General features: G+C 36.2%; 53 protein-coding genes, 7 pseudogenes and 1 other annotated feature (1 of these 61 only partly in view). Of the genes and pseudogenes, 45 read left to right on the top strand and 15 right to left on the bottom strand.

Annotated elements, in window-relative coordinates; genetic code table 11:
• The first annotated feature begins 73 nt into the window (after nt 1-73).
• The 4 genes from H1D32_RS24220 (at nt 74) to moaD (ending at nt 2625) form a co-directional block, all read left to right on the top strand.
• Nucleotides 74-1342, top strand: coding sequence for a molybdopterin molybdotransferase MoeA (locus tag H1D32_RS24220; protein WP_261180744.1), 1269 nt, complete (start codon nt 74-76; stop codon nt 1340-1342).
• A 62-nt stretch (nt 1343-1404) separates the two neighbouring features.
• Nucleotides 1405-1920, top strand: coding sequence for a molybdopterin-guanine dinucleotide biosynthesis protein B (gene mobB, locus H1D32_RS24215; protein WP_261180743.1), 516 nt, complete (start codon nt 1405-1407; stop codon nt 1918-1920).
• 4 nt (nt 1921-1924) lie between these two features.
• Complete coding sequence (locus tag H1D32_RS24210) at nt 1925-2392, top strand: molybdenum cofactor biosynthesis protein MoaE (protein ID WP_261180742.1); 468 nt, start codon at nt 1925-1927, stop codon at nt 2390-2392.
• Nucleotides 2392-2625: a molybdopterin converting factor subunit 1 gene (gene moaD / locus H1D32_RS24205; protein ID WP_261180741.1), complete on the top strand. Its 234-nt coding sequence runs from the start codon at nt 2392-2394 to the stop codon at nt 2623-2625. Before H1D32_RS24210 ends, moaD begins: the two co-directional genes overlap by 1 nt.
• Nucleotides 2626-2773: 148 nt before the next feature.
• On the opposite strand, the gene H1D32_RS24200 is transcribed toward moaD, so the two are convergent.
• From H1D32_RS24200 to H1D32_RS24190, 3 genes are read right to left on the bottom strand one after another with little or no spacing between them, the layout of a single operon-like run.
• The gene (locus tag H1D32_RS24200; protein ID WP_261180740.1) at nt 2774-3079 is read right to left on the bottom strand and encodes a metal-sulfur cluster assembly factor; all 306 of its coding nucleotides are present in this window, start codon (nt 3077-3079) and stop codon (nt 2774-2776) included.
• A gap of 19 nt (nt 3080-3098) precedes the next feature.
• The gene (locus tag H1D32_RS24195) at nt 3099-4382 is read right to left on the bottom strand and encodes a heme-copper oxidase family protein (RefSeq protein ID WP_261180739.1); all 1284 of its coding nucleotides are present in this window, start codon (nt 4380-4382) and stop codon (nt 3099-3101) included.
• The gene (locus H1D32_RS24190) at nt 4379-4924 is read right to left on the bottom strand and encodes a DUF2249 domain-containing protein (protein ID WP_261180738.1); all 546 of its coding nucleotides are present in this window, start codon (nt 4922-4924) and stop codon (nt 4379-4381) included. The genes H1D32_RS24195 and H1D32_RS24190 overlap by 4 nt, the downstream gene beginning before the upstream one ends.
• A gap of 307 nt (nt 4925-5231) precedes the next feature.
• Here H1D32_RS24190 and argC point away from each other — a divergent pair, with 307 nt between their 5' ends.
• From argC to argF, 7 genes and pseudogenes are all read left to right on the top strand, one after another.
• The gene (gene argC, locus H1D32_RS24185) at nt 5232-6248 is read left to right on the top strand and encodes an N-acetyl-gamma-glutamyl-phosphate reductase (RefSeq protein WP_261180737.1); all 1017 of its coding nucleotides are present in this window, start codon (nt 5232-5234) and stop codon (nt 6246-6248) included.
• Nucleotides 6249-6273: 25 nt separating this feature from the next.
• Nucleotides 6274-7511, top strand: a pseudogene (gene argJ / locus H1D32_RS24180) (bifunctional ornithine acetyltransferase/N-acetylglutamate synthase).
• 18 nt (nt 7512-7529) lie between these two features.
• A complete protein-coding gene (argB, locus tag H1D32_RS24175) occupies nt 7530-8321 on the top strand; it encodes an acetylglutamate kinase (RefSeq protein WP_261180736.1) in 792 nt (263 codons plus the stop codon).
• A 77-nt stretch (nt 8322-8398) separates the two neighbouring features.
• Nucleotides 8399-9542, top strand: a pseudogene (locus tag H1D32_RS24170) (acetylornithine transaminase).
• Nucleotides 9543-9838: 296 nt separating this feature from the next.
• Nucleotides 9839-10915, top strand: a pseudogene (locus H1D32_RS24165) (carbamoyl phosphate synthase small subunit).
• Nucleotides 10908-14074 (top strand): annotated as a pseudogene (locus tag H1D32_RS24160) (carbamoyl phosphate synthase large subunit). The pseudogenes H1D32_RS24165 and H1D32_RS24160 overlap by 8 nt, the downstream one beginning before the upstream one ends.
• Before the next feature lie 97 nt (nt 14075-14171).
• Nucleotides 14172-15134: an ornithine carbamoyltransferase gene (gene argF / locus H1D32_RS24155; protein WP_261180765.1), complete on the top strand. Its 963-nt coding sequence runs from the start codon at nt 14172-14174 to the stop codon at nt 15132-15134.
• 1130 nt (nt 15135-16264) lie between these two features.
• Here argF and H1D32_RS24150 read toward each other — a convergent pair.
• Nucleotides 16265-16747, bottom strand: a complete 483-nt coding sequence (locus H1D32_RS24150; RefSeq protein ID WP_261180764.1) for a Crp/Fnr family transcriptional regulator — start codon at nt 16745-16747, stop codon at nt 16265-16267.
• 47 nt (nt 16748-16794) lie between these two features.
• Nucleotides 16795-16950, bottom strand: coding sequence for a hypothetical protein (locus H1D32_RS24145; protein WP_261180735.1), 156 nt, complete (start codon nt 16948-16950; stop codon nt 16795-16797).
• Between the two features lie 343 nt (nt 16951-17293).
• On the opposite strand from H1D32_RS24145, the gene lpdD reads away from it, so the two are divergent.
• On the top strand, nt 17294-17626 hold the full coding sequence (gene lpdD, locus H1D32_RS24140; RefSeq protein ID WP_261180734.1) for a prenylated flavin chaperone LpdD: 333 nt from the start codon (nt 17294-17296) through the stop codon (nt 17624-17626).
• 435 nt (nt 17627-18061) lie between these two features.
• A complete protein-coding gene (locus H1D32_RS24135; protein WP_261180763.1) occupies nt 18062-19147 on the top strand; it encodes a TIGR04053 family radical SAM/SPASM domain-containing protein in 1086 nt (361 codons plus the stop codon).
• Nucleotides 19148-19226: 79 nt separating this feature from the next.
• Here the strand turns inward: H1D32_RS24135 and tnpB are convergent, their stop codons facing one another.
• The gene (gene tnpB, locus H1D32_RS24130; protein ID WP_261180733.1) at nt 19227-20438 is read right to left on the bottom strand and encodes an IS200/IS605 family element RNA-guided endonuclease TnpB; all 1212 of its coding nucleotides are present in this window, start codon (nt 20436-20438) and stop codon (nt 19227-19229) included.
• A 672-nt stretch (nt 20439-21110) separates the two neighbouring features.
• Between tnpB and H1D32_RS24125 the strand changes: the two genes are divergently transcribed.
• The 10 genes and pseudogenes from H1D32_RS24125 to H1D32_RS24080 all read left to right on the top strand — a co-directional run bounded on the left by H1D32_RS24125 (nt 21111) and on the right by H1D32_RS24080 (nt 29869).
• Nucleotides 21111-22310, top strand: a complete 1200-nt coding sequence (locus tag H1D32_RS24125) for an MFS transporter (protein WP_261180732.1) — start codon at nt 21111-21113, stop codon at nt 22308-22310.
• A gap of 73 nt (nt 22311-22383) precedes the next feature.
• Nucleotides 22384-24506 (top strand): annotated as a pseudogene (fdhF, locus tag H1D32_RS24120) (formate dehydrogenase subunit alpha).
• Between the two features lie 21 nt (nt 24507-24527).
• On the top strand, nt 24528-25070 hold the full coding sequence (locus tag H1D32_RS24115; RefSeq protein WP_261180731.1) for a 4Fe-4S dicluster domain-containing protein: 543 nt from the start codon (nt 24528-24530) through the stop codon (nt 25068-25070).
• An 88-nt stretch (nt 25071-25158) separates the two neighbouring features.
• Complete coding sequence (locus H1D32_RS24110) at nt 25159-25692, top strand: Rieske 2Fe-2S domain-containing protein (protein ID WP_261180730.1); 534 nt, start codon at nt 25159-25161, stop codon at nt 25690-25692.
• On the top strand, nt 25685-25879 hold the full coding sequence (locus tag H1D32_RS24105; protein ID WP_261180729.1) for a hypothetical protein: 195 nt from the start codon (nt 25685-25687) through the stop codon (nt 25877-25879). Before H1D32_RS24110 ends, H1D32_RS24105 begins: the two co-directional genes overlap by 8 nt.
• 182 nt (nt 25880-26061) lie before the next feature.
• Entirely contained in the window at nt 26062-27357 is a 1296-nt protein-coding gene (locus H1D32_RS24100; RefSeq protein ID WP_261180728.1) for a NarK family nitrate/nitrite MFS transporter, read from the top strand.
• 92 nt (nt 27358-27449) lie between these two features.
• Nucleotides 27450-28583 (top strand): MFS transporter, encoded by a 1134-nt coding sequence (locus tag H1D32_RS24095; protein ID WP_261180727.1) that lies wholly within the window; start codon nt 27450-27452, stop codon nt 28581-28583.
• Nucleotides 28574-28951, top strand: coding sequence for a hypothetical protein (locus H1D32_RS24090; RefSeq protein ID WP_261180726.1), 378 nt, complete (start codon nt 28574-28576; stop codon nt 28949-28951). The genes H1D32_RS24095 and H1D32_RS24090 overlap by 10 nt, the downstream gene beginning before the upstream one ends.
• Before the next feature lie 208 nt (nt 28952-29159).
• On the top strand, nt 29160-29534 hold the full coding sequence (locus H1D32_RS24085) for a Crp/Fnr family transcriptional regulator (RefSeq protein WP_261180725.1): 375 nt from the start codon (nt 29160-29162) through the stop codon (nt 29532-29534).
• A complete protein-coding gene (locus H1D32_RS24080) occupies nt 29531-29869 on the top strand; it encodes a helix-turn-helix domain-containing protein (protein ID WP_261180724.1) in 339 nt (112 codons plus the stop codon). The genes H1D32_RS24085 and H1D32_RS24080 overlap by 4 nt, the downstream gene beginning before the upstream one ends.
• Before the next feature lie 102 nt (nt 29870-29971).
• On the opposite strand, the gene H1D32_RS24075 is transcribed toward H1D32_RS24080, so the two are convergent.
• The gene (locus tag H1D32_RS24075) at nt 29972-30511 is read right to left on the bottom strand and encodes a hypothetical protein (protein ID WP_261180723.1); all 540 of its coding nucleotides are present in this window, start codon (nt 30509-30511) and stop codon (nt 29972-29974) included.
• A gap of 317 nt (nt 30512-30828) precedes the next feature.
• Here H1D32_RS24075 and H1D32_RS24070 point away from each other — a divergent pair, with 317 nt between their 5' ends.
• The 5 genes from H1D32_RS24070 (at nt 30829) to H1D32_RS24050 (ending at nt 34045) form a co-directional block, all read left to right on the top strand.
• Nucleotides 30829-31548: a YwiC-like family protein gene (locus tag H1D32_RS24070; protein WP_261180722.1), complete on the top strand. Its 720-nt coding sequence runs from the start codon at nt 30829-30831 to the stop codon at nt 31546-31548.
• An 87-nt stretch (nt 31549-31635) separates the two neighbouring features.
• Entirely contained in the window at nt 31636-31821 is a 186-nt protein-coding gene (locus H1D32_RS24065; RefSeq protein WP_129079626.1) for a YjzC family protein, read from the top strand.
• Nucleotides 31822-32044: 223 nt separating this feature from the next.
• On the top strand, nt 32045-32788 hold the full coding sequence (locus tag H1D32_RS24060; protein WP_261180721.1) for an alpha/beta hydrolase: 744 nt from the start codon (nt 32045-32047) through the stop codon (nt 32786-32788).
• Nucleotides 32789-32937: 149 nt separating this feature from the next.
• Nucleotides 32938-33858: an NAD-dependent epimerase/dehydratase family protein gene (locus H1D32_RS24055; RefSeq protein ID WP_261180720.1), complete on the top strand. Its 921-nt coding sequence runs from the start codon at nt 32938-32940 to the stop codon at nt 33856-33858.
• Between the two features lie 13 nt (nt 33859-33871).
• On the top strand, nt 33872-34045 hold the full coding sequence (locus H1D32_RS24050; protein WP_261180719.1) for a hypothetical protein: 174 nt from the start codon (nt 33872-33874) through the stop codon (nt 34043-34045).
• Nucleotide 34046: 1 nt separating this feature from the next.
• On the opposite strand, the gene H1D32_RS24045 is transcribed toward H1D32_RS24050, so the two are convergent.
• Nucleotides 34047-35642 (bottom strand): peptide chain release factor 3, encoded by a 1596-nt coding sequence (locus tag H1D32_RS24045; protein ID WP_261180718.1) that lies wholly within the window; start codon nt 35640-35642, stop codon nt 34047-34049.
• Between the two features lie 454 nt (nt 35643-36096).
• On the opposite strand from H1D32_RS24045, the gene H1D32_RS24040 reads away from it, so the two are divergent.
• Nucleotides 36097-37050 carry a BMP family ABC transporter substrate-binding protein gene (locus H1D32_RS24040; RefSeq protein ID WP_261180717.1) on the top strand — a complete coding sequence of 318 codons (954 nt, stop codon included), beginning with the start codon at nt 36097-36099 and terminating at the stop codon, nt 37048-37050.
• Between the two features lie 363 nt (nt 37051-37413).
• Entirely contained in the window at nt 37414-37743 is a 330-nt protein-coding gene (locus tag H1D32_RS24035) for a hypothetical protein (RefSeq protein ID WP_261180716.1), read from the top strand.
• Nucleotides 37744-37961: 218 nt separating this feature from the next.
• Here H1D32_RS24035 and H1D32_RS24030 read toward each other — a convergent pair whose 3' ends face one another.
• Nucleotides 37962-38294, bottom strand: coding sequence for a hypothetical protein (locus tag H1D32_RS24030; RefSeq protein ID WP_261180715.1), 333 nt, complete (start codon nt 38292-38294; stop codon nt 37962-37964).
• A 232-nt stretch (nt 38295-38526) separates the two neighbouring features.
• Here H1D32_RS24030 and H1D32_RS24025 point away from each other — a divergent pair, with 232 nt between their 5' ends.
• Together H1D32_RS24025 and fabF are read left to right on the top strand one after the other, a co-directional pair.
• Nucleotides 38527-39465, top strand: coding sequence for a beta-ketoacyl-ACP synthase III (locus H1D32_RS24025; RefSeq protein ID WP_261180714.1), 939 nt, complete (start codon nt 38527-38529; stop codon nt 39463-39465).
• Between the two features lie 35 nt (nt 39466-39500).
• Nucleotides 39501-40741, top strand: a pseudogene (fabF, locus tag H1D32_RS24020) (beta-ketoacyl-ACP synthase II).
• A gap of 47 nt (nt 40742-40788) precedes the next feature.
• Here the strand turns inward: fabF and H1D32_RS24015 are convergent.
• Nucleotides 40789-41784 (bottom strand): LCP family protein, encoded by a 996-nt coding sequence (locus H1D32_RS24015; RefSeq protein ID WP_261180712.1) that lies wholly within the window; start codon nt 41782-41784, stop codon nt 40789-40791.
• Between the two features lie 681 nt (nt 41785-42465).
• Between H1D32_RS24015 and liaF the strand changes: the two genes are divergently transcribed.
• From liaF to H1D32_RS24000, 3 genes are read left to right on the top strand one after another with little or no spacing between them, the layout of a single operon-like run.
• Nucleotides 42466-43281, top strand: a complete 816-nt coding sequence (gene liaF, locus H1D32_RS24010; protein WP_261180711.1) for a cell wall-active antibiotics response protein LiaF — start codon at nt 42466-42468, stop codon at nt 43279-43281.
• Between the two features lies 1 nt (nt 43282).
• A complete protein-coding gene (locus H1D32_RS24005; protein WP_261180710.1) occupies nt 43283-44407 on the top strand; it encodes a sensor histidine kinase in 1125 nt (374 codons plus the stop codon).
• Entirely contained in the window at nt 44404-45033 is a 630-nt protein-coding gene (locus H1D32_RS24000) for a response regulator transcription factor (protein WP_261180709.1), read from the top strand. The genes H1D32_RS24005 and H1D32_RS24000 overlap by 4 nt, the downstream gene beginning before the upstream one ends.
• Before the next feature lie 86 nt (nt 45034-45119).
• Here H1D32_RS24000 and H1D32_RS23995 read toward each other — a convergent pair whose 3' ends face one another.
• Both H1D32_RS23995 and H1D32_RS23990 read right to left on the bottom strand, forming a co-directional pair.
• Complete coding sequence (locus tag H1D32_RS23995) at nt 45120-45488, bottom strand: Crp/Fnr family transcriptional regulator (RefSeq protein ID WP_261180708.1); 369 nt, start codon at nt 45486-45488, stop codon at nt 45120-45122.
• A gap of 157 nt (nt 45489-45645) precedes the next feature.
• Complete coding sequence (locus tag H1D32_RS23990) at nt 45646-45717, bottom strand: cyclic nucleotide-binding domain-containing protein (RefSeq protein WP_261180762.1); 72 nt, start codon at nt 45715-45717, stop codon at nt 45646-45648.
• 314 nt (nt 45718-46031) lie between these two features.
• Here H1D32_RS23990 and H1D32_RS23985 point away from each other — a divergent pair.
• The 5 genes and pseudogenes from H1D32_RS23985 to H1D32_RS23960 all read left to right on the top strand — a co-directional run bounded on the left by H1D32_RS23985 (nt 46032) and on the right by H1D32_RS23960 (nt 50349).
• Nucleotides 46032-47563: pseudogene (locus H1D32_RS23985) on the top strand (DNA topoisomerase 3).
• Entirely contained in the window at nt 47553-48104 is a 552-nt protein-coding gene (locus H1D32_RS23975) for a DNA topoisomerase (RefSeq protein ID WP_261180705.1), read from the top strand. Before H1D32_RS23985 ends, H1D32_RS23975 begins: the two are co-directional and overlap by 11 nt.
• A gap of 186 nt (nt 48105-48290) precedes the next feature.
• Nucleotides 48291-49133 carry a DUF2268 domain-containing putative Zn-dependent protease gene (locus H1D32_RS23970; protein ID WP_261180704.1) on the top strand — a complete coding sequence of 281 codons (843 nt, stop codon included), beginning with the start codon at nt 48291-48293 and terminating at the stop codon, nt 49131-49133.
• Between the two features lie 152 nt (nt 49134-49285).
• A complete protein-coding gene (locus H1D32_RS23965; protein ID WP_261180703.1) occupies nt 49286-49495 on the top strand; it encodes a YuzI family membrane protein in 210 nt (69 codons plus the stop codon).
• A gap of 107 nt (nt 49496-49602) precedes the next feature.
• The gene (locus tag H1D32_RS23960; protein ID WP_261180702.1) at nt 49603-50349 is read left to right on the top strand and encodes a YjbA family protein; all 747 of its coding nucleotides are present in this window, start codon (nt 49603-49605) and stop codon (nt 50347-50349) included.
• A gap of 136 nt (nt 50350-50485) precedes the next feature.
• On the opposite strand, the gene trpS is transcribed toward H1D32_RS23960, so the two are convergent.
• Nucleotides 50486-51472, bottom strand: a complete 987-nt coding sequence (gene trpS, locus H1D32_RS23955; RefSeq protein ID WP_261180701.1) for a tryptophan--tRNA ligase — start codon at nt 51470-51472, stop codon at nt 50486-50488.
• Nucleotides 51473-51568: 96 nt separating this feature from the next.
• Nucleotides 51569-51823 (bottom strand) — a binding site (T-box leader).
• 144 nt (nt 51824-51967) lie between these two features.
• On the opposite strand from trpS, the gene H1D32_RS23950 reads away from it, so the two are divergent.
• The gene (locus H1D32_RS23950) at nt 51968-52534 is read left to right on the top strand and encodes a TlpA disulfide reductase family protein (RefSeq protein ID WP_261180700.1); all 567 of its coding nucleotides are present in this window, start codon (nt 51968-51970) and stop codon (nt 52532-52534) included.
• Between the two features lie 252 nt (nt 52535-52786).
• Here H1D32_RS23950 and H1D32_RS23945 read toward each other — a convergent pair whose 3' ends face one another.
• The gene (locus H1D32_RS23945) at nt 52787-53332 is read right to left on the bottom strand and encodes an HD domain-containing protein (RefSeq protein WP_261180761.1); all 546 of its coding nucleotides are present in this window, start codon (nt 53330-53332) and stop codon (nt 52787-52789) included.
• Between the two features lie 590 nt (nt 53333-53922).
• On the opposite strand from H1D32_RS23945, the gene H1D32_RS23940 reads away from it, so the two are divergent.
• The 4 genes from H1D32_RS23940 (at nt 53923) to H1D32_RS23925 (ending at nt 56424) form a co-directional block, all read left to right on the top strand.
• Nucleotides 53923-54153 (top strand): excisionase family DNA-binding protein, encoded by a 231-nt coding sequence (locus H1D32_RS23940; protein ID WP_261180699.1) that lies wholly within the window; start codon nt 53923-53925, stop codon nt 54151-54153.
• 17 nt (nt 54154-54170) lie between these two features.
• Nucleotides 54171-55373, top strand: a complete 1203-nt coding sequence (locus H1D32_RS23935) for a putative glycoside hydrolase (RefSeq protein ID WP_261180698.1) — start codon at nt 54171-54173, stop codon at nt 55371-55373.
• Nucleotides 55374-55702: 329 nt separating this feature from the next.
• Nucleotides 55703-56254, top strand: a complete 552-nt coding sequence (locus H1D32_RS23930) for a GNAT family N-acetyltransferase (RefSeq protein WP_261180697.1) — start codon at nt 55703-55705, stop codon at nt 56252-56254.
• A gap of 41 nt (nt 56255-56295) precedes the next feature.
• Nucleotides 56296-56424, top strand: a complete 129-nt coding sequence (locus H1D32_RS23925) for a hypothetical protein (protein WP_261180696.1) — start codon at nt 56296-56298, stop codon at nt 56422-56424.
• Nucleotides 56425-56507: 83 nt separating this feature from the next.
• Here the strand turns inward: H1D32_RS23925 and H1D32_RS23920 are convergent, their stop codons facing one another.
• Nucleotides 56508-57671 carry the final stretch of an efflux RND transporter permease subunit gene (locus tag H1D32_RS23920; RefSeq protein ID WP_261180695.1) on the bottom strand. The gene runs 1893 nt beyond the window's last position, so the window shows 1164 of its 3057 coding nt (coding positions 1894-3057); its start codon lies beyond the right edge, outside the window; the stop codon is at nt 56508-56510.

The raw sequence follows: 57671 nt of genomic DNA, 5'->3' as shown, positions 1-57671 counted from the left end.
GTGAAAAAGGTCATAGTTACCTAACGGTTTATTTGATAAAATGAAAAAAGAATCGTGAAAGGTGTGACATCTGATGTATTTAGACCGTAAACCAATTAAAGTACATAAAGCTATCGAAGCTGTATTGCAGTTTGCAAAAGCTGGAGAATTAGAATATATACCAATAAACGAAAGTGATAATCGTTTCTTAAGGGAACCAATTAAAGCTGACCATGATATCCCCCCATTTGACCGTTCTCCTTTAGATGGGTTTGCTGTACGTGCAGAAGACACGGTGGCAGCTTCTCAAGCGAATCCAATTGAACTAGAGGTCATTGAAACAGTTGGTGCAGGTGGTATAGCAAAACAGGTTCCAAACGAAGGACAAGTAATCCGCATTATGACAGGAGCAAAAATGCCAGAAGGTACTAATGCGATTATTATGTTTGAATTAACAAAAGAGATTGAAAGAGATGGGAGAACGTTTATTGTAATTAAACGAGCGTTTAAGCCAGGGAGTAACATTTCGTTTCAAGCTGAAGAAACTAGGACTGGAGAAATCTTAGTTGAAGCAGGTCGCCAGGTAGATCCTGGAGTAAAAGCACTTTTAGCTACATTTGGTTATAGCAAAGTACCAGTTGCTAAGCAACCAATCGTTGGGGTCTACGCAACAGGAACGGAATTACTGGATGTTCATGAAGCGCTTGAACCAGGGAAAATTCGAAATAGTAACTCCTATATGGTTACTTCACAAATCATTAAGGCAGGGGCCATCCCGAAATACTATGGCAAGTTAGTCGATGATTTTGATCATTGCTACGATGCAGTTGTCAGTGCTCTTGATGAGGTAGATGTACTAATTACTACTGGTGGAGTTTCCGTAGGAGATTTTGATTTCCTACCTGCGATTTATGATAAACTAGGTGCCAATGTACTATTTAATAAAATTGGTATGCGACCAGGGAGTGTAACTACAGTTGCAGAATATAAAGGAAAGCTTTTATTTGGACTATCTGGGAATCCGTCAGCTTGCTACGTAGGATTTGAACTGTTAGCTCGCCCTTGGATTCAGCATTATTTAGGATCACAAAAACCACATTTACAGTTGGTGCAAGGTATCCTAAAAACAGATTTTCCTAAGCCGAATCCATTTGTTCGTTTTATTAGAAGTAAAATGACCATTGAAGCAGGCAAAATCTTTGCAGAACCAGTAGGGCTAGATAAATCTGGAGTAGTTACTTCACTTGCAAATTCTGATGCATTAGTTGTTTTACCAGGAGGAACTCGTGGTTTTAAACAAGGGGATGTAGTCGATATCTTGCTACTGAATGGTGAAGGAAGTGCTGATATTATTAATAAATAAGGCTGTATTCGAGATTGGATTGTTAGATTATCGAAAAGAGCCATAAATAAAGGAGCATTTGTATGACCAAAAAAATCATTCAAGTGGCTGGCTTTAGTAATAGTGGCAAAACAACCCTAGTTGAAAAGCTTGTTTCTGCTGCTAGTAAAAACGCACTTCGTGTTGGAACGATCAAACATCATGGTCACGGTGGTGAACTGACTTCTTTAGATGTAGGTAAAGATTCTTGGAAACATCGGCAAGCAGGTGCTGTTGTATCAGCGGCTGTAAGCAAAGGAGCACTTCAAATGAATGTAGCACGAGAAAATGACTGGGAACCAGATGAACTTCTTGCTATTTTTCAAACATTTCCTATTGATGTTATCATTATAGAAGGGTTCAAAACATCACCATTTCCAAAAGTGGTCATAATGAAAGATCAATCAGATATTAAATTGCTTGATAAATTAGACAATACATTTTGTGTAATTAGTTGGTTTCCAATTGATCCAGAACAGAAATTAGATGAAGTAGCATACTTTCAACTGGATGATGATGAAAATTACCTAGATTACTTATTACAAAGGCTGAGAGGATAGAACTATGAGTGAAAAATTATTTTTAATTACAGATGAAGTTATTTCAATCCAAGAAGTTGTTGATAAGGTTGTGAATGCCAATGCGGGTGCGATTAACACTTTTATTGGGACTGTGCGTGAACTAACAAAAGGAAAGAGAACAATTTATTTAAAATATGATGCATATGCAAGTATGGCTGAAAAGAAGTTAGCTCAAATCGGTGATGAAATTCAAGAGCGTTGGCCAGATGCTTTAGTTGCAATTTCCCATAGAATTGGTCGCTTAGACATCACAGACATTGCAGTTGTCATTGCTGTTTCTACACCTCACCGAGCAGATTCCTACGATGCAAGCCGCTATGCCATTGAAAGGATTAAAGAAATTGTCCCAATTTGGAAAAAAGAACATTGGGAAGATGGTGAAGAGTGGATTGGTGATCAACTTGAAAAAACTCCCTATCCAACAGGAAAGCCAGAGGAGGAGCACTTATAATGATAAAAGTATTATTTTTTGCAGAATTAGAAGAAATAGTAGGATCACGCGAACTAGCAATTGAAGAAACGGAAATGACTGTTACCCAAGTAAAAGACTACTTAAAAGAGAAGTTTCCAAGTCTGCCTGTTGAAAGAGCTATGATGGCTGTTAACGAAGAATACGTAGAAGAAAATGACATTGTTAAAGCTAATGATGTTGTTGCATTTATTCCGCCGGTTAGTGGTGGATGAAAATAAGCTGCCTGAGGGCAGCTTTTTTTTAATTACGAATTACGAATTACGAATTACGAATTACGAATTACGAATTACAAATTACCGATTACCGATTACCGAACTACGAAGCATTGCTTAAAAACAATTCAAAATTAATAATTTATAATTACATAAACATATCCCTAATCTTCGGGCTCATTTTCTCAGGTGTCCATTCGGGTTCCCATACTAAGTCGACATCTACCTTTGTTACTGTAGGTAAGCATTGAACTGCTGTTTTGACGCCGTTAATTAAGGTATCATGAAGGGGACAACCAGGTGTTGTTAATGTCATTTTAATATGAACACTATTATCCTCGTTAACTAGTACGTCATAAATTAAGCCGAGATTAACAACGTCAACCCCAAGTTCGGGATCTAATACCTTCTCAAGTGCTTTATAAACCTCTTCTTTTGTTAATAGATATTCCATCTCTATCACTCCTTATTATTTATGAAAAAGTAAACACAGCTAATATGTGTATGAAATAAAAGACAACAAAAATTCCAAGACATATTTGTGCAACTAGTGTAAGTAACGCTAGTTGAAAGGCGATGCCCACGCCTAGTAATACTGTTGCTAGACAAACGAATAATAGCCGATAAAATACTTTATTTTCATCTATCATATTGTTCAAAGAAGGTACTTCTTCTTTACCGACGCGATCCCCAAAGCAAAATGTCCACCAAAGAAATGGCACGATTTTTGATAAATATCCTAAGACGGTAACACCGATCCAACCAAATAAATAAACAACACTTACAGCTGTTAAAAAATGTAACGATCCAAACAGTTTTGGTTCTATTATTAAGGCAATTATGGATAAGATGACGACTAAAATAAAACCATCAACAGCATAAACTGTTACCGTAATTCCTTTCCCAGGATTCCTTTTAAACTTCTTCTGCTGAATTTGATAGATATGGTAACGATAAAGACCTAAGCCTAATAAAAAGAACAAGAATCCAATAATTGTTAGGATAAAACCTGCTTGCAAGAAAAAGTTAACTGAAATTATCACTAAACTTAAATGGAACGTTAGTAAAATCCATTTTTGCAGGTTAATTGGTTGACCGTGGGCTAAATAAAACATTGGAAGCATTTTGAAACTATAGCCTACGATTAAAAATAAAAACCAACCAACAAATCCAAACCATATATGGGCTGCTAATATAGCTGAATGTAAAGTTGGTAAAATTTGAAACGAAAAGTTTAAGGCCAGGAGTAGTCCTGAAACTACTGTAAGCAATAAATAGACAAAAGAACTTACTGTAGCAAATAAAATGCTATTGAATGCTTTTGCTTTAGATATTGTCATAAATATATTTACAATAAAGATAATGACACCAGCAACTGTGATTATCGAAGAACCGATTAAGACATTTTTATTAAATTGAAAAAAACCAATTAATAGACCGATAGACCCAGTTGTAAATAAAAAGTAGTGAATGACACCTAAACGAATACTATATAGTTTTTCATTAATAACAACAGGTACAAGTTGATAAACTGCTCCCATCGCTAACATCGTTGTAAATCCAAGGATAAATAAGTGCATTGCACCAATTCCTAATGTTGTACGAATATTCGCACCAGTAAAAAGAGAACCACCAACAATGAGTACGATAGAAAATACAAACAAAGACAAAAATGCTGTAATCATAAATGAAAATGGAAGGTAAAAGCTTGCTCTTGTTTGATCTTTTGCGATTAGGCTTCCTGTAGGAATATTCATCGCTTACCCTCTTTCTTTACAATTGTGACTTCAACAGAACCATCTTCCATTTCTTTTGGTGAATACTCATAACCTAGTTGGTTTAATTCTTCAATTAAAAACGCTGGAAGGCGGTCATTACGAATTGTTAAAACTTCTCCATTTTTCATTGAACTCAATCTAGATAGTGTACGAATCATTGGTTGAGGTGGCTCTAGTCCTCGATTATCTAAATAAAATATAGTCTCATCAATTAGAATTGGGCTATCTTGTTGTGAACAAGGAGGACGATCAGCCACTTCTTCATCTTTTTTCCAGAAGAAAAAACTACGTTTCTTCTTTTTAAATGTTGTGATGAAATGGTCGTCAGCTTTCTTCTGAACCTCATTGGCATATCCTTTTGTCTTCATAATCGTTAGAAGTGGTGTAGGTTTTATCGTGGAATGTAAGACAAAAACATCTCCTTTATCTAAACTTTTAACGGCACTCATTATCTTTTGAAAAGGTTCTAGCTTATTTTTTAAATCCTCTCGAACATCTAACTCAACAACTTTTCCTGACATTAATCACAACTCCTTTTATTTGTTCTTCTTGCTTCATTATAAATGGCCTTCATAAAATAAGATGTGACAGTTATCACGAATGATAATCATTATCAATATTAATTTTTATGGGTTAATGTATAAAAATAAGTTAAGGAATAATAAGAATACAAAGAAAAATGAAAGTGTCCATATGTATCAGCTGTTTACCTATATATTTTCTAAAATAAAAAAATATAAAAATACAGTTGATTTTATTTTTATTCAATCTTATAATTAAAAACAACATTAAATCGTTAAATGAAGTGACAAAGAAAAGAGGAGAAATATGAAGGCAGCGGTAATTGGGGCAACTGGGTATGGAGGAGCAGAATTAGTTCGCATTCTCCACCAACATAAATTGATTCGTAATTATACAATACATTCATCTTCACAGGTTGGGGCTACTATAGGCGCGAGTTATTTGCAAAAATTAGAGCCGATTGATATTGAGAAAATTTCCAAAGATACTGATATAGTTTTTATGGCTACACCCTCAGGAGTTTCTAGGGAACTATCACCTGCATTTGTTGAAAATGGTATAAAAGTCATTGATTTATCTGGTGATTTACGTTTTAGGGATTCTGCAGTTTATGAAAATTGGTATAAGAAAAAAGCTGCTCCTAAACATGTACTAGAAAAGGCAATTTACGGTTTAACAGAAATAAATCGACAAGAAATAAAGAATGCTAGATTAATTGCCAATCCAGGTTGTTACCCAACTGCCACTATTCTGGGGTTGTTTCCACTACTTAAGAATTTTGCAGTAGACACGGAATCCATCATCATTGATGCGAAATCCGGGGTTTCTGGTGCAGGTCGTAATGCGAGCTTGGCTACGAGCTATTGTGAGGTAAATGAAAATTTCAAAATTTACAAAGTCAATGAGCACCAACATATTCCCGAAATTGAGCAGATGCTTAAAAAGGCAAATAGCAATTTGGGGCCAGTTAAATTTAATACTCATCTAGTACCAATGACGAGGGGAATTATGGCAACCATTTATTGTAAACCGCTTCAAATGATAACTGAAAAGGAACTACGCGAATTGTATCAGCATCATTATCAAGAAGACAAATTCGTCAGAGTAAGGGGCATAGGAGAATATCCAGCTACTAAGGAAGTATATGGTTCAAATTACTGTGATATTGGGATCACCTACGATGAACGAACTGGGTGGGTAACAATTGTATCAGTGATTGACAACTTGATGAAAGGAGCTGCAGGTCAGGCAGTTCAAAACTTAAATGTAATGCTAGGAATTGATGAAGGAACAGGGCTTTTGGCCCCGCCCATCTTACCATAAGCAATAATTATAATGAGGTGAAGGAATTGGATACAACGTTAAAAGTTTTTCGGCTAGTCCTGTAGAGGCTGGTAGTATCATTACTCCGAAAGGATTTTATGCAGCGGGTTTACACACGGGTGTAAAACGGTATCGTTTAGACTTAGGGGTGATCTACTGTGAAGTTCCTGCAAGTAGTGCGGCTGTGTACACATTAAATAAAGTGCAGGCTGCTCCGATAAAGGTGACAAAAGAGAGTATAGCTCAAGAAGGTAAGCTTCAAGCAATTATCGTAAACAGTGGGAATGCAAATGCTTGTACTGGAAAAAAAGGGGTTGAAGATGCGTATACAATGCGAAAAGCTACAGCTGAAGTTTTTGGGGTTCCAGAGCATTACGTAGCTGTATCGTCAACCGGAGTCATTGGTGAGTTTCTACAAATTGATAAAATAGTTAATGGTATTAAAAAAATAAAAGCACTTACCCAAGTGAAGTTCGATGCAGCAGAACGTTTTAATGAAGCAATTCTAACTACAGATACAATTAATAAAAGAGCATGTTTTCAAACCACTATAGATGGGAAAACAATTACCTTTGGTGGTGCCGCAAAAGGTTCTGGAATGATTCATCCAAATATGGCGACCATGCTAGCTTTCGTAACCACTGATGCGAATATTGAGCCAGTGTGGCTGCAAAAGGCATTAAGTCAAGTGATTGATGTAACCTTTAATCGAATTACTGTAGATGGAGATACTTCAACAAACGATACTGTCGTTGTAATGGCTAGTGGTTTAGCAAATAATGAAACGTTAACCGATACACACCCTGAATGGGACCAATTTGTTCACGGGTTGCAAATGACTTGCGAACATCTTGCAAAAAAATTGCTCGTGATGGTGAAGGGGCAACAAAGCTGATTGAGGTACAAGTAAAGGGTGCTATAAGTGATGAAGATGCTGGGAAAGTTGCTAAGTCAATCGTAGGGTCAGATCTTGTAAAATCTGCAATTTACGGAACTGATGCAAACTGGGGAAGAATTATTTGTGCAACAGGCTACAGTGGTGCAGACATAAACCCTGATACAATTGATATTTCTATTGGGAAAATTCAAACATTACAAAATGGCATGCCCATTCCTTTTTCAGAAGAAGATGCTACTGAGTATTTGGCAACAGAAAATATTACTATTTATGTAGATTTGCATCTAGGTGAAGGAACTGGGAAGGCCTGGGGCTGTGATTTAACCTATGATTACGTCAGGATAAATGCAGGTTATCGAACATAACCAGAAGGAGCGAAACCAATGAATGATGTCATAGTTGTAAAGTGTGGTGGCAGCACATTAAATGAGCTTTCAGACCAGTTTTTTTCTAGCATGAAACTGTTAAAGGATTTAGATTTGAAGCCAATCATCGTTCATGGTGGTGGTCCTGAGATAAATGAATTACTAAATAAATTACAGGTTACAAGTGAGTTTGTTGGTGGACTGCGGAAAACGACTGAAGAGGTTTTAGAGGTAGCAGAAATGGTTTTAACCGGAAAGGTGAACAAGTGGCTTGTAACGAAATTTCAAAAAGCGGGTCTAACAAGCATCGGTATTTCAGGCTGCGATGCATCCTTACTTAAAGCTTTACCAATTAATAAAGAACAACTTGGATTTGTTGGTAAAGTGACGAGCGTAAATGGTGAATTTCTTCAGCAATTATTAAGTATAAACGTTATGCCCGTCATAGCTCCAATTGGAATTGATGATGCTGGTAATCATTATAACATCAATGCTGATACAGCTGCTGGAGCTGTAGCAGAAAGTATCAAAGCTAAAAAGATGATTTTTGTTACTGATGTACCAGGAATACTGAAAGACAATCAATTACAAAAGGTTGTTTCAATTTCAGAAATTACTGAAATGATTGAAGATGGTACGATTTATGGAGGAATGATCCCAAAAGTGACAGCTGCAGCCAAATGTCTCCAGGGACACATTGATGAGGTTTACATTATCGATGGGAAAGGTAAAAACCTGATGGACGGTCGCGAATTAGTAGGGACAAAAATCGTAAAATCAAAAGAACCAGTTATGAGTTTTGAGTTATGAGATAAGACATGGTTATCTTCTTAGCAAAGTTATGAAACTCAAAACTCCGTACTCAATACTAAAAAGAGGGTGTTTCAATGAGTTATTTATTTCCTACCTATAATAAATGGCCACTTAAAGTTGCTGAAGCTAAAGGAACAACAATTATTGATAAGCATGGTCAGGCCTATTTAGATTTCGTAGCGGGGATTGCCGTTTGCAATCTCGGCCACTGCCATCCTAAGGTTAATGATGCGATAAAAAAACAATTAGATCAAGTAGTTCATGTTTCTAATCTATTTCATATAGAAGGTCAAGAGGCGGTAGCTAAACAATTAGTCGAGAACTCTACTGGTGATGCAGTATTTTTTTGTAACAGTGGGACAGAGGCAAATGAAGCGGCGATAAAGTTAGTAAGAAAAGCAACTAAAAAAACGAACATTATCACTTTTTTTCAATCGTTTCATGGGAGAACCATGGGAAGTTTATCAGCAACTGGACAAGACAAAATCCACAAAGGTTTTACACCATTATTAGAAGGATTTTCATATGTTCCATATAACGATTGTGAGGCATTAAAAGCAGTGGTAGATGATCAAGTAGCAGCAATTTTCCTTGAGGTTATTCAAGGTGAAGGTGGCGTTCGCATAGCAACCAATGAATTTATTGAAACTATCAATGAGTTAAACAAAAACATGATTTTTTAGTTGTTGTCGATGAAGTGCAAACGGGAATTGGCCGAACCGGTAAGGCGTTTGGTTATCAGCATTACAATATGTCACCTGATATCATTACAGTTGCTAAAGGATTAGGAAATGGTTTTCCTGTGGGGGCTCTTATTGGTAATAAGCACCTAATTGAAGCATTTGGCCCAGGGAGTCACGGTTCAACATTTGGTGGTAACCCTTTAGCTATGGCAGCAGCAAGTGCGACAACTGAAATCATCTTCGAGGAAAATTTCTTAGCAGAAGTTGAAGAAAAAGGTGCATATTTTTATCAAGCCTACAAACAGCACTAAAATCAGCACCAACTGTTAAGGAAATTCGAGGCAAAGGGCTTATGGTAGGGATTGAGTGTCATCAAGATGTTAGTACTTTCATATCCTCATTAAGGGATAAAGGCTTATTAGTCTTAAATGCAGGATCAAATGTATTACGACTCTTACCACCATTAACAGTCAGCTTTGCTGAATTAGATCAAGCGGTTGAGATGATTGCCCTAGATTTGGCTGTATTTGTATAGGTTTCTCTTTGAATATAGGTGTTTTCTTAAAGGTTGTTGCTTTTAAAATAGCCAGAAATGATATGATATATCAGGAGCATCTTTTCTAACAATCTACTATACATTGAAATAATTTCCACAAAGCCAAAAAGTTTACGAGAAGAGCCGTGAATATGAGGTAATATGTGCAACGAGTAACTGCAGGCGTAAAACGTTAACAAAAGAGCCTTATAAATGGATTGTTTTTTTGAGGTTTTATGAATAAAAATACAACAGAGATGATTTTTACTCGTCTTTTAAATAGAGGGGGAAGGAAAGTGAAGGGCTATTTAGTATTATCAACAGGTGAATTTTTGAAGGTGAGTTATTAGGAACCGAACAAGAAGTATATGGTGAGGTTGTGTTTTTTACAGGAATGACTGGATATGAGGAAGTGGTTACTGATCCGTCCTTTAGAGGTCAAATGGTTGTTTTCACTTATCCACTAATTGGAAACTATGGTATAACGGTGACGACCAAGAAAGCATAGTTCCACAAGCTTCTGCCTTAATTATGCAAGGCTGCCGAAACCAAGCCTACCATTACCAAGCTACTAGCTCCCTAAAAAACTACGCCGAAAGTAATTCTATTCCAATTCTAGTAGGAGTTGATACTAGAGCGGTTGTAAAGCGTATTCGCGAGTTAGGTGATATGGGTGCAATTATCACGACTGATGTCGAAAAAATAGATTTTAGCACAAAACAAATGATTGGAACTAGAAATATAGTTGAAGAAGTTTCTACATCGAAAATTGAAACGTTTGGAGAAGGGGAATACCATGTTGTCTTAATCGATTTTGGTTTTAAAAAATCAATTTTAACAACACTACTAAAATTAGGCTGCAAAGTAACTGTTGTCCCGTATAATACAGATGAAAAAACAATTAATTGTTTAAAACCAGATGGGCTTCTCTTGTCAAATGGTCCTGGAAATCCCAAAAAACTTCTAAGTTTAACCGGGCAAATTAAACGGTTAGCAACCACCTACCCGACTATGGGGATTTGTTTAGGACATCAGCTTTTGGCTCTTGCATTTGGTGGTGATACTCAGAAGCTTCGCTTCGGACATCGAGGAGCAAATCAACCTGTTCAAAACATAGTTTCGAAGAAAGTATATATTACGTCGCAAAATCATAGTTACGTTGTAACAGAAGAAAGTTTAAAGAAAACAGGGTTTACGCCTCTTTATATAAATATCAACGATCAATCAATAGAAGAATGTCGCACAATCTTTACCCAATTACGTCTGTACAATTTCATCCAGAGGCCCATCCTGGACCTTCAGATTCAGAAGAACTATTTTTACATTTCCTAACGGATATGAGTAGTAAGAGGAGAGAAAAAGTATATGCCTAAACGTCAAGACATTAACAAAATTTTGGTGATTGGCTCTGGTCCAATTGTGATTGGGCAAGCAGCTGAATTCGATTATGCAGGTACTCAAGCTTGTCTTGCTTTAAAAGAAGAGGGGTGCAAAGTAATCCTAATTAATAATAACCCTGCAACAGTTATGACGGATGATGCGTGTGCTGATGTTGTATATTTTGAACCATTGACGGTAGAAAGTGTTGAAAAAATTATCCTAAAAGAGAAACCTGATGGGATTTTAGCGACTTTAGGTGGGCAAACTGGTTTAAATTTAGCGTTATCTTTACACAAGGAAGGTATTTTAGATAAATATGGTGTACCCCTTTTAGGCACACCGATCGAATCGATTATGAAGGGGGAGGATCGTGAAGAGTTCCGGACCCTTATGCATCAATTAGGTGAACCTGTTCCTGAAAGTGAAATAGTTGAGACTGTTGAAGATGCGCTTAACTTTGCAAACAGCGTTGGTTATCCAATCATCGTTCGCCCCGCTTATACATTAGGAGGAGCAGGCGGTGGAATAGTTGACGACGAGTCTTCACTAAAAAAAGTTGTCAAAGGCGGACTTAGTGCAAGTCCAATCAATCAGTGCTTAATTGAGCAAAGTATTGCCGGCTTTAAAGAAATAGAATACGAGGTTATGAGAGATGCCAACGGCACATGCATTACGATTTGTAATATGGAGAACATCGATCCAGTAGGAATTCACACCGGAGATTCGATTGTCGTGGCACCTTCGCAGACCTTAACAGATGTTGAATATCAAATGCTTCGCTCAGTTTCCGTAAGATCATTCGAGCTCTAGGGATTGTTGGTGGGTGTAATATCCAATTTGCCTTAGACCCATACAGTAAACAATATTATTTAATTGAAGTAAATCCACGTGTTAGTCGTTCTAGCGCCTTGGCATCAAAGGCAACAGGCTACCCAATTGCTCGAATTGCAGCAAAATTGAGCTTAGGTTACCATTTACACGAGCTTTTAAACCCAGTAACTGGTCATACGTATGCTAGTTTTGAACCGGCTTTAGACTATTGTGTGGTTAAGTTCCCACGTTGGCCATTCGATAAATTTCCGCACGCAAACCGCAAATTAGGGACACAAATGAAGGCAACTGGTGAAGTAATGGCTATTGAAAGAAATTTAGAGTCAGCCTTCCAAAAAGCCGTTCGTTCATTAGATATTAAAGGAATCGTAGGCTTAGAAATGAAATCGCTGAAGAAAGTAACTCAAGAAAAGTTATGGAAGAGTGTTAAAGAAGCTGATGACCTTCGCTTTTTTGCAATCTTAGAACTATTACGTCGTGGAGTATCAACAGAGGAAGTTCACTACCAAACTAATATTAATTATTTTTACTTGGATAGCTGGAAGTTCTTAGTCGAACAGGAACAGTATGCCCAAAAACTCAGCTATGGAACTATTACAAAAGATGAGTTAGCAGATTTAAAAATACATGGCTTTTCAGATGAATGGTTAGCATCTGTTTGGAATGTTACGTTAGATGACCTTCGCAAGAAGCGCCATGAATTTAACATTACCCCATCATATAAAATGGTTGATACCTGTGCGGGAGAATTTATTGCAAATACTGCATATTATTACTCAAGCTGGTCGGGTGAACAGGACGTAGAAACTGAGACAGCAAAGAATAAAATCATTATTATCGGTTCTGGTCCAATTCGAATTGGGCAAGGGATTGAATTTGATTATTGTTCTGTTCATGGAGTTCTAGCATTAAAACAACTAAATTATGAGGCTATTTTAATTAATAATAATCCTGAAACAGTAAGTACTGATTATGAGATTGCGGATCGACTCTACTTTGAGCCAATCACAACAGAAGACGTTCTAAATATCATCGAGCTTGAAAAGGCCGATGGTGTAATCGTTCAGTTAGGTGGCCAAACGTCGATATCATTAGTGAAAGACTTAGAGGCTGCTGGTGTACCGCTTCTAGGAACGAATCATGACACAATTGATAAATTAGAGGACAGAGATCGTTTTTACAAATTCATGCAGGAAGTAAATGTACCACATATACCAGGAGTTACGGCTTTTCATGAAGTTGACTTACTTGTCAAAGCTGAGGAAATCGGGTTTCCGGTCTTAATTCGTCCTTCGTACGTAATTGGTGGGCAAGGGATGATGGTTTTCCACACTCGTGAAGAAATGGTTGAATATCTTAACGATGAATTGAACTCACCATTGTTTCCTATTTTACTAGATGCATTTTATCCAGGAATGGAAGTAGAAGTGGATGCACTAACAGACGGGAAAGATGTAGTCGTTCCTGGTATGTTTCAACATATTGAAAGAGCTGGTGTTCACTCAGGTGATAGCATCTCTGTCATTCCACCACTAAATGTGAAAGATGTTCATAAAGAAACAATTATAGACTATACAAAACGGATAGCAAATGGCATGAACTTTAAAGGGGTCTTTAATATTCAGTTTGTCATTTTTAAAGAGAAGGTCTTTGTATTGGAAGTTAACCCCCGTGCATCAAGGACTGTGCCTATCTTAAGTAAAGTTACGGGAATGAACATGATTGGTCATACAATTAAGTTGTTAATGGATGAAAAACTAGTTAATTTAATTGACACGTTAGGGTATCAAGAGGAACCACCATATTTTACTGTAAAGGCGCCGGTATTTTCATATTCTAAACTACCGGATCTAGATCCGAAATTAGAAGCAGAAATGAAGTCAACGGGTGAACTCATATCAATTAGCGATAAGGTTGAAGAAGCGTTTCGAAAAGCTTTTGTCTGGGGTGAAAGAGACATTCCACAAATGTTCCAGAAAAAAGGAACAATATTTGCTGAGATTGGTGCTAGTCAGCAGCTAGAATTTACCTCTCTAATACCGTTGTTGCAGCAACTTGGTTTCGAGGTAGTTGACGAATCTACCTGTGCTTTCGAAGAGTGGGTTACTAATGACAATAGTGTTTGTTATGTAAGTGTTGAAATTAATGATGCGACAAGTAAACTAAGACGAAAAGAAACCTTGAAGAATCGCTTACCAGTAGTATCAGAACTTTCAACTTTTACTTTTATGATTAATAGTCTAAAAAATGAAAACTACACTGTTAACTCTATTAATCATTGGTTAGCTAAATATCAAAATGCTAAATGTCCATCAGTTTAAAAATAAGCACTTTTTTTGTATAAAGTTTTACTTTTTAGGATGAGAAAGAAGAGCCATAGATAATTTATTGAAAAAGGATGTGTAGAACTTGACTGTCATGTCGGTACTCGAATCAGGACTTCATTTAAAAAAATACAAAGGGAAGCATTTTCTTACGCTGCTCGATTATTCATCAACTGAAATAAAGGAACTTTTAGATTTTTCATTAACTTTAAAAAACTATCAAAAGGAAGGTGTTCCACACCAACTTTTAATGGGGAAAACTCTAGCAATGATTTTTGAGAAATCCTCTACAAGAACAAGGGTTTCTTTTGAGGTAGGGATGACACAATTGGGTGGATCTGCGTTATTTTTAAGTTCAAAGGATTCGCAGCTTGGAAGAGGTGAACCAATTTCAGATACTGCTCAAGTTCTTTCAAGATACGTAGATGGAATTATGATTCGAACACATGGGCATGAAATCATTGAGGAATTGGCACACTATTCAACGGTCCCTGTTATTAATGCATTAACAGATGATTTCCACCCTTGTCAAGCTCTAGCCGATATCTTAACAATTTTGGAAGTGAAGAAAACCTTTAATGGACTGAAGGCAGTATACGTTGGTGATGGAAATAATGTTGCCCATTCGTTATTAATTGCTTGTGCAAAAGTTGGAATCGACATTGCTATTGCCACGCCAAAGGGATATGAACCAAAGGAATGGATCGTCAAAGAAATTGAGGCAATATCCATAGAAACGGGATCTCAGTTCATGTTAACAAATGACCCGATTGAGGCAGTTCGTGGTGCAGATGTAGTTTATACTGATGTATGGACGAGTATGGGCTACGAAGAGGAGACAGCTAAGAGACTTGAAGATTTTAAGTTATTTCAAGTGAATGATTCGTTAATGACATATGCGAAACCTGATTACATGTTCTTACATTGCTTGCCAGCTCACCGTGGAGAGGAAGTTTCCGCTGGGATCATTGATGGAAATCACTCATTTATTTTTGATCAAGCAGAAAATCGCCTACATGTACAAAAAGCAATCCTGGTTGCGTTAATCGGAAATTAAATAATAAAAAAATGAGGGGCTATCTATTTTGCGTTGGAATAGCCACTCTTTTTTTTCTTTAAGTAAAAATCTTATATTAGAATGGTGTTGACCTGAACGAGTTGTTGCGATTTCGTAATAGTTGTTTTCGTAAATATTTTGCTTTTTGAGCCAAATATCCGCTTAGCGACGACCAAAAGCTAATAGCAACAATCTTTAAGAAAGCTTGTTTTCACATAAAATGTTATGTAATAACGTTATTTGTAGTTAATGTCTAGTTCTAGGCGCCTAAGCTATATCTGAAAATAATTCACAAAATAGTCACACTACCTCCTGTCGTTATGTGACGATTCTCACAGAATCAATGTTGAGTTACTTGTAAGATAAAGGTAAGCAATAAAGGTTCTTGGTACATGGAAACGGACCATTATTTATCTAATGTTCGCCCAAAACGTTAATAAATAAAGTTTTCATAAACAAGACCAATCTAATATAACAAAGCAAATAAGTAGATAGAAAAAGGTTAGAATATCTAACGAAAATGTTGCCAAATAACAATGTTAATAACGTGTAAATGCATGAAATAATGTATTTTTGTTCATTTGACCCCCAATCTTTTGAACAGAGGAAATGACGAAACCCAGATCGTCATTTTTTTTTTTTTGCTGTTTTCTCAAAGATTGTTGCTTTTAAAAATAGCTAGAAATGACAAGGTATATCAAGGTCTAAGGTGCATCTTTTCTAACATTTGTTGTTAAGTGCAGAAATATGGATTATTTATAGAATTAAGCCAAAATGTCTACGAAAATATCTTTTGAATATCAAAAAAGAACTAAGAGAAGGACCTTAGTTCTTTTTATAAGGCTCTTTTCGTAAACATTGCTCCTGCGGTTACTCGTCGCACAAAAAAACTTGTTGCTTTTTTACACTAAAATAATCGGAAAAATACCTTAAATGAAGATATCACCCAATAAATTAATTAAGAAAAGAGCAATACTTACTAAATTAGTGGTGAATTCTTAGTATATTGTGTAAAAATCCGGCTTTTGGGATTTTTACGAAAGCAACAAACTTTGCGAAAACAGCCTTTTATAATATAGTCCTCAGTTATTGCACTTTAATTTAACCTAGTATGTTTAGGTAAGAGGCCCTTAATTAATATATTCGTTTAATAAGTCCATATTATGAATAACTAAATATCCATCCTTTTTTGAAACAATTCCTTGTTGTTTTAATTGATTCATTAAGCGGGTAACACTCTCACGAGTCGCGCCAAAAAAACTGCCGAGATCCTCATGGGTAAGCTTTAACTTTATCGTAACATTATCATTGTTAACTTCGCCATATTCTTCAGCTAATCGAACTAGAGTTGCAGCTAATGCGCCAAATTTTCCATATAAAGCAATATCTCTTAAAGTGGTTTGGGAGATACGCAATCTTTCTGAAACAAACCTAAACATGGAAACAGCTAGTTGAGGATGATGTAGTAAAAATGATTCTAATTCATCATTTTTTATATAAGATACGTAGCCACTCTCAATACAAATTGCTGTTGCTGGGTACGTACTTCCTTCTTTACAAAAAAGTGCTACCTCAGCAAACATATCACCAGTCTGACGAATGCTTAAGGATATCTCTTTTCCTTCAGGTGTACTTTTACTAATGCGTACCTTTCCCTCGTTTATAAAAAAATAGATTCCGCTGTATCATACTCGTGAAAAAGCACTTCACCTTTTGTCATTTTTTTTGTCTGAATAATTTCTGATAATTGTTGTTTTTGAACTTCTGGTAAAACTGAAAAAATAGGGATGCTATCTAGAAACTTGGAAATAGACATAATTTCAGCCCCTTTTTAAATTAATTGTAACTATGTAACAATAATCACTTATTTTAAGAGCACAAGCGAGTAGAATAATAATCGAAGAAGTGTGTAAAAATCTACTTTCTGAAATAACGATACCATAAACTACTTAGTTAATGTGTAAAAATTTCACGAGATTATAGTAACCAATTAGGGAAATCCTTTTTTAGGTCTATTCTAATAACAATTTGTGTCAATTACAAGAACAGATAAATTCAATTTGGTAATTAAAAAACCTACTGTGATGTGCTTCACATTATTTGAGATTTGAATTTGTTAAGATAAGTTCAAATCCACTGATATAGGGGGAGAAAAAACGATGATCAGTTGTGAGTTAAATCGTGTAGGCGAGGATAATCTAATAGTTGTATCTGGTGGAACCGCACCACATATTGGTGCAGTAGTAATAGCCACTTATGAGGAAAGTGAAGTGAAAATTATAAGTTACGGTTTTCCACATCATAAAGAAGAAGATTTATTTATTGAATTAGCTAAAGTTTGGTGCAATACTTTCCAACAAAAAATTGTCCTCTTGGGTGGCATTCATATAGATGATGCTACAAAAGAACAAATAGAAGGTCTTGTAAACGAGACGTGGGCTAAATTTTTTAATTTAATGGCAGACCAAAAAGCAGTACCTTGTAGAGTCTAAGAAACAGTGAGGATCTAATTGTAGATCCCTCTTTTTTTTGAAAGATAAGAATGCATAAAATTTCAACGTAATAACTGTCTAGCTCCAAGACACATCAATGAAGTTACTTCATTGCAGGTTTTGCGACGAGTAAACGTAGTGACGCAGGAGCACCGCCCAACCCCTCGAAAAACATTTGCTTGTCGCTGCTCCTGCGGTTACTCGTCGCAAAGCAGAGAAGAGAAGTAACCCGAGGAAGTTCCTTGGCTACCTAGGGGAAAAGTACTGCACTTTTTCCTATGGCGCTTGCGCTTTTCTTAATTTGTGTCAAATGTTTGTTATATCTCAATCCGCTTTATTTCATGTGATATATCTCACTGCTGCATTTGCAACACTCGCTTATGATTAAACCATGATAAAAAACTTTTACTAGAACGGAGGAGTTACTATGGATTTATCTTTCTTATCAATGAAACCAAAAATTATGATGAAAATCCGTTCATTGTTATTTGGGAAGTAACTAGAGCTTGCGCGTTAAAATGTTTACATTGTCGAGCGGAAGCTCAATATCAAGCAGATCCAAGACAGCTTTCTTTTGAAGAGGGTAAGAAATTAATAGATGAAATAGCAACAATGGAAAACCCTTTATTTGTATTTACAGGTGGGGACCCATTAATGAGGCCTGACCTTTATGAATTAGCGAAGTATGCGATAGAAGAAAAGAAGCTACCGGTATCAATGACACCGAGTGCGACGCCAAAAGTAACGAAAAAAGCGATTGACCAGGCAAAAGAAGTTGGTCTTTCAAGATGGGCGTTCAGTTTAGATGGTTCAACAGCAGAGATTCATGATCATTTCCGAGGAACAAAAGGTTCATACGATTTAACCATGAAAGGTATTGATTACTTAAAGGAACTAAATATTCCAATCCAAATTAATACCACTGTCTCTAGATATAATATAGATGATCTACCTGCAATGGCGGAAAAGGTTAAAGAGATGAATGCTGTTCTATGGAGTGTGTTCTTCCTAATTCCGACGGGAAGAGGAATGGAAAAAGATATGATTACTGCAGAAGAGCATGAAGAAGTTATGAAATGGTTATTTAAAATGCAGCAAGAAATGCCATATGACGTTAAGGCTACAGAAGCGCCGCATTACCGTCGTGTTGCAATTCAGGAAAGAAAACGTTTGAAATTAGGAAATACACAAGGGACAAAGCGTTTAGATACACTGGGAAGAGCACCAAAAGGAGTTAATGATGGTGATGGTTTTATCTTTATAAGTCATATTGGCGATGTCTATCCAAGTGGTTTCTTACCTGTGAAATGTGGTAATGTACGTGAAACACCACTTCCTGAAATTTACCGAGAAAGTCCAATACTGAAAGAGTTAAGAAATAAAGATTTATTAAAAGGCAAATGTGGGGTTTGTGAGTTTAAGGAAATTTGTGGTGGATCTCGTGCAAGAGCTTATGCACTTTCTGGAGATTATTTAGAAAGTGATCCATATTGTGCCTACATTCCTAAGGCATTACAGTGAACTACCCTCCACTTAATTTTCTAACGAAAATTTGAAGTGGGGGCTTCCTAAGTAAAGACACCTATTGGTATCTAGTTGATTAGGCGATCCCTGTCGTCCCGACAGTTAATCGTAATGCTTCATTACGAAGATTCATTCCTGCGTTTACATCTCTTTGGTGATAGCTCTTACATGATGGACATTCCCATTCACGTAACGCCAGATGTTTCACGTCTTTATTCTTGTAGCCACAACACGAACACAGCTGACTACTTGGGAAGTTTTTAGCGACTACTACTACTTGTTTGCCATACCACCTTGCTTTGTATTCAAGCATTTGACGAAATTGATACCACCTTGCTTTGTATTCAAGCATTTGACGAAATTGATACCACGAAGCTTCACTAATGGCCTTGGCAAGGTTCTTATTTTTTACCATATTTTGAACCGAAAGATCTTCCATCCCAATGATGTCGTGGTTTTTGACAAGATTGGTTGAAAGTTTGTGTAAGAAGTCTGTACGAGCGTTCGTAATCTTTTCATGAATCAGAGCGACCTTTTTTCGTTGTTTGTACCAGTTGGATGAACCGATGTTTCGTCTGGAAAGGATTTGTTGAGCCTTTACTAACTTTTGCTCAAGAGAATGAAACCATCTCGGATTCTGATAGACAGTACCATCCGAAAGAGTCGCAAAAGCTTTAAGACCGACATCGACACCGACAGATGAATCGGTTTCAGGCAGTTTTTCGACCTTTGTTTCTACTAAAATACTAATGAAGTATTTACCGCTTGGACTGCGCCGAATCGTCGCATTTATAATTCGGCCGTTCACTTCACGACTTTTCGCAAAACGAACAAGTCCGAGTTTTGGTAACTTGATGTAGCGATCCAAAACCATGATGTTCCCATTGGTCTGTTTTGTGGTGTACGACTGAACCTTGTTCTTCTTTGACTTAAACCGAGGAGCTTTGGCTTGTTTTTTGTAGTAGCGAGTATACGCATTATTTAAGTTTTCTACGGATTTTTGGAGAGAAATACTATCAACTTCTTTTAGAAATGGGTACTGTTTCTTTAACCAACGAACCATTTTTACCGAGTCGTATTTTTTAAAGAATTCACCTTTCCAAGCATTTGTAGGTAGCTGCCCGGATTGCTTCATTTCTTCCACGATGTACCAATAGGCATCTTTCTGTTTTTGCTTGGCAAGGAAGAAGTTAAACACGAAACGCGCACATCCAATGGTCTTATTGATGAGCTCTAGTTGTGACTTTGTTGGGTAGATACGAAATTTATAGGCTTTCTTTACAACCATATTTTCCACCTCACTCTCTAACCATATTATAACACAAAATAGGATCATACGTTCTGGTTTTTGTGAAAAGATAGCCATTCATCCCCCACTTACTCGTAAACTCCTTGAAGTGGGGGTCTTCTGGCCAAAAATGATAAAGACTTTTAAAAGGTTGGCTAAATGCCACCTTTTTTGTTTATGTTAATTTTTCTAAAAGGATTGTTGGTTTTAGCTTCGAAATCTAAGTGAGGGGGAGGACGAAGTTAGTTGTCTTCCTCCTCACTTAGATTGGATAGTAAGTGAAGAGTTTTCTATAGCCTAATAAGTAACTTGCGCAATTAATATTTGATAGCCAAAAGAGCAATGGAGTTTTTTGAAAGATTAAAGTTTTTCGAAAATAATAATGTAAGCCTTACCAATTCCTTGATAAACTATGACTATTTTGTGAACGGGAAAACCTTTACTTTGATAAAGTACCGTTGGTATATCAATGATTTTAACTACTTTTAGCATGGTGTTAATGTGACAAATGAATTTTCTGTGAGAAAATTCACAGGGGCGGTGTGAGAAAATGCACAGTTACTTAATGTTGTCTCTTCTACAATAAGGGTAAGAAAACAGTGAAGCACCGTTCACAGCTACAAGGCCTATAGTTGTCCAATGTGCAATTACCTCTAAGGGAGTGATATACAGATGAATAATCTCCAAAGAAATTATTCTACAAATAATATAGAAACAGCAGAAGTGGAAAATGTAATGATGAAAAAGATTGAAAGATCCTTTTACTCAAAAACAAGTATGTATGCATTCTTCGTGGTTACTTTTTTGTTCCTAACAATGTGGATAGGAACAGGGCAGTTTGCGAAAGTTGATTTAATGCTTATGGGATATATGGTTGCGTCATTTATTTTCGCGATTGGTATTACAGTTAGAATGGCAGCTTGGTTAATTCGCCCAGCAACTAATCAAATGGTAAAAAGAAGTATTAAAAACTTTTTTACTAAAAAACGTTCAAAAAGAAATATCACTGCAATTTTGAAAACACTTGTGGACAATATTATTCTACAAAAATTCATCTTTAAACGCGGCTTATACCGTGGTATCCAACATTGGTTAATCGCATGGGGGTGTATCGGGTCGTTTGCAATCACCTTCGGCCTAACGTTTGGCTGGATGCACTTTAGACTTATCGATGCGACAACGTATCAAATGATGGTATTCAACATCCCAACAATAAAAATGCAAGCAAATGGATTGTTTGCAGAGATGATCTATAACGGACTTAATATTACAGCATTAATGGTTTTAGTTGGTGTCATAATGGCCCTGGTTAGAAGAATTCACAATCACGATTTGAAAGTCACTGAACGTGCTGAGTTTGATTTATTACCACTTTATATACTTCTAGCGGTAACGGTATCAGGTTTATTATTAACAGTTTCATATAAATTTATGGGTGGATTTTTTCATCCGCAACTAGCATTAGGGCATCAAATTACTGTAGTACTATTCTTAATTTACTTCCCATTCGGAAAACTTTTCCACTTGCCAATTCGGCCACTAGCAACAGCGGTACCGATGAACTACCAGGAGGAAATGATGGTTGATACGAGATCATGTAAAAAATGTGGAACCAAATATAGTAATGATGATCAAATTGAAGATGTAAAAGCTATTTTACATGCGCAACAGTTCGATTTGAAACTTGAAGATGGCACGTATCTAGCGGACTACTGTACAAATTGTCGTAGAAAAATTCGGGTGATGAGTCAGTTAAACTTAGGTTCAGTAAAAGGAAATCCATACGGACCAGTTCAAACGAATAACGGAATTCACATTCCAGGTTTTGGAAGAAAAAGATCGGATGAGTTCTATAACAAAGAGAATAAGTAAGTAAAAAAAGATTAACGTTTAGCTCATGACGCCTCAAGCGTCACGGTGCTTTTCAATCAGAGGAGGATAAATAATGACACAGTTTTTAGCTAAAGAAGGCGTAAAAAATCTTCATCATGAAGGTGAAAAACTAATTACAACTCATTGCTGCTATTGTGGAATGCAGTGTGGGATGCATATAAGATTAAATGAAAAAACAGGTAAAGTTGTTGGGGTAGAACCTCGTTATGACTGGCCAGTAACGTTAGGAAAGATGTGTCCTAAAGGTGTAACTGCGTACCAAACAGTAGATCATGATGAAAGAATAAAGACACCATTAATTAAGAAAAATGGCCAGTTCGTAAAAGCGACATGGGAAGAAGCTCTCGATTTAATTGAGAAGAATTTTAAAGAACTGCAAAGTAAGTATGGTAAAGACGCGCTGTCGGTATATGGCGGAGTTTCAATGACAACGAAAAATGTTATCTCGTAGGGAAGTATGCTCGCGTCGCATTAGGAACACGCTTTGTTGACTATAACGGTCGTTTTTGTATGAGTTCTGCGGCTGGTGGTTTCATGAAGACGCTTGGAACAGACCGAGGTTCTACATTCCCATGGACTGACTTAGAGCATACGGATTGCTTCTTTATTTCTGGATGGAATGCGGCAGAATGTCATCCAACTTCAATCCAGTGGTTATGGAAGGCAAGAGACAAAGGCGCCAAAATGATCGTAGCTGATCCTCGCGAGACTCAAATTGCTAGACTTGCTGATGTACACCTAGATTTAAAATCTGGTACTGACTCAGCGTTAGCTAACGGTATGTTGCACATCATCGTCCGTGACGGATATGTAGATGAGGCTTATGTTAACGAACGCTGTAACAACTTTGAAGAGATGAAAGAAAATGTAAAGATGTTTACTCCTGAGTATACATCTGAAATTACTGGAGTTTCTGTTGAGAAAATTGAAAAAGCTGCTCGGATTTATGGTCAATCCCCTCGTTCGGTAGTAATGTTCTGTCGTGGTATTGAACAACAAACAAAAGGAGTAGACAACGTTTGTATCTATACTTCAATGGCATTACTTAGAGGGCAAATTGGAAAATTTGCTTCTGGAGTGGCAACAGTGACTGGTCAAGGAAATGGTCAAGGTGGTCGCGAACATGGGCAAAAGGCAGATGCACTTCCTGGATACAGAAAAATTGCAGATCCTGAACATGTTAAATATATTTCAGGCGTTTGGGGAATTAAACCAGAAGAAATGCCAAAAGCAGGGGTTTCTGCTTATGAGATGTTTGATGAAATTCAAAAAGGAAATATTCGTGCGATGCACGTGATGTGTAGTAACCCGGCTGTATCTGCTCCAAATACGGAGTATGTTTGGGATAGTTTTAGAAAATTAGACTTTTTAGTTGTTAGTGATTTCTTCTTATCAGAAACAGCAGAATTTGCAGATGTCGTTCTTCCTGCTACAACGTGGGCTGAAGATGAGGGAACAACTACAAACCTTGAAGGTCGGGTAATTCGTATTCGTAAAGTTAAAGATCCAGTTGGAGAATCTAAAACTGATTGGCAGATTATGCAGGCTATTGCTGAGCGTATGGATAAAGGTAAGTTCTTTCCATATGAAAATGTACCACAAATTTATGAAGAATTCCGCCTAGCAACAAAAGGTGGAAAAGCCGATTATTACGGGATTACGTATGACCGAATCGATAAAGAGGATGGAGTATTCTGGCCATGTCCATCAGAAGATCATCCTGGAACACCAACAATGTTCAAAGAAAAATTTGATACACCTAATGGGAAGGCAAATTTAGCAGTAGTAGAGTGGCAGGAACCAGCAGAAATTCCAACTGCAAAATATCCACTTACATTAACAACTGGTCGCGTTGTATTCCATTATCTATCCGGTACACAAACTAGAAGAGTAAAATTCTTGATGGAACAATGTCCACTACCTTACGCAGAAATGCATCCAGAATTAGCGAGTCAGTATAATTTAGCAAATGGAGATCAAGTTAAATTAACTACACCGCGATCTTCAATGGTGGTAGATGTTCGTTTAACTAAGGCAATTCGAAATGATCATGTATTCGTCCCTTACCATTGGGGGAAAGAGTTATCTGTTAACCAGTTAACGAATCCGGCTCTAGATCCGACTTCAAGAATGCCAGAATTTAAAGTTTGTGCAGTTAAAATAGAGAAAGTTTAGTTGGAAAGGGGAGACTATACTATGAATAAAATTATGTACCTTGAATTTGAACGTTGTATCGGGTGCCGTTCTTGTCAGGCAGCCTGTCGCGAATGTGGTGGCCATGATGCTAAAGAACGTAACTATGTAGAATATGTTGACTTCATGGAAAGCCGTCAAACTTACCCTATGCTTTGTATGCAGTGTAAAGATCCTGCTTGTGCCAGGGTATGCCCAGCAAATGCGATCCAAATTACTCCAGAAGGGGTAGTGCTCTCAGCGATGGAAGAAAAGTGTATCGGCTGTAGAAACTGTACTTTTGGTTGTCCATTTGGTATTCCGAAGTTCGATTTTGAAGAGAATAAGATGTATAAATGTGACATGTGTTATGACAGAACACAGCATGGCATTTCACCGATGTGCGCATCTGTATGTCCTAGTGACGCAATTCGTTTTATTGATTTTGATGAGATGCAAGCTTTGCGTCGTCGTAGAACGCAAATGAATTTGATTGAAGGTAAGAAGCCAACAGAACAAGACAAATGGCAGTATGTACCAGAGTTTTTCGGAGTTTACAGTGACTAATAATAAATGAGGAAAGCCCTTCCTCACTTAAAGCGAGGGGTCCCCTCGCTTTAAGTATCTCAAATATGTGAATGGAGGGTAAAACATCATGACAGAAAAAAAGAAGTTAGGTCGCAATCAAAAAGATACTAACGATGACATGATTAATTTAGTGGATAATCTCAATCAAAAAGACGATTTAAAATATAACCGTCGTGCATTTTTAAAAACTGCAGTTGGAACATCGGTGGCTTTAGGTGCAGCAACTATTCCTTTTTCAGTTAAGGCAATGCTAGGGATAGCCGAAAAGGACTATGAAAGGGTTGAAATCGCTAAGCTTTCTGATATTCCAGAAGGTGATTCTGTGACATTTTATTACCCAACTGAAAGTGATCCTGCACTATTAATACACACCGTGAATGGTGATTTAAAAGCCTATAATAGTGCTTGTACTCATCTTATGTGCCCTGTTTTTTATGAGAAGACCCAGGACGTACTCTTATGTCCTTGCCATGCAGGTTATTTTGATGTGAACAATGGACATCCAAAAGCCGGACCTCCTCAACGTGAGCTTCCTTTGATTGAGATTGAAGTCGACAATGGAATTGTTTATGCAGTTGGGAGGCAGTATCGTCATGGGTAAAAAAGCGTGTTGGTCCATCATTATCCTAACCATTATAGTTAACGTTGTAATGGTTCAATGGACAGTTGAAGCTCATTACGGAAGAGAGTATGGAGATATTTTAATTTATAGTGGGGTAAGTATCGTCTCAGCTTTTATTGCCTTACTAACCTATATGCAGTGGCGTAAACTCGAATATAAAGAGTAGGTTAATTGTACTTATTTGAACGGTAATTATAGTTTTAAATCTGGTAAATATGAATATTTTATGAACTTCGACATACGAGTGAGAATTTTCACATCATCCATGGTAGGCCATCAACTATCATGAAATTAGCTCTTAAGACAAGACAAAAATTAGAAGGAACTATTTTTCTAGGAGGAATTAGAATGGCAAGGATCACAAGATGGGAGCCTGAAAACGAACAATTTTGGGAAGCTGAAGGAAAACGACATGCAACTCGAAATTTATGGATCTCAATTCCTGCATTACTTTTGGCTTTTGCTGTATGGCAAATTTGGTCAGTTACTGCAGCAAGCTTAAATGATATTGGCTTTAATTTTACAAAATCTGAATTATTTACTTTAGCAGCACTTCCAGGTCTAACTGGTGCAACACTTCGTATTTTCTACACATTTGTTGTTCCTATTTTTGGAGGCCGTAACTGGACTATTATCAGTACAGCATCACTACTTATTCCAGCAATAGGTATTGGTATTGCTGTACAAAACCCAGAAACATCTTTTATGACGATGGCGATTTTAGCTGCTCTTTGTGGGCTTGGAGGAGGGAATTTTGCTTCTTCAATGTCTAATATCAGCTTTTTCTATCCAAAGAAAGCAAAAGGAACAGCGCTTGGCTTAAATGCAGGAATCGGAAATTTAGGAGTAAGTGCCGTACAATTTTTAGCTCCGTTAGTTGTAACAATTGGGATTTTTGGAGCTGTAGCAGGAAATCCTCAGGTTTTATCAGATGGTACACAAGTATGGGTTCAAAATGCAGCTTTTGTTTGGGTAATTCCAATTATTCTAACAGTGATTGCAGCAATCTTTGGAATGGATAATCTACCAGGAACCAACGCTTCAATTAAAGAGCAAGCGGTAATTTTTAAGAATAAACATACATGGATCATGACTTGGCTATACGTAATGTGTTTTGGATCATTTATTGGTTATTCAGCGGCATTCCCACTTCTCATAAGAACTGAATTTCCAGAAGTTAATGCCTTACAATTTGCTTTCTTAGGACCACTAGTAGGTGCATTAATTAGACCTGTAGGTGGATGGGTTTCAGATAAAGTGGGAGGAGCTATCGTCACATTTATTGATATTATTGTGATGATTGCAGCCACAATTGGAGTAATTTACTTCTATAATTTAGGAAATTTCAATGGATTCTTAATCATGTTCCTAATCCTTTTTGTCACAACAGGTATTGCAAATGGTTCAACATTTAGAATGATTCCTTATATTTTCAACAATCAAAAAGAGGCAGCGGCTGTAATCGGTTGGACATCGGCTATTGGGGCGTATGGAGCATTCTTAATTCCGAAGATCTTTGGTTGGTCTATCGACACGACTGGAATGGCAAACACTGCTTTATATATCTTTATTGTTTACTATGCAATAAGTTTAGTAATTACATGGTATTTCTACTCAAGAAAAGATGCAGAAGTAAAGTGTTAAGTTAAATAAGTCTATTAAAAACTATTCTTCTATCATCAGTAGGTGGAAGAATAGTTACATATTATTATCCTTTTGATGGAGGATTGAATGCAATGACAAGTAGAGAATTGTTCCACTTTAAAAATTCGCGTACGAAAACATTACACTTAACATGGATTGCATTTTTTATTTCGTTCTTTGCTTGGTTTAATATGGCACCGCTTGCAGGAACGATGGTTGAGTCAGTAGGGTGGTTAACTAAAGATCATATGGCAGCACTGGCAATTATAAATGTTGCATTAACAATTCCGGCTCGAATTGTTATCGGTATGTTACTCGATAAATATGGTCCGAGAAGAGTTTTTTCAATTTTGCTAATTGTTATGGCGTTTCCTACATTTATGTTTGCATTTGGTGATACATGGATGCAATTATTTATCTCACGTTTATTATTAAGTTCAATTGGTGCTAGTTTTGTAGTAGGTATTCGAATGGTATCAGAATGGTTTCCTCCAAAGAGTGTAGGCTTTGCAGAAGGCTTTTATGCAGGGTGGGGAAATTTCGGATCAGCTGCAGCTGCTATTGTCCTGCCGTGGGTTGCTATAACGATGTTCGGTGGTGACGATGGCTGGCGCTATGCGATCGCTTTCAGTGGTATAGCTTGCTTGATTTATGGTATTATTTATTGGTTTGTTGTGAGCGACACTCCAGAAGGGAAAATCTATCAAAAACCAAGAAAAACTGCGGCAATGGAAGTAAGTACTTATAGCGATATGGTACAATTAATCATGTGGACAGTCCCATTAGTTGGTGCGTTAGGATTGCTTTCGTGGCGATTAAAAGATTTGGGTTTCCTTTCCGAACAAGCTTTGTATATTATTTATGCAGTTTTAATAGTTGTTTTAGTGTATCAGATTTTGCAAATTATACGAGTGAATTTACCAATTTTAAGAGCTGGTGTACCAGAAGATGATAAATATAAATTTAAAAATGTTGCTGCACTAAACACTACATATTTTGCAAACTTTGGAGCGGAATTAGCGATTGTTTCAATGTTGCCATTATTCTTTTTATCCACATTCGGTCTCACGGCTACAGCTGCAGGGTTAATTGCCTCATCATTTGCATTTGTTAATTTATTTGCAAGGCCTTTCGGTGGTTGGCTTTCCGATAAAATGACAAGTCGAAAAGAGTCATGCTTATCTATATGTTTGGAATTGGGTTGGGACTTATTGGAATGGGAATGATAAATTCTGAGTGGCCTTTAATTCTCGCAGTTCTTGTCACTGTATTAACTTCAATGTTCATTCAAGGAGCAGAAGGGGCAACATTTGCAGTTATCCCACTTATTAAGAAACGAATCACAGGACAAATTTCAGGGATGGCAGGGGCTTACGGAAACGTAGGAGCAGTGGTCTATTTAACAATTTTTACCCTTGTTACGCCACAAACCTTCTTCTTTATTTTAGCCGGAGGAGCGTTTTTTAGTTTCCTGTTTTGTCTGTTGTTTTTAGATGAACCAAAGGGTTCTCATAGTGAAGAATATCAATTATCTAGCGTTGATATTGCTCAGCAAAGAAACAATCTAGAAGGAAAACAAATGAAAGGAGCTTAATAGTAAGCTCCTTTTTATCTTTGATGTTATTTATTCAGTTTTACTTATAGGTGACTTCATGTTACAATCTTTTAGGAGCTATATGTCCACAAATTAGACATAATATCTATATCTTTATTTATTTTTCTTTAAGTAACATTGATATAGTGTTAATATAATAATTAATACCATGTTTATAGAAAAATTTTTAAGAAGAGAGGTTTTCTTAATGGAAAAGAAAGAGCTGGAAATGAAGCGTTTCTTTAATGAGTTATCAAAAGAAAACCAAGACCTGCTATTATCAATTGGTTTAGAAATAACTGCCAAGAGCGGAACGTATTTGTTTTATGAAGGAGACTTTCCAGAAAATGTATTCTTAATTCGAGATGGTAAAGTACGCCTAAGTAAAATGACTGCTGATGGAAAAGAGTTCAGTGTTCATCTAAAGCAAAAAGATGAACTTGTAGGTGAAGTTGGTTTATTTAACGATATGTCTATAAGTGTAACAGCTGAGGTCGTTGAGGACGCAGTTTTAATTAAATTTGAAAGACCAGCACTTGAAGAAATTTTAGGCGTAATGGTGAGATTGCGGTTGCTTTTATGAAGTGGTTTGCAAGGCATACTCAATCAACACAAGCTAAATTCCGTGATTTAATTCTCTGCGGAAAAACAGGTGCATTTTATTCAACATTAATCCGTTTTAGCAATTCTTATGGAGTTAAATCTGAAAACGGTATATTAATTAATGTCCAATTAACAAATCAAGACATTGCCAATTATATAGGGACTACTAGAGAAAGTATCAATCGGATGCTCAATGACTTGAAAAAAGACAAGGTTATAACTGTTGATAAAGGGTTTATTACGATTAAAGACCTTGAATTCTTAAAAGACTACTTACATTGCGGTGATTGTCCAGTAGAAATATGTACGATCTAGGAAAAGACATGAATGCATTCATGTCTTTTTAATTTAGAAAATGCCTCGACGCATTGCAGAGAGAAATACTTAAAATTCTAGATTTCTCACTCTACATTACAATTAAAATTCCCCTGTTGGAATAATTCTTAAATGCTCACCTGTAAGTGTCTTTTCACCAGTTTTAGTGATTATGGTGCATTTAATAATTTTGAATTCATCAATAGTGTCTTCATCTTTTTCAAGCTCTAATAAAATCCCCTCAGCTAACAGTTGGGTTTCATTAAAAACTTGTACTTTTTGTCCTTCCATCGACACATGTTTTGCGCCTTCTAAAAACTGCATCCATTTATTCCAACCATGGTAAATGTATGCTTCATTGCCATCTTCTAAATAGCCCATTAATGCTAAATGATCATCAACTGTAGCGTGAATATTTTCAGCTATTGATTTAATCATTTTATGCAAGTGCTTGTATTGTTCAAAAGATAATTCTTTTGAAAATGTTAAATGGAGTTTTTTAGCTGTTGAGTCATGATTTATTGTGGCTTTATAGCCTAATTCAGTTAATACATAAATATTGTTCTCGTATTTAAACTTTAATCTTCGTAATGTCTCAAAGACTGGCTGGTTACCGTCATACAAAAACGTTACATGTAACAAATAGATCAACCCCTAGGTTATTAATATAGGCGTATTTCCACAGATTGTTGTTCTGCGATTAAAAGATTAGATATTCCACCAAGTATGGCTGGCATCTATTTTAACCTACAATCAGTAAGTTATTGAAAGCAACAATGTTTTACGAAAAGAGCCTTAACATAAAATGATCTTAACAAGAAAACGATATTGTCACAGTGTAAAATATCACAATTCTGTGAAAGGCTATGGTTATGTGAGAATAATCACTTAGAGTTACAAATTTTTTCTGTAAAATGAAGTTATAAATTAAAACTTCTCTTAAGAAGCGAGGGATTTAAATGAAATGGTTTATTCCAAGAGAACACGGAGCATGGGCGATGTTAATTGTGCCTTATTTAGTCGGCATGTTTGCAAGTAAGGTGACTTTGTCACATTTGATTTTCTTTGTGGGTGTATTAGCGTTTTACTTTGCTTCAGGACCATTTTTGGCATATATAAGAAAACCAACCCTGAAAAAACAAGTCGTGCCTGCGTTTATCATATATATTGCCATAGGATTGTTATTTACATTGCCGATCCTTTATATGTTACCTAATATTATCCTGATCGGTATCTTCATTATTCCATTTTTTCTTTTAAATATTGTTTTTGCAAAAATGAAAAAAGAACGATTATTTGTTAATGATCTATCAGCTATTACAGCATTGTCTTTCTTAGTATTAATTGCTTATTACATTGGAAATGGAACGGTTGAAGGAAAAGCATTAATTCTTATGTTAGTTACTATTATCTTTTTCACAGCTAGTGTTTTTCATGTAAAAACCTTGATTCGTGAAAGAGATAACATGGAATTTCTATGGAAATCTCATTTTTTCCATGGTATAATGATACCATTTATTATTTTATTAGGTTTGCCAATGGTAGCGATAGCTTTTTTCATTAGTACACTAAAGGCTTGGTTTATGCCAAAAACTCGGCGGTATAAACCGATTCAAATTGGCTTAATTGAAATCGCTAATAGTATCATATTTGTTGTCCTTATAGGAATGTTTAACTGAGTTAGCTAAATGTTCCTTAATAATTCTCCTGATATTATCCATATTAATAAAGAACTTAATATAGATTTGTAAGGAGTGACACTTTAAATGGGACAAAGTCGACAATTTACTCACGGTCAAAAAGCACCTAACAATGGTATTTATGTAGAAATTGGAGAAACAGGTGATATGGTACAAAATCCGAAAAGTGTAAAGCTTAAAGCTGGAGATTCTTTTCCTGAAACAAGTAATCAAAATCGAAAATGGACATATAAAAGTAAATTCGGACGGTAATATTGCTGGATTCGAGATGGTATTTTATTAATGATCCAATAGGAGAAATGAGCTTTGAAACAAATAACATGTTTCAAAGCTCATTTCTATATTGCTCAATAAAGCCGTTGTTTGAGTAATTTGTAGTTATTTGAACAATCTCTGTAAAAATAGGCATTGCCCTAGACAAACAAAAAATGTCCTTGCATACATTATTAAAGAAGTAACTATGCGAGGGATTGCTATGAAGATTAGAGAGAGATTTTTCTTAGTTGGAGAAGAGTGGACTGTCATTCATTTGCCTAACAGGCCGAATGGCTTTGCTATTATTATAATCGGAGATGTAAATCATTTTGTCCGAAACAATACAAGTTCTTGGCACCAGCGTCCGGATCAAGCTAAGTTTATTGAGGAGTTAAAACAAGCAGGTTATACGCTTGTTTATTCAAATTTATTCGGGAGACATTGGGGTAGTGATGAAGCTTGTAGACATGTTAAAAGACTTTATGATGATGTAATGAAGAAAGAAATTTTAAATAAAAAAGTTCATATTATTTCTGAAGGGATGGGAGCATTAGTAGCCGCGAAATTAATTCCCGAGTTAAAAGATGCCATCCGCTCAGTAGTGATGATTAATCCATGTTTAAGTTTAAAGGATTACTTTGATCAAGAAAAAAGTAATAAGCTATTTTATAAGCGTTTCTTAAAAGAGTTAAAGAAAGCCTATAATCTGGAGGAAATTGAACTTGAACAAATTATTTCGGAAATGGTGATTCATAATTATCAAAGGATGCCAATCCCGACGAAAATTATTCATTGCATGCATGCAACTCCTTATTCTTTACAAAGTCATGTTCGACCATACGAACAATTCTGTAACAAGGATGAAAAAAGTGTCGAGGTTTCAATTTATCTAAAATCAAAACCTTTTCATGAATTAGCAACACCTACTATTCAATTTCTAAAGAAGCATCAGCAGCAATTATAAACACCTTCTCTACTAGTATGAAGTGAGGAGGTGTTTATTTTGATAATCTCAAGCATAATCTGAGAGGAACTTGTACGGGTCGCCTCTGTACTAATTGGGCATTTTTCCTCATATGAATAATAAATGAAATCTAATGGGGGAGTTAAAATATGAATAAAATTATTGTTACTGGCGCCCTAGGTTTTATCGGCTTTTCTTTATGTCAACGACTTTTAGAAAAGGGCTTTGAAGTTATTGGCATTGATGGTATGGTGGAAGAAAACCTTACTGATTTATACGAAGAAAAACTACTATGGCTTGGAAGAAACTCTTCGTTTACTTTTCTAAATGAAAAGTTGGAAGAAGTAGATTTGAACGCAATATTTACAGATATAAATGTTGTTTACCACCTTGCTGCAGCAACGAGTAAAGATCGAAAGTGGAATGACCTTAGAACCACAATAGAAGATAATGTTGATGTAACAGGTAAGATTATCGCCGCTTGTGCTAACAGGATAAAACTCATCTTCACTTCTTCAACTCAAGTATACGGTGAAAGAACCGGAATAATAACAGAAAGAACTCCTTTAAACCCAAATACTCCTTATAGTCTGACAAAAATGGCGGCAGAATCACTAATAAAGGCTAAATGTAATGAATTTGCTGTTCCTTACGTAATATTCCGCCTACCAACAATTTATGGACCTTGGCAGAGAATTGATATGACATATAGCAAATTAATTGTTGAGCAAATGACTCATTCATCAAAAGTAATTGAGGATGATCGAGTGACGGAAGATATTTTGTATATTGATGATATTCTTGATACACTAGTAAAAGCAGGAATAGAGGAAAATTGTAAAAATGAAGTCTATAATATTGCTAGTGGAAAAGTAAATGAGTGGTATCGAGGAAAGGCGATCATTTGTAACGACTTCAGTATCATACCAACGGACCAGAGACTACAAGTATCAATAAGTAATGATAAAGTTGTCTCACAGTTAGGTTTCAAAGTCACCACAAACTTGGAAGATGGTTTAGCTGCACAAAAAGAACATATGCAAAGGTATAAGCATTTGTATGTTAAGTAATTAGGAGAGATTAATGAAAACAAAGCAAATTGTAATTGGTCTAGCAATATTTACGATTGTAACGATTATCCTTTTTTTATTAGCAAGGCAACTTTTTTCAGTAAGTGAACCAGTAAGCGTAGTTTTAGCTATAGCGGGGGGCCTTGTGGCAGAAATTTTATATAGAAAGAAAAAGCTAGGTCAGTGACCTAGCTTTCTTTTATAAATGAGTTCTCGAAGAATTTAATGTTTGGATATTTATCTTGTGCAGTTCTCATTTGGAAATCATTTTCAAAAAGTACTACGAGTCGATCGTCACGATCTTTAACTAAATTACGTTGGGTCCGAACAAACGCTTCAAGATCCTTTTTCTCACCAGACACCCATCTTGCATAGGAAAAAGGAAGTCGATCAAGGCGTATATCAACTTTATATTCGGCCTTTAAACGGTGTTCAAGGACCTCAAATTGGAGAACGCCAACTACCCCAACAATTTGCTGTTCAATAACCTTTTGATACGTCTGGAATAATTGAATTGCTCCTTCTTCTGTTAGCTGTCTAATACCTTTTTCATAGGATTTATGCTTTAAGGCATCTTTTACAGAAATTGCACAAAAGTGTTCGGGTGAGAAATGAGGCATTTCATCAAATTCAAATGATCCATCTTCAACGAGAGTGTCCCCGATGCGAAATGTTCCTGGATCAAATAAACCAATAATGTCTCCGGCGTACGCTTCCTCAACTGAACTTCTACTTTGTGCTAAAAACTGTGTTGGCTGAGCTAACCGTAGTGGTTTACCAAGTCTCACATGATTGACGGTCATGCCTTTTTTATAAATTCCTGAAGTAATTCTTAAAAAAGCAATTCGATCACGATGTGCTGGGTTCATGTTCGCTTGAATTTTGAATACGAAACCTGAGAATTTAGAGTCTAAAGGGTCAACGATGCCTTCATTACTTTTTCTTGGTGTAGGAGAAGGTGCCATTTCTAGAAAATGATTTAAGAAAGTTTGGACACCAAAATTAGAGATAGCACTACCGAAAAAGATAGGTGTCAATTGACCACTGTCAATAAGCTCTGAATCAAATTGATCTCCCGCTACATCAAGAAGCTCCATTTCTTCCCTAAATTGCTTTACTAAGGGTTCATCATTGATGACCTGATCAATGGTCGGATCAAGATAGCCATTAATTTCAATAATTTCTACTTTACTCGGATTTTGATGATTATATAATTCTAGACGATTTTTACTTCGATCAAATACAGCCTTGAAGTCCTGCCCCATCCCTATTGGCCAGTTCATTGGGTAAGATCTAATCCCTAATACTTCTTCGAGTTCTTCCATGAGCTCAAAAGGATCTTTTCCTTGGCGATCTAACTTATTAATGAACGTAAATATCGGGATTCCTCGCATTCGACAAACCTTAAATAACTTAATTGTTTGAGCTTCTACCCCTTTAGCAACATCAATAAGCATCGTTGCTGAATCCGCAGCTGTAAGTGTGCGATAGGTATCTTCACTAAAATCTTCATGCCCAGGTGTATCTAAGATATTTACATGGTAATCGTTATAGTGAAATTCCATGACCGAACTTGTTACAGAAATTCCGCGTTGTTTCTCAATTTCCATCCAATCACTTAATGCATGCTTCGAATTTTTTCTTCCTTTGACTGTCCCAGCTTCTCGAATTGCCCCACCAAAATAAAGTAATTTCTCTGTTAGTGTTGTTTTCCCTGCATCAGGGTGAGAAATAATGGCAAAGGTTTTTCTTGATTGAACCTCTTGTTCATAACTATGTTTCATAAATTTGTGCCTCTTTCTTAAAGAAATAACAATTTAATGATTTCATCATTCATTATTTTCGCTACGAAGTTCTAAATGTAGTTGCGTAAAATCCATTCGTAACGACATTTAGATTGATATAGCTCGGTTAAGGTGATTATGAAATTCAATCCATATTAAACATATTATTTCGTAGTTATTCATTTATAGTAATAGTAGAGTAATTACCCTCATGTATTTTATCACAAATTACAGGTAAGTTTTCTATTGCTTGATTTTATCATATTTAATATAGTGAAAAAAGGGGACTAGCAAATAACAACACTATTTGTTATTTTTAGTATATAATTAAAAGTAAGCGTTTTACTGTTATAGTTAGATTTAAACTATGAAACTTTTTGCTTTGCTGGCATTTTTGACCCGCTTAGGTTTTCTGATGTTTTTCCTAATCTCAAAAGGAGAGTGCTTATTACTTATGAATGTTATACGCATCACTGTTACGATATTCCTATGTTTATTCATTGTCGGTTGTTCAACAGTTACAGAAACAGAGGTAAGCCCAAAGGTTGGACTACTATTGCCTCACAATATCGATGATCAAGGCTGGAATACTAAGGGCTATGAAGGGCTCCTGAAAATTCACGCAAGCTTAAATGTTGATGTCTTTTATAAGGAAGAGATTAATTCAAAAGAAAAAGCAGAATTGGCAGTAGCAGAATTTGTTGATTCAGGTGTGAATTTGATTTTTGGACACGGGCAGTTATTTGCGCCATTTTTTATGGACTTGAAAGATAAATATCCTAATATACACTTTATCACTTTTAATGCCGATGTTCACGGTGATAATATTACTAGCCTACACTTTGAAGGTTATTCAATGGGCTTTTTCGCTGGAATGCTGGCAAGTGAAATGTCCGAAGCGAACACAGTTGGAGTCTTAGCAGCATTTCCATGGCAGCCGGAGGTTGATGGTTTTATTGATGGCGCTTTGTATCAAAATAGCAACGTTGAAGTAAAGGTAGAATATGTTTCAAGTTGGGTTGATATTGAAAAAGCCTTAAATTTATATAATCAAATGGTAACAGATGGTGTTGATGTTTTTTATCCGGCTGGTGATGGCTACCATGTTGCTATAATTGAAGAAGTAAAAAAGCATGGTTTATATGTCATTGGTTTTGTTGGAGATCATTCTGATTTAGGTCAATCGACTGTGTTAACCAGTACAATTCAACATGTAGACGATCTTTATGAATTAGTCACTTCAAAGTTTCTTAAAGGCGAGCTAGGGACTGGAAATAAATATTATGACTTTGCTGAGGGTGTTATCACACTTGGTAACTACAGTCCGGAAGTGCCTCTAGAACTACAGAATAAGATAGACACAGCTATCAATACATACATCGAAACTGGTAAATTACCAAATGAATAGGAAATGTAGAATGTAGAATGTAGAATGTTGAAAGCATTAGATTAGGTGCTAAAAACATTTTCATTCTGCATTTTTTTGTTTTCTTGCGGAAGTTGTAGTAGTAAAATTTTCCATCAACCAGTTTTTTTCACAACAGGTTAGTACTTCAAACCCACCACTTACCCCCGTCATCCTTGTAAAAGAGGCGTTTGCCCTCCTCGAAAAGTCATTTGGACATACTCAGAACGGGACAGATACACATATGATGATACAGACCTAGAGGTAACAGTAGTCTTAGTTACTATATATCTACTTGTTGATAATAAAAACTAAGGCAATGCTTAACTTTAGCTGAAAGCCAAACTTTTAAGGAGGCTTAGATATATGTATCCTGGATATTACCCAATGATGAGAGGTTTTGGGCATCGCTCACATCAACACCATCCTTCCCATCACCACCATCATGGTGGAGGAAGCTCACCTGTGTTACCATTTTTAGCTGGCTTAGCAGGAGGCGGTTTGTTGTTTAGTGCGTTATCAGGGCCAGGAGGCGGTTTATTTGGCTCTTCACCAACTCCATATGGTCCAGGTCCATATGGAGGTCCACCACCGTACGGTCCTAGCCCATACCCGTATAACCCAGGCTTATATGGTCCATCACCATATGGTCAAATGCCATATGGTCCCGGACCTTTTGGGCAATCTGGCTATTAAATAGTCGTAAGATAAGGATGACTCTAGAGTCATCCTCTTTTTTTGTATTTGGCTGTTTATAAGGCTTTTTCGTAAACATTGTTGTTGTTTAATTGTTAATGTGTTATATCAGATCACTTGCCTTACTTAGCAAGTTAGAAGGTGCCTGGTATTTTTACAGTCAGTAAAGAAGAGTCCAACCTAGCTTTCATGATTTACGGTATAAGACTTTCCTTGATTTACTTTTTTTCATTGAAACCTTTAAATAGATCAAATAACGGACTCAGTTTTTTTAGAGTTGGTCCTAATTTATTTGCATAGTCCATTAAGGAGTCAAATTGTTGCATCATTTGTACTAGGTCCAGTTGTGGTTGATCATGACTATTTTCGGTGTGACTTAGTTGTCCATTATTTTTCTGAACTTGATTTTGTTGGATTTGAGTTTGTTCTTCAGGTGCGTCTGTAGACGTCGATTTCTGCTGTTCTATAGTTTTGGATCCTTGTGGTGGCGGCCCAAACATTAAGCTATCAAAAAAGTTTCTACCTTGACCTTCTTGCTTATTATCTTCCATATTTTCACCTCCAGCGAAAAGATTTGTACAATATAAAGCTATGTTAGCTTTATAAGGAGAGTGTCAGAGCCATGTGCCCGAATTTTTTTACCAGTCAAATAGTAGACAAAGCCAAACAGATGAATTAAAATTAGTATCAGGTCATAATATTAAGTAGTATAAAAAATGTATAAACATTAAAACTAATAATTTATTTTAGGAATATGTAATTTTGATAAGGAGGACGCTAAAGATGGTTAATGTAGGTATACTTGGTATGGGCTCCTATTTAGCAGATAATATTGTCACAAACTTTGATTTGGAAAAAAGAATGGATACATCCGATGAGTGGATAAGAACAAGAACAGGTATTGAGGAACGCAGATTTGCTCCAGAACATCACGATACTTCACATATGTCCTATCTAGCTGCAAAGGAAGCGTTAGAGCAAGCGAATATTAATCCAGAAGAACTAGATTTAATTATTGTAGCTACAGTCACGCCTGATCGACCTTTTCCGTCTGTATCGGCAGTTATACAAGAGAAACTTGGTGCCAAAAATGCAGCAGCTATGGATGTAAGTGCAGCATGTGCCGGCTTTATTTATGGAATTGTTACAGCTAAACAGTTTGTTCAAACAGGTGATTATAAGCATGTATTAGTTGTGGGAGCTGAAAAGCTATCAAAGCTTATGAACTGGGAGGATCGAAATACAGCAGTTCTGTTTGGAGATGGAGCAGGTGCAGCCGTATTGGGTCCTGTCTCAAAAGATAGAGGGATATTAGCTTTTGAGTTAGGTGCTGATGGTACAGGTGCTGAACATATAACTCAAGAAGGGCAATTCCTTACTATGAATGGAAGAGAAGTGTTTAAATTTGCCGTTCGTCAAATGGGTGAATCGGCATTAAATGTAATTCAAAAGGCTGGGTTAACAAAGGAAGATGTAGACTTTCTTGTCCCACATCAAGCAAATATTCGAATTATGGAAGCCTCAAGGCAAAGGCTTGAACTCCCTGAAGAAAAAATGTCAAAAACAGTTCATAAATATGGTAACACCTCTTCTGCATCAATTCCTATGGCACTTGTTAACGAACTGAACAATGGGAAAATTAAGGACGGAGATATTGTTGTATTAGTTGGGTTTGGTGCTGGACTAGTATGGGGTTCAGTCGCAATACGTTGGGGTAGGTAATAAATAAGCAACTATTATAAAGGAGAGAATTTGAAATGAAGCAAAATCGCGTTGTTGTTACAGGTTTAGGAGCGGTAACACCTTTGGGAAATAGTGTTGCAACTACTTGGGAAAATGTAATTGCAGGAAAATCAGGAATCGGGAAACTAACTAGAGTTGACCCAACACAATTTCCAACCGTTGTTGCAGCTGAGTTAAAAGATTTTGACCCTGGTGTCTTTATGGATAAAAAAGAAGCAAGAAAGATGGATCGTTTTACACAGTATGCTGTGGCAAGTGCGTTAATGGCAGTCGAAGACGCTAAATTAGAAATCAATGACTCAAATGCAGATCGTATAGGTGTTTGGATTGGATCAGGCATTGGCGGAATGGAGACGTATGAACAACAATTTTCTATCTTTCTAGAAAAAGGTCATCGACGTGTAAGTCCTTTTTTGTACCAATGCTTATACCTGATATGGCAGCAGGTCAAGTATCCATTACACTAGGCGCTAAAGGCATAAATTCGTGTACAGTTACAGCTTGTGCATCTGGAGCAAATTCAATTGGTGATGCTTTTAAGGTAATAGAACGCGGTGATGCTGATGCTATGATTACCGGAGGATGTGAAGCACCAATTACAAATATGTCAATGGCAGGCTTTAGTGCGGCTAAAGCTTTATCGACAAATCCAGACCCAGCAACAGCAAGCCGTCCTTTTGATTTAAATCGAGATGGTTTTGTTATGGGTGAAGGTGGAGCAATCATTATTCTAGAATCGTTGGAGCATGCCCAAAAACGTGGAGCGAAAATCTATGCAGAAATCGTTGGATATGGGGCAACTGGAGATGCGTATCATATAACTGCACCAGCTCCTGAAGGTGAAGGTGGGGTTAGGGCGATGCGTATGGCATTAAAGGATGCTGGACTATCCCCAGAAGATATTGATTACATGAATGCACATGGTACAAGTACTCATTATAACGACAAATATGAAACATTAGCAATTAAACAAGTGTTTGGTGAATATGCAAATAAACTAGCTGTAAGCTCTACAAAATCTATGACAGGTCACCTTTTAGGTGCTGCTGGTGCTGTAGAAGCAATATTCTCAGTTAAAGCAATTGAAGATAGCATCATCCCACCAACAATTAATTACGAGACACCAGACCCAGAATGTGATTTAGATTATGTGCCAAACAAAGCTAGAAAACAGGAAGTTCGTGCTGTACTAAGTAATTCATTAGGTTTTGGTGGTCATAATGCAACATTAGTATTTAAAAAATATAGCGAATAAAGAAGAAAGAGGATGACATATAGGTCATCCTCTTTCTTATAGATTGCTTATTGTACATCTAAAGTGTTTAACTCTAAAAATTCATGAATTGCCTTTTTATTTATTTCCATGTCCAATTCCAGAACTGCGCCAGCATGGCTGTAGCGTGAGTCTATATAAGAGCCTTGGGTGGGGATTGTAAGTGTTTCAACTTGATCAATTGGGTTTAAAAAGAAACTTCGACCGTAATCTAGAAAATGTTTGTTTTGAATGTTAGTCGTAATGTAGGGTTCAACGGCACCTAATAATGTCGGTAGTCTGGTTACGCCTGAAAAGGTAAGAAGTTCATCTTTTAATTTTGAAAGTATTTCTTGTTGGCGGCGAACCCTTCCAAAGTCATTTTCTCTATCACTACGGAAGCGTACATAATTTAATGCTTCTTTTCCGTCTAATCGTTGTATTCCAGGCTCAAAATTAATATACACATTGCCGGTAACATCTTGGTAGAACATTCTTCGTTCTATGTCAACTTCAATTCCGTCAGGTGAAATAATATCAACAACTCTTTCGAAACCATTAAAGTCTATGGAAGCGAAATAATGGATATCAATATCAAAGTTTTCTTTAATTGTTTGTCTTAGAAGCTCAGGTCCTCCAAAAAAGAAAGCTGTATTAATTTTATTGTCACGATACCCAGGGATGGAAACATAACTATCCCTCATAAGTGAAATTAGTTTCACTTTACCATTTTTCGGTTGGTATTGAGCAACTATGATTGTATCTGTTCTAGCAGGGCCATCCCCTTCACTGTCCACACCAATTAAGAGTATATGGATATGATCAGCGATATCATGGTCCCCCTTAAAATCTATATTCTCAGTTCCTTGTTGCTTGCCATTGTTTTCTTCAATGACCCGTAATGATTCTTTTCTTGCTTTTTCGTATTGATGGTTTGTATAAGCAAAAGCAGAGAAAGCTAGTAATATCATAATTAAGATTGTTAATATAATAACTTTGCGTTTAATTGTTTTGTTTTTTACACTCTTATTATCACTACTCCCCAACCTAGAACCACTCCTTTCAGCATACAAACTAGATTATAGCAGAAAAGTGGCTATTTATGTAGAAACAATCATTAATTGTAGAAGAAAAATCAGCCTCTAGTCTGAGAAAAAAACCAACCGATGTCGGTTAAATGAGAGTAAAATAGGTAGTATTATTAGTACAAGGAAAAATACATGAGTTAATGAGGACGTTATCAAAGAGAAAAATGCATAAATGAAAGCAAAGGAATGGTAAAATTAGATGATGTATTTTTTAATTAGGCTGTCTTCTCAAAATGTCTAGCTCCTAGACCCTCGAGGTCAGTAGCTTTTGTCGGGGCTACCCGGGAGAAAGTACACTACACTTTTTTCTCAGGGCGCTAGCGCTTTTCTAAGTAGTTTAAGAAAGCATAAATTTCAACGTAATAACTGTCTAGCTCCAATACACATCAGTGAAGTTACTTCATTGCAGGTTTTGCGACGAGTAAACGTAGTGACGCAGGAGCAGTGCCCAGCCCCTCGAGGTCAAATAACCTTCGTTCACTTAAATGCTGCCTCTGTGGTCCAGTAGGTCCTCGAGGCAAAGCTACATGTAGTAACTCTAGAAGTAACACATGTTGTGAACGAGGTCAGTAGCTTTTGTCGGGGCTAAGCAGGGCGATTGCGCTTTTCTTAAAAAATATATGAAAATGAGGAATTAATATGGCAAAAAAAATGATCGGGTTGCTGATATTCGCTGTAGGAGTTTTGTTTCTGTTAACAAATGTAGGGGTAATCGAGATGACGATGGTCACCTTCTTTTCTACTTATTGGCCAGTGCTAATTATTTATTTTGGCCTTAGGCAAGTTTTACGAGGTCTAATTTATTTTACTAGGAAGCTCAGAGATGGGATGTGGCGAGTCAATAAATTATTTTGGGGATTGCTCATATTAGCTATCGGAATTATATTGCAAGGAAATAAGTTAGATATCTTTGCGATTAGCGCTGGACAATTTTGGAGCTGGACATGGCCGATATTAATAATTTACTTTGGTCTATCAATTATTTTTAACCGAAGATCTGACTTAATTGTTGTTGATCTAAGTGGTAAGGATGCTGCAGATATGGAGGACGTATTAACAAAAAAACGAAAAGGAATATCAAATTTTAATAGTAGAAAAACACTTATCGGTGATATTCGCCTCGGTAAGACTCCATGGCAAATTGAAGAATTGCAAACTTGGGTTGGAATAGGAGATATTTCCGTTGATTTATCAACAGCGATGTTGGAAGACGGAGAAAACTTAATTAATTTATCAGGAGGGATAGGTGATATTAAAATACTAGTTCCTGATAACCTGCCGGTAAAAATAAATGTCGATGTTAAGCTTGGGGACGTAAAAGTCTTTGAGAATAAACAATCTGGAACCAATAGGTTTGTATCCTACGTGAGTGAAAACTATGCTTTAGCAAACAAGAAGGTTGCGATCTATGTTCAACTTTCAATTGGGGATGTTAAAGTAAAGCGAGTGGATTAAGATGGAAAAAAGAGACAGGAAACTATCAGGAATTCAGTGGCAATTTTTAAAAAATCAATGGAGAATTGTCATGTTAAGTAGCATCATCTTTAGTTTAGGTATTTTGGGTTTAGCGACCATCATTCAATATTCCCCTAGGCTAACTAAACTTTTACCAAATGAAAACATGTTATTTACGAATGCCTTTTTTATGTATCTCTTACTAGCAACTCTCTATGTTTTTCTAATCAATGTGGTGGTTTCATTTTTGTATAGTTATCCTTTTGCTAAATATGTAAAAAATCAAACGGAAAAGCTGATTGATGCTGCTAATTCTTTTACACGAGGGAAGCTTGCATCACGTGTCCATATTCAAGGTGAAAATGAGTTCTCAGAGCTATCGTTGCGTTTTAATGCCATGGCTGAACATTATGAGAAACAGGTCTATACGTTGCAGAAGCTTTTAAGTGAGAATTCAATATTAATAGAGCAAGCAGAACAGGCCGCTTCTTTAGATGAAAGAAGGAAATTAGCGAGGGATCTCCATGATGCGATTAGTCAACAGCTTTTTGCGATCTCAATGACTATGGCAGCACTTCCTAAACTAATCATAAAAAATCAACAACAAGCAATGGTTGTATTAGGTGATGTTGAAAAAATGGTCAATAATGCACAACAGGAGCTTCGCGCGTTAATTATGCATTTAAGACCAGTAACTTTAGATGGTAAATCCTTTGAAGAAGGAATGAAGGCTTTATTTGAAGAATTAAAAGTAAAGAACAAACACTTAACTCTGCAACTTAATTTTAGTCAGATAGGAGCGTTACCTTCAAAAATTGAAGATCAATTATTTCGTATCATTCAAGAAGCTATTTCTAATATGCTACGCCATTCAAAGGCATCTATCTTCCGAATGGAAATTTACGAAAAAGGTGAACGACTTTTTATTATTCTTGAAGATAATGGGGTAGGGTTTGTAGTTGAAAATGTTGAAAATAAAGGGTCTTACGGCTTATTAACCATGAAGGAACGAATGATAGAACTTGGTGGAAATTTAACGATCCTCTCTTATCCTAATAAAGGAACAAAGCTCGAACTAAGAGTTCCATTAAGATTAAATTTAGAAAAAAAGGAGGAAAACTCGTGACCGATAAAATAAAAGTATTGATTGTTGATGACCATGAGATGGTGAGAATGGGACTAAAAACATTTTTGAGCTTAGAAGAAAGGATTGAAATTATTGGTGAAGGTTGTAACGGTGAGGAAGCTATTAATCTTGCACTCGAACTAAAACCAGACGTAATCTTAATGGATTTAATGATGGAAAAAGTGGATGGAATTGAAGCGACAAAGCGAATTACGAGTACCAATCCCGAAATCAAAATTATTGTCCTGACGAGTTTTATTGATGATGAGATGGTTTTTCCAGTCATTGAGGCAGGTGCCTTTAGCTATATATTAAAAACAACAAGTGCCAGTGATATTGCAATGACGATAGAAAAAGCAATGAAAGGTGAACCTACAATTGAAGGAAAAGTAGCTAGTTTAATGTTCAATCGTATGAAAGAGAAGCCTAAACATGAATCGTTAACAAGACGAGAAAGAGAAGTGTTAACTCTATTAGGCGAAGGGAAAAGTAACAAAGAAATTAGCGAGGAACTTCACATAGGTATTAAAACTGTGAAAACCCATGTTAGTAACATTCTTTCAAAGTTAGAACTTTCCGATCGAACACACGTTGCAATCTACGTGAACAAGCACATTAGAAATTAAAAGCATTTTCATAATGTTTTTCTGTTTCGAGTAGATTTCAAAACATCTAGTGATGTAGATTCACCTTTTATTTAGTTTTTGTTCGTTTAAATGGTACAAATTTCAACAGGACATTTCCCACAACGGAGATGGTTCTTTAAATAATCAAGGTCTTTAATAAGGATACTACCATTTAAAAAAGCAATAATATTATCCTTCTTTAAATCTTGCAACATTCTGTTTGCAGTTTCCCTGGAAGTACCGATGTAATTAGCGATATCCTGGTTTGTGAGCTTTACATTTATAAGGATATCGTTATGATACCTAACTCCATAAGAATTACTGAAGCGGATAAGGATTGAATAAAGCGCTCCCACTTTCCCATAAAGAAGAAGATCTGAAAACTTGGCTTGTGTTGATTGAGTATTTCTGGCAAACAGCTTTATAAAGGATACGGCAATTTCCCCATTTTGCACGAATAAAGCTTCCAAGTGATCCCGATTAAATTTTACAAGCCTAGAATCTTCAACTACTTCTGCAGTCATACTAACAGACATATCGTTAAATAACTAAATTCCCCAACAATATCATCATCCTGTTTCAAATGAAGAAAAAACTTCTTATGGTCAATCGTCATTTGCTTAATCGTACTTTCCCAGATCTTATTAAGTAAATGCTTCTTGCTTCATCCCCCTCATAAAACAAGGTTGTTCCTTCTCTGACAAACGTTTTCTACACCATTTTGTATCAAAATATCTTGATTTTCTTTTGATAACTGTTTAAAAAAAGGTGTAATTTCGACTGTTTTATTCACTCCCCTGTCACCCCTTATACAGCACTAAAAAACTCCCCAATTATTAAATTCATAGATTTGACACAATTTAAGAATAACACAAATTTGTAAAAGTTGAATGGATCCTCGATACTTTGAATGTAAGACTTACCATTTATTTTAGATTTTGCGAGATTTAATAAAAACGCGTAAGATAATAAAATGAACTAGAAATGAGGTTTTTTTTATGAAACTACTAATTGCCGAAAAACCAGACCAAGGCTTCGCGTTAGTTTCCCAATTTAAAACAAGAAAACAAGATGGCTATATTATTATAGAACCAAATAAATGGTTTCCTAATGGTGGGTATTGTACGTGGGCTGTGGGACATTTACTTCAGCTAGTTTCTCCCGAAACTTATAATCCTACATGGAAAAAGTGGACAGTAGCCAATTTGCCGATCATCCCAGATAAATTTCGCTATGAAGTTGTGAAAGCGAAAAATAAGCAATATCAAATTATTAATAAATTGCTACGTAGCAAAGAGGTTACTGAAATCATACACGGCGGTGATGCGGGGCGTGAAGGTGAACTCATTATTAGAAGTATCGTTCAAGAAAGTGGAGTTAAAAAACCAATGAAACGTTTGTGGATCTCTTCGTTAACTCCAAAAGCAATTCTTGATGGCTTTGATCAATTGTTAGACGAAGAAAATACAAGAAGTTTGTATTATGAGGCGTACACGAGAGCTTGTGCAGATTGGTTAGTTGGAATGAATGCCTCAAGAGTCTATTCGATCCTTTTGAAAGACAGAGGAATTAGTGATGTATTTTCTGCGGGGAGAGTCCAGACTCCTACCCTAGCTCTTATTGTGAAGAGGGAGCTAGATATTGAACAGTTTCAGTCAAAGTTATTTTGGGAAGTTATTGCAAAGTTTTCTATAAACGGAAAAGAATACGAAGGGAAATGGGAACAAGATAACAATTCAAGAATTGAACAAGAAGAGTTAGCAAGTAAAATAGCCGCATTTTGTGAAGGAAAGACTGCAGAAATATTTCAAGCAGAGAAAGAGCGAAAGAAATTCGAGCCACCACTTCTCTTTAATCTCTCAGCACTTCAAGCAACAGCTAATAGTGTTTATAAATTTTCACCGCAAAAAACCTTGGATGTATTGCAAAAGTTATATCAAAAAGGAATTGTCTCTTATCCAAGGTCGGATTCAAATTATGTAACGGAAGGTGAAGCTGAAACTTTTCCACAAATATTGCAGAAGCTAAGTAAGTTTACTCAATATGCTGAATTCTTTCCAACCCCTGTTAACTCATTACTGAACAACAAGCGCTACGTAAATGATAAAAAAGTAACCGATCACTACGCGATTATTCCTACTGAACAAGTTAAGGACCCAGATAAGCTTGCAAGTGATGAAGCGAAGATATATGACTTGGTCGTTCGTCGCTTGATTGCTGCCCATTTTCCAGCAGCTATTTTTGATTATTCTACGGTTGTAACATTGGTAGATAACGAGCGAAATTTGTCTCTAAAGGTAAACAACAAATTACCGATGGGTGGAGAAAAGTGGTCTTTACGAAAGAAGACGACAATGATGTAATATTACCTGTACTTGACGAAGGAGAACAAGGAATAGTAACAACAGTTCAGGTAAAAGAGGGGAAAACACAGCCACCAAAACGATTTACAGAAGGGCAGTTAATAACGTTAATGAAAACAGCAGGTAAGTATTTAGATAACGAAGAGTTAGAGAAAGGTGCTGAATAAAACTGAGGGCTTAGGGACAGAAGCGACTCGAGCGGGGATTATTACCATGCTTAAAGAACGAAACTATATCGAAGTCGTGAAAAATAAGGTTACTGCTACAAAGAAAGCTAAAATTCTAATAGAGGCATTAGGGGAAAACATTCTAGCTTCTCCGGAAATGACTGCAAAGTGGGAGCAACGTCTAGCTGAAATTGGCCAGGGAAAAGCATCCCCTGCAACCTTTATGGAGCAAACAAAGAAATTAACTCAAAAAATTATAGATGATGCCACTAATAATGCAAAGGAATGGAATATAGCTGGCCTAGAATATGAAGTGAAAAGTAAGTCAACTTCAAAATACACATTAGGGAAAAAACTTGGTAAATGCAAGCTATGCGATGGTGATGTTATTGATAAGGGGAAGGTTTATGGGTGTTCAAACTATAAAAAAACATCATGTAGTTTTATCATTTCCAAAACAATATTAGGAAAAAAAACTCTCAGCTTCAACAATATCAAAATTGCTCAACTCGGGAAAAACAAGTGTACTGAAAGGATTTAAAAGGGAGAAAAAACATTTGATGCAACACTTGTCTGGGATGAGGCGGGTAAAAAAATAAGTTTAGAGTTTACCGTATAGAGTATAGTAAAACTACTAAATAGTTAGAAGCCATCCTTAAAAATCAATGTGGCATCTCCAATCCACCAACATACCTATAGATAGTAGGAAATGTTGGAGGTGTGTTAAGTGGGTGTTGCAAAATCTAACTTATTGGTAAGAGAATTTATCAAACGCAGAAAAGAAATTTCATCGATGCAATACTTTCAAATTCAACGAGATATTCTTTGTGAACCAATAGCAGAGCATTTTGAAGAATTCAATGCTACTCAACTTCATAAGTATTTTTTGGAAAATGGAATGTTTTACCCTGATGCGAAAATACATGAAGAATTGAAACTACTTGAAAAAAAGCGTGTTTGGGAAATACTTCAAACCCATTATGATAAATTAAGAGAATTATGGGGAGGAGAAGACGCCAATATTTATGTTTTTCCAGCGGAAAGAAGAAATGAGATCGTTATGAAAGACTTAAAGGGAAAAATGGGCGTTAGTTTCCACCATGTTATCTTGTTATTCTTAACTAAGGAGTTAACAAAAAGTGAAATTCAAGCATTATTAACCCATGAATATAACCATGTTTGTCGACTTGCCACCTTACAAAAAAAATTCCATGAATTAACATTATTAGATTCGATTATTATTGAAGGGTTGGCAGAGGTGGCGGTTGAACTAACAGTCGGCGAGACAGTGTTAGCACCTTGGGTATCGATGTATACGAAAGAGGAACTTCTCCCTTACTGGCTGCGAGTGAAAAGATATCTAGACACGAAAGGAAAAGATAAGCATGATCGATTTTTGTATGGCGACTACTCTGGTCGTGGATTTCCAAAATGGTTCGGTTACAGTGCAGGTTACTTAATTGTTAAAGCTTACTTAGAAAAGAATAATAAAATAACAATGAAAGATCTGCTGAAAATAGATACAAAAGAAATCTTAAAAGCTTCAGAATTTGGTCAAGAACTACGCTAAATATGGTGAAGAGAAGTATTTATAACTTCTCTTTATTTTTTTTAGAGGATTTTGTTGTTTTTAGCAGAAATAATTATATGTAGTCAATAACCTGAAAAGGGAGGAAAACATATGCCAAACGTTAAACTGCAAGTATGTTTGAGGGACAAGCTGTGATTTTTCGCTTCTTTCTGTTGTTAATTGGCTTTGGACTTGCTGTATCTGGTGGTGTTAGCATGATTGCTTACTTAAACTATGTGACAGCAGGGTATACTTTTGTCTATTATTTAAAATTTATTGCTTTAAGAGTAGAATTTCACCTATTTCTGATTGGTTTTATTATGATATTAATTAGTATTTACATCCCGGCTTCCAAGAGATAAAAAAGAGTTTAAACAAAAATAAATCTCGAATTAATAATAGTGGAATAAATTTCCTCACCTATGCCCATACTGTTTGTACAACATTCTTAGAGCAAGGGGGCTTGGTGATGGTCCACATTCGGGATGTATGGATCAACTGGTTTGAAGGCGAAGAAAATGGGTATAATGTCTGCGAATTTTTTGAATGGCGTAAGGATGACAAGATTGAGTTACTTGATCAGGTTGTTATCATTAAGGTAACAAGTAAGTTGTTCGATTACATAGAAAATAATTTAGCAGAACTACCTGAAGAGCTACTAAACACCGTTTACCAACAAAGCTTTCAAAGAAAAAACAATCAACGAATTCAGCTAGACTATTGCTTTATTGCTACCGATGGTAAAAAAGTACTTGCAGTTGATACGTTGGGTTATCAAACACCGATTAGAAAAAGCAGACTAATGCCTAGACAAGAGGAAATTGTCCTCGAATTGGCCATGAATGAGTATGTAAAAGATTATTACGTCGAGTACATTGATTTGCCAAGAGAACATCACATATTGTCGCCAGACCCAAAATTAATGAGCGGTCTTATCCGAAAAGAACGACAATTAAAGCAACTTTTGTTTATGGTATTAGATCAATTATACTCTACGAATAATGTAGCAGAGGTCCGGTATTGGTATACTGAGTGGGCACCTGCAAATTATGAACGCATTCAACAAATGAATTTTGAAGAAGCATGGCATGGACTTTTTGACGAACTGAAATATGGGTGGACAACTTATCATTATCAGCTTTGTGAACGAATGGTAAAAGGCCAGCCTTTTTTCGAGAAAATATGGGAACTCCAACATGCAGAAAGTGTGAAATAACAAAAGAACGAAGACTAATGTCTTCGTTCTTTTGTTGTTTCAATGCAATTTGCAATTTAGAATTTAGATAGCTGATAGCTATAGCTTCGAAGCAACTCACACACCAACTCAAAACTCTACACTCTTAACTCAAAACTTATCTCTTCCGTCCTAACCCCATTGCTCGTTTGGCTTTAGCTAGCGTTTTTGAAGCAACTTGGTTTGCTTTTTCGGCTCCTAAATCTAAAATGTCATCTAATTCCTTTGAATCAACTATTTGGTTGTAGCGTTCTTGAATTGGCTGTAACGTACTAACCACTGCTTCACCAACGGCTTGCTTAAAGTCGCCATAACCAATTCCAACAAACTCTTTTTCTAATTCTTCAATTGATTTACCTGAACAAAGTGAATAGATGCCTAAGAGATTAGAGATCGCTGGTTTATTTTCTTTATCATATTTTACGATTCCATCAGAATCTGTAACCGCACTTTTAATTTTCTTAATAATCGTCTTTTCTTCATCAAGCATCGAAATATAACTTTTTTGATTTGGATTTGACTTACTCATTTTTTTAGTTGGATCGTTGAGTGACATAATTCTTGCACCAACTTTAGGAATTCGAACTTCTGGAATAGTAAAGATTTCATTATATTTTTTGTTGAAACGTTCTGCTAAATCGCGTGTTAACTCAAGATGCTGCTTTTGGTCTTCACCTACAGGAACAATATCCGTATTATAAAGCAAAATATCAGCAGCCATTAATGGTGGATAGGTTAGTAGTGCGCTTGAAACAGCTTCTTTACCATCTGATTTATCTTTAAATTGAGTCATTCTTTCTAATTCACCAATATAAGCTACACATTGCATCATCCAACCTAGTTGTGTGTGGGCACTTACCTCCGATTGAATAAAAAGTGTTGATTTGTTTGGGTCAATTCCGACGGCAACATAAAGGGCTGCTAGACTTCTAATGTTTTTGCGCAGTTGAATTGCATCCTGTGGAACAGTAATCGCATGCTCATCAACAATACAGAAATAGCAATTATGATCGTTTTGCAACTCAACAAAATGCTTCATTGCTCCTAAATAATTTCCTAATGTCAATGTTCCACTCGGTTGAATTCCTGAAAATATTGTCTTCATCTTATTTCTCCCTTTCTAATCTGAAATTAATAATAAGAACACATAAGCCTATTCGTTAGTTCTAGGAAAACACAAAAAGGCCCACTCATCCCTTACAATAGGGACGAATGGACCGCGGTGCCACCCTAATTATTCTAATATTACGTAGAATCACTTATAACCGTACAGTTGATAGTGTATACGGCGTCCAAGATAACGTTAGGACGTACGCCAAAGCCTACTAGAACGAATCTGTTGTTCGGTTTGGATGCTCAAAAGCCCATTCCATCAGGCCGCTACTATCTGTGTTCCACCAATCACAGACTCTCTAAAAGTTTAGCAAGATGTACTTTTCTTTATCATCGCAGTTGTAATAGTAATTTTTTTCTAATTATACTTAACCATATCCAAAAAAGCAAATAGGTTTTGGCCTAACTGTAATTGAAAAGACAACCAAGCATATACATGTACTATAAATACTTTGAGACTAATTATTTTTATGAGGCGGTGCAGGTGTTGATTGTTAGAAGAAACTTTCTTTATTTATCGATACTTTTTTTTATTTTTTTATTTTTGGCCACAAATTATCAGCGATCAGAAAGCTCGTTGAAGCAATTAGAACAGGAAGTCGTGGCGGCTGCTGTAGCAGCAAAAGTAGGCGTATATCAAGGGGATACAGCAGTAAACATTCAACTTTTAAATGCACATGGGGAACTGGTAAATTTGAAAGACTTACGTGGAAAAAAAGTCTTAATTAACTTTTTCGCAACTTGGTGTGCCCCTTGTCAAGAAGAGATGCCAATTTTGGTGGATTTAGATTTGCGGATCAACAATGAAAAATTTGTTATATTGGGTGTTAATGTCACAAAAGAAGAACCTAATCCTAATCAGGTTCGGGAATTCATCAGACACTACCAGGTGGAGTATGATGTCCTTTATGATGGTGAAGGAAAGGTAATGAAGGACTATCAGTTAATTGGGATTCCAACAACGATTTTTATTGATGATAAAGGGAAAATTGTAAAACGCTTGAATGGTATGTTAACCATGGATATGGTGGATAACGATCCATTTTTTAAGTAGCAATTATGCGATTTAAGTCGCGTTCATACCTCGTTAGATTTTATTCGTTAGAAGATAAGCGGTTTTAAATATCTTAGGTGATGTCTAGCGCAAGCCCTATCCCCTCGAGGTCAGTAGCTTTTGTCGGGGCTAAACAGGGAAAAAGTATGTGTGCTTTTTCCTAGGGGAAAGCACACTATTCTTTTTCATAGGGCGCTTGTGCTTTTCTTGTAGATGATTGAGTTAAGATTAAATAATTTATCGATAAGAGTTTCACAAAATAGCTGTTCGAGGACTCAACTGCAACTGAAATAACTCATTGTCGATCATTTTGTCCAGCTTAGCGAGAAGCCGTCTTGCTCGTTCATCATCAATCTCTCTATAGTGGTGGTTTCCGCTTGGCTCCTCATCCATTTCGTCTGCTAGAGCGACCACCTTTTGTAGAGGATCTAAAAAAAGCTCGCCTTCAGGTAAATAAGAGTCAGTGTGCAATAAAATAGCTAAAGCAATTTTTTTCGCCTTCTTTGGGTGCTCTCCAAGTCTTATTAATAATTTGTGAGCTCGTTCAGCACCTTTAATTGCGTGAATATCATTTTGTTTATATAACTCATAATCCCATTTTCCGTTTTTATACCATGTGTAATGGCCGATGTCATGTAAGAAAGCTGCTTTTGTAGCTAAATCAGGATTAACCTTATACTTTTTCGAGAGGTTAAAGGCATGATAAGCTGCAGCAATTGCGTGGGCCATACCGGACCTCTTTACATATTTTTGGGTAATCCGATGCTCAAATATTGATAATAAAGTGACGTCTCTCATCATGTTTACCTCCTCAATTTATTTGTGTTTCTTTTAGGCTCGTTTCTTAAACTTTGTTGGGCAAGCGTTCAGTAAATAATCCATATTTCTGCGTTAACACCTACGAATGTTAAAAAAGAAGCCCCCTAGACCTTGATATATCTTGTCATTACTAGCTATTTAAAAAGTAACATTTTTTTGGAAAGAAGCCTTATTAAAAAAATTTAGTACAAAGCTTAGCTCCTTAAAGAGAATACATGCCCCTTTTTGGGTTAGAATTATCAGTATTTTTAGATATTTTTAATATTATACATACGTTATAAAATGAATGCAAGTGAATAAATTTTTAACGTATCTCTTAGTAAAAGTGTATGACATCATTAGCTTGCCTAAACATGCATAGTTCGCCTTGAATAGATATATTTAACTAATCAACTAGATAAACTCAAGGTTCAAACCAAAAGAAAACGGGGATATTAAGTGTAAGATTTGTTGTAAAAGCTCAAAAAATGTCTAAATTATGTGATGAACTTATTGGTATTCATCCCGAACAAATGTATAATCCTTATAAAAGAGACAAATTGCTGAATAAAAAATAGGGAGGGTTAGAAATGTATATAACTATAAAAGAATTGGCTGATTACTTACATTTGTCACCAGACTACGTTTTTCAGCAAATAAAAATTGGGAATATACGTGCTGTTCATGATGGAGAACAATATTTAGTAAATAAAGATCAGTTTACTAATACAAGGGATAAAATTGAGAAGGAAATTCTGTTATGGAGAGAAGAGCAGTTGCAAGATTTACCAGTAGACATTGATGTAAAAGACGAAGATTAATAGAATTGAGGTGCATTATGGGGAAAAGGTTTCAGCAGCTATTTACATTGTTTGTAATCGTTACATTAGTAGGCATCGTTACAACGACAGCAACGTATGCTGAAAAGTCCGTTTCGGGGCACTCTTTAAAACAAACTGAATTAAGAAAACCTGAAATTCCAGATAAATTAGTAAGGTTTTCATTCGACTCGGGATTTAATTTTGAATACCCAGATGCTGTTCGTGGAATTTACGTAACTGGTCATTCGGCAGGAGGGGAACGACTTAACTCGCTGATTGATCTTCTAGATCGAACAGATTTAAATACAATGGTCATTGATATTAAAGACGATTTTGGTTATTTAACATATGTGCCAGATGAAAAATCTCCTTATAAAGACATTAGTCAGCGTTATATTAAAGATCCAGCGGAATTGATGAAGCGATTAGAAGAACATCAGATATACCCAATTGCGCGAATTGTTGTGTTTAAGGATTCGGTTCTTGCTGAAAAACGCCCAGATTTATCCTTTACTGAGAATGGTAAGGTTTGGAAAAATAGACGTGGTGAGGCGTTTGTAAATCCGTTTTTACAGGAAGTCTGGGATTATAATGTAGATATTGCCATAAAAGCTGCAAAGTTAGGTTTTCAGGAAATTCAATTTGATTATGTTCGTTTTCCAGAAGGGTTTGAAAGGCGCGATGAAGCACTTACCTATGGAATTGGTGATTATCAAGGTGAAGAACGAGACAATGTTCAAAAACGTGTGGATGCTGTTACTGATTTCGTGGCTTATGCTCGGGAAAAGCTCGAACCATACAATGTAGATGTTTCTGTGGATATTTTCGGTTATTCTGCAACAATTTCTGAAGCACCAGGAATTGGGCAAAACTTTTCAAGAATTTCGGAAAACGTGGACGTCATCTCCTCAATGATTTACCCTAGCCATTGGACTTCTTATTTTGGGATTGCGAAACCAGATTTACACCCTTACGAATTAGTATCAGCGTATGCAAAGGTTGAAAATGAAGTGTTGGGGAATTTAGAAAACCAACCAAGGTCGCGACCTTGGCTCCAAGATTTTACCGCATCTTATTTGGGAGCAGGGAACTATAGAGTTTATGGTAAAGAGGAAGTAGAAGCACAAATTAAGGCACTTTATGAAAATGGAATTAGAGAATTTTTGTTGTGGAATGCCGGAAATCGGTATACACAAAATGTAAACTATAAGCTGGAGTAATAATTGCGCAAAGGGATATCTCCTTTGCGCTTTTTATCTGATGATGGACAAAAAAAGTAATAAAAAAGCCTAAAGTTTATTACAAAATCTGAAATGATTAGAAACTTTGTTTAACAAAAGTTAAAATTCGCATATACTACTAGTAGAGACATGTTATTGTAAATGGTAAGGGCTAAATCTTGCCTTTTAAATAGGCCATTTTGGCATGGATTGTTGTTTTCAATTAGATCGATCTAAACCGAAACATCAAGGTCTAGGGGCATCTTTTCTAACTTAAATAGAGTCACTTGAAAGGCGTCTGAGTATTTCTTTTAATTCTGGAGGTAAACATGAATTGGTATGAAAAGCTGAATCAATATTTCCCTATTGAGGAAATGAAGTCACAACAGCACATGGAATTATTGTTAAGCGAAAAAGGAGATATTTATCACAAAGATGAAGGCCCAAATCATGTTATGATGTATGTAGAAATGGATGATTTCCTCTTCATTGATTACTTGTTTGTTTCGAAAAATGCAAGAGGTCAGGGGTTAGGGAAAAAATTATTAAATAAACTAAAAAATAAGCTAAAGCCAATTATTTTAGAAGTAGAGCCAGTTGATTATGATGATACTGATACTGAAAAACGATTACGTTTTTATGAGCGTGAGGGATTTCACCATGCGAAATCAATTGGTTATAAACGAAGATCGTTGGCAACAAAGGAAATTACTGAACTTGAAATTCTTTATTGGTCACCCGAAGAAGAGGATGAAGAAACGATTTTTGACAAGATGAAGCAAACGTATGAAACCATTCATACGTATAAAGATGAAGAATTATATGGTGAAGCCTATGAAAAGGTTGACGAAGTTCTTTCTTTTAATGAAGATCGAACTTAACAATATACCTGCTGTTTATTTCTATAAGGAAGGTGTTGGAAATGAAAGGTAGAGACAAAAAACGTAAAAAGAAAAGAGAACTTCTAAAAGAATTAAAAAAGAAATTGCCAGGGTGGCAAAAAATTCCTGGTAGAAGTCCTGTTTCATCAAGTTCTCGAACAATTGCATAATGATTAAAGAGGATGCTTCATTGAAGCATCCTCTCCTTTTATAGTATGAACACTAACTCTCTTTAAAGCAAACCCCTCAACCCTCAAAACTCTACAGTTTTCTTAACTCTTTTTTCCCGCCAGTGGTCAAATAATAGGAAGATGGCCGGAATTAGCACGAGTGTAATAAATGTTGCGAAGCTTAGACCAAATACTATTACGATGGCCATAGGTTGTTGGATTTCTGTTCCTTCTCCAAAACCTAATGTTAATGGAATTAAACCTAAGATCGTCGTCAGAGCAGTCATTAATATTGGGCGTAGTCTTGTTGGACCAGCTTCTAAGATTGCCTCGTATGTATCGATACCTTTAGCTTTTAATAAGATTATGTAATCAATTAATACGATCGCGTTATTGACGACAATACCTGTCAAAATCAATATACCTACCAGAGAGCCGACACCAAGGGGTTGAAAGGTAATGAAAAGTCCAACTAAAATCCCAATCACAGTCACAGGGACAGAGAACATGATAATAAATGGATAAAAGAATGATTCAAAGCGAGCTGCCATGACCATGTATACCAGTACCACAGCTAACGCAATTGCTCCACCTAATTTAAAGAAAGCATCCTGCATCTGTTCGTTTTGCCCACCGAAAGAAATACGATATCCAACTGGAAGTGAAATTTCTTGTCGTAAAGTTTCTTCAATTTCATCAATAATACTTCCTAAATCTCGATCTAAAATAGATGCTCTAACAGTCACCTCACGCAGGCGATCAGCACGCCGGATTTGGCTAGGTCCCTGTTCTCTAACGATAGATGCAATCGCATGTAGAGGTACCTTCTCTCCGGTCGGAGCATCGATTAGTAATTGTGATAAAGCTTCAATAGATGTTGTGTAGCGATCATCGACGATTAAGCGAACATCAATTTCGTCTCCACTTCTCGCAAGTTTAGTTGCTATTAATCCTCTTGTTGCATCATTAATTGTAGCTGCAATTTGTGCACTACCAATCCCGTAGGTTGAAGCTCGCTCACGATTAATATTTACAGTGATTTCTGGGTTTCCTGAGGTGAAATTTGACGAAGGTTCCCTGACTCCGTCTACTTTTGAGATAATCTCAATGACTTCATCAGAAATGATTCGTAATGTTTCGATGTCAGCACCTTTCACTGTAATTGATACTGGGTCTCCTGTGAAACCAGAATCACTAGCAGAAACTCTTATTTCAGCATTTGGAATAGTGGAAAGGGAATTTCGAAT

The organism is Anaerobacillus sp. CMMVII (assembly GCF_025377685.1).
GTDB lineage: Bacteria > Bacillota > Bacilli > Bacillales > Anaerobacillaceae > Anaerobacillus.
This window is presented reverse-complemented; position numbering and strand designations above follow the sequence as displayed.

Coding starts and splice junctions, on each gene's coding strand:
- H1D32_RS24220 (WP_261180744.1), top strand. CDS start 74: ATGTATTTAGACCGTAAACCAATTAAAGTACATAAAGCTATCGAAGCT.
- mobB (WP_261180743.1), top strand. CDS start 1,405: ATGACCAAAAAAATCATTCAAGTGGCTGGCTTTAGTAATAGTGGCAAA.
- H1D32_RS24210 (WP_261180742.1), top strand. CDS start 1,925: ATGAGTGAAAAATTATTTTTAATTACAGATGAAGTTATTTCAATCCAA.
- moaD (WP_261180741.1), top strand. CDS start 2,392: ATGATAAAAGTATTATTTTTTGCAGAATTAGAAGAAATAGTAGGATCA.
- H1D32_RS24200 (WP_261180740.1), bottom strand. CDS start 3,079: ATGGAATATCTATTAACAAAAGAAGAGGTTTATAAAGCACTTGAGAAG.
- H1D32_RS24195 (WP_261180739.1), bottom strand. CDS start 4,382: ATGAATATTCCTACAGGAAGCCTAATCGCAAAAGATCAAACAAGAGCA.
- H1D32_RS24190 (WP_261180738.1), bottom strand. CDS start 4,924: ATGTCAGGAAAAGTTGTTGAGTTAGATGTTCGAGAGGATTTAAAAAAT.
- argC (WP_261180737.1), top strand. CDS start 5,232: ATGAAGGCAGCGGTAATTGGGGCAACTGGGTATGGAGGAGCAGAATTA.
- argB (WP_261180736.1), top strand. CDS start 7,530: ATGAATGATGTCATAGTTGTAAAGTGTGGTGGCAGCACATTAAATGAG.
- argF (WP_261180765.1), top strand. CDS start 14,172: ATGTCGGTACTCGAATCAGGACTTCATTTAAAAAAATACAAAGGGAAG.
- H1D32_RS24145 (WP_261180735.1), bottom strand. CDS start 16,950: ATGTCTATTTCCAAGTTTCTAGATAGCATCCCTATTTTTTCAGTTTTA.
- lpdD (WP_261180734.1), top strand. CDS start 17,294: ATGATCAGTTGTGAGTTAAATCGTGTAGGCGAGGATAATCTAATAGTT.
- tnpB (WP_261180733.1), bottom strand. CDS start 20,438: ATGGTTGTAAAGAAAGCCTATAAATTTCGTATCTACCCAACAAAGTCA.
- H1D32_RS24125 (WP_261180732.1), top strand. CDS start 21,111: ATGAATAATCTCCAAAGAAATTATTCTACAAATAATATAGAAACAGCA.
- H1D32_RS24115 (WP_261180731.1), top strand. CDS start 24,528: ATGAATAAAATTATGTACCTTGAATTTGAACGTTGTATCGGGTGCCGT.
- H1D32_RS24110 (WP_261180730.1), top strand. CDS start 25,159: ATGACAGAAAAAAAGAAGTTAGGTCGCAATCAAAAAGATACTAACGAT.
- H1D32_RS24105 (WP_261180729.1), top strand. CDS start 25,685: ATGGGTAAAAAAGCGTGTTGGTCCATCATTATCCTAACCATTATAGTT.
- H1D32_RS24100 (WP_261180728.1), top strand. CDS start 26,062: ATGGCAAGGATCACAAGATGGGAGCCTGAAAACGAACAATTTTGGGAA.
- H1D32_RS24095 (WP_261180727.1), top strand. CDS start 27,450: ATGACAAGTAGAGAATTGTTCCACTTTAAAAATTCGCGTACGAAAACA.
- H1D32_RS24090 (WP_261180726.1), top strand. CDS start 28,574: ATGGGAATGATAAATTCTGAGTGGCCTTTAATTCTCGCAGTTCTTGTC.
- H1D32_RS24085 (WP_261180725.1), top strand. CDS start 29,160: ATGGAAAAGAAAGAGCTGGAAATGAAGCGTTTCTTTAATGAGTTATCA.
- H1D32_RS24080 (WP_261180724.1), top strand. CDS start 29,531: ATGAAGTGGTTTGCAAGGCATACTCAATCAACACAAGCTAAATTCCGT.
- H1D32_RS24070 (WP_261180722.1), top strand. CDS start 30,829: ATGAAATGGTTTATTCCAAGAGAACACGGAGCATGGGCGATGTTAATT.
- H1D32_RS24065 (WP_129079626.1), top strand. CDS start 31,636: ATGGGACAAAGTCGACAATTTACTCACGGTCAAAAAGCACCTAACAAT.
- H1D32_RS24060 (WP_261180721.1), top strand. CDS start 32,045: ATGAAGATTAGAGAGAGATTTTTCTTAGTTGGAGAAGAGTGGACTGTC.
- H1D32_RS24055 (WP_261180720.1), top strand. CDS start 32,938: ATGAATAAAATTATTGTTACTGGCGCCCTAGGTTTTATCGGCTTTTCT.
- H1D32_RS24050 (WP_261180719.1), top strand. CDS start 33,872: ATGAAAACAAAGCAAATTGTAATTGGTCTAGCAATATTTACGATTGTA.
- H1D32_RS24045 (WP_261180718.1), bottom strand. CDS start 35,642: ATGAAACATAGTTATGAACAAGAGGTTCAATCAAGAAAAACCTTTGCC.
- H1D32_RS24040 (WP_261180717.1), top strand. CDS start 36,097: ATGAATGTTATACGCATCACTGTTACGATATTCCTATGTTTATTCATT.
- H1D32_RS24035 (WP_261180716.1), top strand. CDS start 37,414: ATGTATCCTGGATATTACCCAATGATGAGAGGTTTTGGGCATCGCTCA.
- H1D32_RS24030 (WP_261180715.1), bottom strand. CDS start 38,294: ATGGAAGATAATAAGCAAGAAGGTCAAGGTAGAAACTTTTTTGATAGC.
- H1D32_RS24025 (WP_261180714.1), top strand. CDS start 38,527: ATGGTTAATGTAGGTATACTTGGTATGGGCTCCTATTTAGCAGATAAT.
- liaF (WP_261180711.1), top strand. CDS start 42,466: ATGGCAAAAAAAATGATCGGGTTGCTGATATTCGCTGTAGGAGTTTTG.
- H1D32_RS24005 (WP_261180710.1), top strand. CDS start 43,283: ATGGAAAAAAGAGACAGGAAACTATCAGGAATTCAGTGGCAATTTTTA.
- H1D32_RS23960 (WP_261180702.1), top strand. CDS start 49,603: ATGGTCCACATTCGGGATGTATGGATCAACTGGTTTGAAGGCGAAGAA.
- trpS (WP_261180701.1), bottom strand. CDS start 51,472: ATGAAGACAATATTTTCAGGAATTCAACCGAGTGGAACATTGACATTA.
- H1D32_RS23945 (WP_261180761.1), bottom strand. CDS start 53,332: ATGAGAGACGTCACTTTATTATCAATATTTGAGCATCGGATTACCCAA.
- H1D32_RS23940 (WP_261180699.1), top strand. CDS start 53,923: ATGTATATAACTATAAAAGAATTGGCTGATTACTTACATTTGTCACCA.
- H1D32_RS23935 (WP_261180698.1), top strand. CDS start 54,171: ATGGGGAAAAGGTTTCAGCAGCTATTTACATTGTTTGTAATCGTTACA.
- H1D32_RS23930 (WP_261180697.1), top strand. CDS start 55,703: ATGAATTGGTATGAAAAGCTGAATCAATATTTCCCTATTGAGGAAATG.
- H1D32_RS23925 (WP_261180696.1), top strand. CDS start 56,296: ATGAAAGGTAGAGACAAAAAACGTAAAAAGAAAAGAGAACTTCTAAAA.